General features: G+C 44.0%; 46 protein-coding genes (2 of these 46 cut by a window edge). 30 read left to right on the forward strand and 16 right to left on the reverse strand.

Features of this window, described 5'->3' with window-relative positions; genetic code table 11:
• Positions 1-111, forward strand: the 3' end of a protein-coding gene (gene nusA / locus WJR50_RS02170) for a transcription termination factor NusA (RefSeq protein WP_341291841.1). The gene continues 1134 nt to the left of window position 1, outside the view; 111 of the gene's 1245 nt are visible here — the last part of the coding sequence; the start codon falls outside the window, past its left edge; the stop codon is at positions 109-111.
• Between the two features lie 38 nt (positions 112-149).
• A complete protein-coding gene (infB, locus tag WJR50_RS02175) occupies positions 150-3242 on the forward strand; it encodes a translation initiation factor IF-2 (RefSeq protein WP_341291571.1) in 3093 nt (1030 codons plus the stop codon).
• A gap of 385 nt (positions 3243-3627) precedes the next feature.
• On the opposite strand, the gene WJR50_RS02180 is transcribed toward infB, so the two are convergent.
• Positions 3628-4230, reverse strand: coding sequence for a NifU family protein (locus tag WJR50_RS02180; RefSeq protein ID WP_341291572.1), 603 nt, complete (start codon positions 4228-4230; stop codon positions 3628-3630).
• A 293-nt stretch (positions 4231-4523) separates the two neighbouring features.
• Between WJR50_RS02180 and WJR50_RS02185 the strand changes: the two genes are divergently transcribed.
• The 7 genes from WJR50_RS02185 (at position 4524) to WJR50_RS02215 (ending at position 13725) form a co-directional block, all read left to right on the forward strand.
• Positions 4524-5564, forward strand: a complete 1041-nt coding sequence (locus WJR50_RS02185) for a DHH family phosphoesterase (protein WP_341291573.1) — start codon at positions 4524-4526, stop codon at positions 5562-5564.
• Positions 5561-6478, forward strand: coding sequence for an FKBP-type peptidyl-prolyl cis-trans isomerase (locus WJR50_RS02190; protein WP_341291574.1), 918 nt, complete (start codon positions 5561-5563; stop codon positions 6476-6478). The genes WJR50_RS02185 and WJR50_RS02190 overlap by 4 nt, the downstream gene beginning before the upstream one ends.
• Before the next feature lie 66 nt (positions 6479-6544).
• Complete coding sequence (locus tag WJR50_RS02195; protein WP_341291575.1) at positions 6545-7534, forward strand: FKBP-type peptidyl-prolyl cis-trans isomerase; 990 nt, start codon at positions 6545-6547, stop codon at positions 7532-7534.
• Positions 7535-7541: 7 nt separating this feature from the next.
• A complete protein-coding gene (locus WJR50_RS02200; RefSeq protein ID WP_341291576.1) occupies positions 7542-8117 on the forward strand; it encodes a non-canonical purine NTP diphosphatase in 576 nt (191 codons plus the stop codon).
• Positions 8118-8122: 5 nt separating this feature from the next.
• A complete protein-coding gene (udk, locus tag WJR50_RS02205; protein ID WP_341291577.1) occupies positions 8123-8755 on the forward strand; it encodes a uridine kinase in 633 nt (210 codons plus the stop codon).
• On the forward strand, positions 8752-9444 hold the full coding sequence (locus tag WJR50_RS02210) for a potassium channel family protein (RefSeq protein WP_341291578.1): 693 nt from the start codon (positions 8752-8754) through the stop codon (positions 9442-9444). The genes udk and WJR50_RS02210 overlap by 4 nt, the downstream gene beginning before the upstream one ends.
• 258 nt (positions 9445-9702) lie before the next feature.
• A complete protein-coding gene (locus WJR50_RS02215; RefSeq protein WP_341291579.1) occupies positions 9703-13725 on the forward strand; it encodes a chemotaxis protein CheB in 4023 nt (1340 codons plus the stop codon).
• A 466-nt stretch (positions 13726-14191) separates the two neighbouring features.
• Here the strand turns inward: WJR50_RS02215 and metH are convergent, their stop codons facing one another.
• Entirely contained in the window at positions 14192-16957 is a 2766-nt protein-coding gene (gene metH / locus WJR50_RS02220) for a methionine synthase (RefSeq protein ID WP_341291580.1), read from the reverse strand.
• Between the two features lie 48 nt (positions 16958-17005).
• Positions 17006-18031: a homocysteine S-methyltransferase family protein gene (locus WJR50_RS02225; protein WP_341291581.1), complete on the reverse strand. Its 1026-nt coding sequence runs from the start codon at positions 18029-18031 to the stop codon at positions 17006-17008.
• 237 nt (positions 18032-18268) lie between these two features.
• Between WJR50_RS02225 and WJR50_RS02230 the strand changes: the two genes are divergently transcribed.
• The 6 genes from WJR50_RS02230 (at position 18269) to WJR50_RS02255 (ending at position 24769) form a co-directional block, all read left to right on the forward strand.
• Positions 18269-19147, forward strand: coding sequence for a geranylgeranylglycerol-phosphate geranylgeranyltransferase (locus WJR50_RS02230; RefSeq protein ID WP_341291582.1), 879 nt, complete (start codon positions 18269-18271; stop codon positions 19145-19147).
• A 71-nt stretch (positions 19148-19218) separates the two neighbouring features.
• Positions 19219-20295, forward strand: coding sequence for a WD40/YVTN/BNR-like repeat-containing protein (locus WJR50_RS02235; RefSeq protein WP_341291583.1), 1077 nt, complete (start codon positions 19219-19221; stop codon positions 20293-20295).
• A gap of 282 nt (positions 20296-20577) precedes the next feature.
• On the forward strand, positions 20578-21339 hold the full coding sequence (locus tag WJR50_RS02240) for a 1-(5-phosphoribosyl)-5-[(5-phosphoribosylamino)methylideneamino]imidazole-4-carboxamide isomerase (protein WP_341291584.1): 762 nt from the start codon (positions 20578-20580) through the stop codon (positions 21337-21339).
• 104 nt (positions 21340-21443) lie between these two features.
• Positions 21444-22187: a shikimate dehydrogenase family protein gene (locus WJR50_RS02245; RefSeq protein ID WP_341291585.1), complete on the forward strand. Its 744-nt coding sequence runs from the start codon at positions 21444-21446 to the stop codon at positions 22185-22187.
• 101 nt (positions 22188-22288) lie between these two features.
• Positions 22289-24313 carry an excinuclease ABC subunit UvrB gene (gene uvrB, locus WJR50_RS02250; protein WP_341291586.1) on the forward strand — a complete coding sequence of 675 codons (2025 nt, stop codon included), beginning with the start codon at positions 22289-22291 and terminating at the stop codon, positions 24311-24313.
• Between the two features lie 30 nt (positions 24314-24343).
• The gene (locus tag WJR50_RS02255) at positions 24344-24769 is read left to right on the forward strand and encodes a hypothetical protein (RefSeq protein WP_341291587.1); all 426 of its coding nucleotides are present in this window, start codon (positions 24344-24346) and stop codon (positions 24767-24769) included.
• On the opposite strand, the gene WJR50_RS02260 is transcribed toward WJR50_RS02255, so the two are convergent.
• Positions 24766-25224 (reverse strand): nucleoside deaminase, encoded by a 459-nt coding sequence (locus WJR50_RS02260; RefSeq protein WP_341291588.1) that lies wholly within the window; start codon positions 25222-25224, stop codon positions 24766-24768. The two genes, WJR50_RS02255 and WJR50_RS02260, sit on opposite strands and share 4 nt — an antisense overlap.
• Before the next feature lie 2 nt (positions 25225-25226).
• Complete coding sequence (locus WJR50_RS02265) at positions 25227-25799, reverse strand: hypothetical protein (protein WP_341291589.1); 573 nt, start codon at positions 25797-25799, stop codon at positions 25227-25229.
• Positions 25800-25930: 131 nt separating this feature from the next.
• Between WJR50_RS02265 and WJR50_RS02270 the strand changes: the two genes are divergently transcribed.
• Both WJR50_RS02270 and WJR50_RS02275 read left to right on the forward strand, forming a co-directional pair.
• The gene (locus tag WJR50_RS02270) at positions 25931-26518 is read left to right on the forward strand and encodes a hypothetical protein (RefSeq protein ID WP_341291590.1); all 588 of its coding nucleotides are present in this window, start codon (positions 25931-25933) and stop codon (positions 26516-26518) included.
• A 122-nt stretch (positions 26519-26640) separates the two neighbouring features.
• Positions 26641-27489 (forward strand): glycerophosphodiester phosphodiesterase family protein, encoded by an 849-nt coding sequence (locus WJR50_RS02275; protein ID WP_341291591.1) that lies wholly within the window; start codon positions 26641-26643, stop codon positions 27487-27489.
• Between the two features lie 88 nt (positions 27490-27577).
• Here the strand turns inward: WJR50_RS02275 and WJR50_RS02280 are convergent, their stop codons facing one another.
• Positions 27578-28951 carry a Gfo/Idh/MocA family protein gene (locus tag WJR50_RS02280; RefSeq protein ID WP_341291592.1) on the reverse strand — a complete coding sequence of 458 codons (1374 nt, stop codon included), beginning with the start codon at positions 28949-28951 and terminating at the stop codon, positions 27578-27580.
• A 244-nt stretch (positions 28952-29195) separates the two neighbouring features.
• On the opposite strand from WJR50_RS02280, the gene porV reads away from it, so the two are divergent.
• From porV to WJR50_RS02295, 3 genes are all read left to right on the forward strand, one after another.
• Complete coding sequence (gene porV / locus WJR50_RS02285; protein ID WP_341291593.1) at positions 29196-30344, forward strand: type IX secretion system outer membrane channel protein PorV; 1149 nt, start codon at positions 29196-29198, stop codon at positions 30342-30344.
• A gap of 122 nt (positions 30345-30466) precedes the next feature.
• Positions 30467-32230, forward strand: a complete 1764-nt coding sequence (locus WJR50_RS02290; protein ID WP_341291594.1) for a hypothetical protein — start codon at positions 30467-30469, stop codon at positions 32228-32230.
• 67 nt (positions 32231-32297) lie between these two features.
• A complete protein-coding gene (locus WJR50_RS02295; protein WP_341291595.1) occupies positions 32298-33641 on the forward strand; it encodes an amidohydrolase family protein in 1344 nt (447 codons plus the stop codon).
• On the opposite strand, the gene WJR50_RS02300 is transcribed toward WJR50_RS02295, so the two are convergent.
• Positions 33638-34840, reverse strand: a complete 1203-nt coding sequence (locus tag WJR50_RS02300; protein WP_341291596.1) for a CehA/McbA family metallohydrolase domain-containing protein — start codon at positions 34838-34840, stop codon at positions 33638-33640. The two genes, WJR50_RS02295 and WJR50_RS02300, sit on opposite strands and share 4 nt — an antisense overlap.
• 93 nt (positions 34841-34933) lie before the next feature.
• On the opposite strand from WJR50_RS02300, the gene WJR50_RS02305 reads away from it, so the two are divergent.
• From WJR50_RS02305 to WJR50_RS02340, 8 genes are all read left to right on the forward strand, one after another.
• Positions 34934-37261: a GH92 family glycosyl hydrolase gene (locus WJR50_RS02305; RefSeq protein ID WP_341291597.1), complete on the forward strand. Its 2328-nt coding sequence runs from the start codon at positions 34934-34936 to the stop codon at positions 37259-37261.
• Between the two features lie 135 nt (positions 37262-37396).
• The gene (locus WJR50_RS02310; RefSeq protein ID WP_341291598.1) at positions 37397-37681 is read left to right on the forward strand and encodes a GIY-YIG nuclease family protein; all 285 of its coding nucleotides are present in this window, start codon (positions 37397-37399) and stop codon (positions 37679-37681) included.
• A 170-nt stretch (positions 37682-37851) separates the two neighbouring features.
• The gene (locus WJR50_RS02315; RefSeq protein WP_341291599.1) at positions 37852-38286 is read left to right on the forward strand and encodes a MarR family winged helix-turn-helix transcriptional regulator; all 435 of its coding nucleotides are present in this window, start codon (positions 37852-37854) and stop codon (positions 38284-38286) included.
• A 117-nt stretch (positions 38287-38403) separates the two neighbouring features.
• Positions 38404-38868 carry a hypothetical protein gene (locus tag WJR50_RS02320; RefSeq protein ID WP_341291600.1) on the forward strand — a complete coding sequence of 155 codons (465 nt, stop codon included), beginning with the start codon at positions 38404-38406 and terminating at the stop codon, positions 38866-38868.
• Positions 38869-39158: 290 nt separating this feature from the next.
• Entirely contained in the window at positions 39159-39491 is a 333-nt protein-coding gene (locus WJR50_RS02325; protein ID WP_341291601.1) for a PadR family transcriptional regulator, read from the forward strand.
• An 11-nt stretch (positions 39492-39502) separates the two neighbouring features.
• Entirely contained in the window at positions 39503-42181 is a 2679-nt protein-coding gene (locus WJR50_RS02330; RefSeq protein WP_341291602.1) for an FtsX-like permease family protein, read from the forward strand.
• A 150-nt stretch (positions 42182-42331) separates the two neighbouring features.
• Entirely contained in the window at positions 42332-44749 is a 2418-nt protein-coding gene (locus WJR50_RS02335; protein ID WP_341291603.1) for an ABC transporter permease, read from the forward strand.
• 230 nt (positions 44750-44979) lie between these two features.
• Positions 44980-45582 carry a T9SS type A sorting domain-containing protein gene (locus WJR50_RS02340; protein ID WP_341291604.1) on the forward strand — a complete coding sequence of 201 codons (603 nt, stop codon included), beginning with the start codon at positions 44980-44982 and terminating at the stop codon, positions 45580-45582.
• Between the two features lie 67 nt (positions 45583-45649).
• Here the strand turns inward: WJR50_RS02340 and WJR50_RS02345 are convergent, their stop codons facing one another.
• The 4 genes from WJR50_RS02345 to WJR50_RS02360 form a co-directional block, all read right to left on the reverse strand.
• A complete protein-coding gene (locus WJR50_RS02345) occupies positions 45650-46474 on the reverse strand; it encodes an oxidoreductase (RefSeq protein ID WP_341291605.1) in 825 nt (274 codons plus the stop codon).
• A gap of 48 nt (positions 46475-46522) precedes the next feature.
• Positions 46523-47044 carry a TetR/AcrR family transcriptional regulator gene (locus WJR50_RS02350; protein ID WP_341291606.1) on the reverse strand — a complete coding sequence of 174 codons (522 nt, stop codon included), beginning with the start codon at positions 47042-47044 and terminating at the stop codon, positions 46523-46525.
• Positions 47045-47216: 172 nt separating this feature from the next.
• Positions 47217-47639, reverse strand: a complete 423-nt coding sequence (locus WJR50_RS02355; RefSeq protein WP_341291607.1) for a hypothetical protein — start codon at positions 47637-47639, stop codon at positions 47217-47219.
• Positions 47636-49075, reverse strand: a complete 1440-nt coding sequence (locus WJR50_RS02360; protein WP_341291608.1) for an amidohydrolase — start codon at positions 49073-49075, stop codon at positions 47636-47638. Before WJR50_RS02360 ends, WJR50_RS02355 begins: the two co-directional genes overlap by 4 nt.
• Before the next feature lie 129 nt (positions 49076-49204).
• On the opposite strand from WJR50_RS02360, the gene WJR50_RS02365 reads away from it, so the two are divergent.
• Positions 49205-49843 carry a Uma2 family endonuclease gene (locus WJR50_RS02365; RefSeq protein ID WP_341291609.1) on the forward strand — a complete coding sequence of 213 codons (639 nt, stop codon included), beginning with the start codon at positions 49205-49207 and terminating at the stop codon, positions 49841-49843.
• Entirely contained in the window at positions 49843-50220 is a 378-nt protein-coding gene (locus tag WJR50_RS02370; protein WP_341291610.1) for a hypothetical protein, read from the forward strand. Before WJR50_RS02365 ends, WJR50_RS02370 begins: the two co-directional genes overlap by 1 nt.
• 23 nt (positions 50221-50243) lie before the next feature.
• On the opposite strand, the gene WJR50_RS02375 is transcribed toward WJR50_RS02370, so the two are convergent.
• The 5 genes from WJR50_RS02375 to WJR50_RS02395 form a co-directional block, all read right to left on the reverse strand.
• Positions 50244-50822, reverse strand: coding sequence for a pseudouridine synthase (locus tag WJR50_RS02375; protein WP_341291611.1), 579 nt, complete (start codon positions 50820-50822; stop codon positions 50244-50246).
• 85 nt (positions 50823-50907) lie between these two features.
• Positions 50908-51909 carry a GRP family sugar transporter gene (locus WJR50_RS02380; RefSeq protein ID WP_341291612.1) on the reverse strand — a complete coding sequence of 334 codons (1002 nt, stop codon included), beginning with the start codon at positions 51907-51909 and terminating at the stop codon, positions 50908-50910.
• An 84-nt stretch (positions 51910-51993) separates the two neighbouring features.
• Positions 51994-53439 (reverse strand): c-type cytochrome domain-containing protein, encoded by a 1446-nt coding sequence (locus WJR50_RS02385; protein ID WP_341291613.1) that lies wholly within the window; start codon positions 53437-53439, stop codon positions 51994-51996.
• 74 nt (positions 53440-53513) lie between these two features.
• Positions 53514-55004: a DUF1501 domain-containing protein gene (locus WJR50_RS02390; protein WP_341291614.1), complete on the reverse strand. Its 1491-nt coding sequence runs from the start codon at positions 55002-55004 to the stop codon at positions 53514-53516.
• A gap of 108 nt (positions 55005-55112) precedes the next feature.
• Positions 55113-57671 carry the 3' portion of a DUF1553 domain-containing protein gene (locus tag WJR50_RS02395; RefSeq protein ID WP_341291615.1) on the reverse strand. Its footprint extends 207 nt past the window's final position, so the window shows 2559 of its 2766 coding nt (coding positions 208-2766); its start codon lies beyond the right edge, outside the window; the stop codon is at positions 55113-55115.

Consider the following 57671-nt stretch of genomic DNA (forward strand, 5'->3'; position numbering starts at 1 on the left):
ACCGCTAAAAGCGTTTTGACACTCACAAAAGATGAACTTGTAAGAAGAACTGACCTTGAAGAGGAAACTATTGAGGACATAATTAGGGTTCTTAAACAAGAATTTGAATAATATTTTTATTTAGAATAGAAAATAATAGATATTTGAGTATGGTAGAGGAAAAAATGATGAGGCTCAGCCAGGTGGCAAGAAAGCTCAATGTAGGTCTGTCTACAATTACAGAGCATCTTGCTAATAAAGGCTTTGAGGTCGACAATAAACCAAATGCGAAGATTCCCATTGAGCAGTTCAATATGCTTGCCAAGGAATTTGCGTCTTCTGCTTTGGATAAAGAGGAAGCCTCTGGCCTCACCATTGGTAATAAGCATTCAGAAAATATGATCATTGATTCTTCTAAGAAGGAGAAGCAAAAAGATCAGGACGAAGAAGAATTATTTATCAAAGGGCTCTCTAAGTCGCAGGAAGAAGATGCTGCCAAAGAAGATGAGCCTAAAGCCGAAAGCAAGAAGCAAGAAAAAGCGAAAGAAGAACCGGAAAAGGTATCCAATCGCCTGCAAGGCATCAAAGTAGTAGGCAAGATTGATCTGGATAGCCTGAGCCGAAAAAAGTCTGCTGCTCCTAAAAAAGAGGAAGATAAAAAAGCAGAAGACAAAAACACTCCTCAGCCTGAAGCTGAGAAGAAAGAAGTTGAGAAAAAACCGGAATCTCAGCCCAAAGCAGAAGAAACTACCTCTACTCCTCCAGCTCAAGATAAAAAAGAAGAAAAAGAGACCTCTACCACCTCTCAACCTCAAGATAAGAAAGAAGAGCCTAAGGAAGTGAAGGAAGAAACTCAGGCAGAAGAAAAGCCTGACGCAAAAGATACGCAGAAAGAAGCACCTAAAGAAAAAGAGGAAACTACAAAGCCTGCTGCTGAGGCCAAAGAAGAAAAATCGCAGAAAAGTAGTGATACAGCTTCTTCAGAAAAAGAAAACCAAAAAGAGATCCAAAAAGCCGAAACTAAGAAAGCCGAAGAAAAAGGCCAGGCGGAAGAAGGCGAAGCGTCAAAATCCGACCGTATCAATACCAGAGCAGATCAGTTGAAAGGGCTGACTGTGGTAGGTAAAATAGACCTGCCTGAAGAACGCAAAAAGAAAGCCAAGCCAGTGGCATCTTCAGATGAAGGTGGCAATAAGAAGAAAAGGAAGCGTCGCCGTAGAATCAAAAGTCAGGATGAGAAAAGCGGAGAAAGCAGAGATAGAGGCAGAGCTCCAGCTTCTGGCAAAGGTTCTGCTCCCGGAGGAGGTAAAGGCGGTGACAAAAGAGGCCGTGGCGGTAAGAAAAGACCGAAGAAGGAAGAGCCTTCCGAAAAAGAAATTCAAGAGCAAATTAAGGAAACGCTAGCCAAACTAAGTGGAGGCGGCAAAAAAGGGAAAGCGTCACGTAACCGCCAGGAGCGTCGTCGTGCTGATCGCCGTGAACGGGAGCAGCAGGCAGCTGAGCAGGAGCAGGATATGAAACTCAAGGTTACTGAGTTTATCTCTGCAAATGACCTGGCATCTATGATGGATGTGAGCGTCAATGAGGTAATCTCTACCTGTATGTCTTTAGGCATGTTCGTTTCTATCAACCAGCGTCTTGATGCAGAAACTATTACGGTAATCGCCGATGAGTTTGGCTATGATGTGGACTTCACGGATACTGAAGACGAAATATCAGTAGAGGTAGAGGAAGACGAAGAAGAGGACCTGAAAGACAGAGCTCCTATCGTAACCATTATGGGTCACGTAGACCACGGTAAAACTTCCCTACTTGACTATATCCGTAGTGCAAAAGTTACTGAGGGTGAAGCAGGAGGTATTACTCAGCACATCGGTGCTTATGATGTGATGACTGAAAGTGGCAAACGCGTAGCTTTCTTAGATACTCCCGGTCACGAGGCCTTTACAGCCATGCGTGCCAGAGGTGCTTCCGTAACGGACGTAGTTATTGTGGTGGTCGCAGCGGATGATAATGTGATGCCTCAAACCAAGGAGGCAATCAATCACGCGCAGGTTGCCGGAGTACCTATTGTAATTGCTATCAATAAAATAGATAAGCCTAACGCCAATCCCGATAAGGTGCGGGAAGAATTGGCGAATATCAATATACTGGTAGAAGACTGGGGTGGTAAATATCAGTGCCAGGAAATTTCTGCCAAGACTGGTCAGGGTATTGATGATCTTCTAGAAAAAGTATTGCTGGAAGCAGAATTACTTGAGCTAAAAGCCAACCCTACCAAGCGAGCAGTAGGTACAGTAATTGAAGCTACCCTGGATAGAGGTAGAGGTTATGTAACTACTCTTCTGGTGCAGGCAGGCGAGTTGAAGATTGGCGATGTGATTCTGGCCGGTGCACATTATGGTAAAGTAAAAGCCATGTTTGACCACCGCGGAAAGAAACTGGATAAGGCTGGCCCTTCTACACCAGTACAGATGTTGGGACTGGATGGTGCTCCTCAGGCAGGTGACAAGTTTAATGTCATGGAGTCTGACCGTGAGGCCAGAGAGATTGCCAACAAGCGTGAGCAGATTCACCGCGAACAGTCGCTCCGTACTAAGAAGCATATTACACTGGATGAGATTGGCCGTAGATTAGCCATAGGTTCTTTCAAAGAGCTGAATATCATCGTGAAAGGTGACGTGGACGGATCAGTAGAAGCTCTTTCTGATTCTATGCTAAAACTTTCTACTGAAGAGGTTCAGGTCAATATTATCCACAAAGCAGTAGGTCAGATTTCAGAATCAGATGTATTGCTGGCTTCAGCTTCAGATGCAATCATTGTTGGTTTCCAGGTGAGACCTTCTGCCAGTGCCAGAAATCTTGCTGAGAAGGAAGAGATTGAAATCCGTCTGTACTCTATCATCTACGACGCTATCAATGAGATCAAAGATGCGATGGAAGGCATGCTTGCTCCTACAGTTGAGGAGGTCATCACCGGTAATATTGAAGTACGAAGAATCTTTAAGATATCTAAAATAGGTACTGTAGCTGGATGTTACGTAACAGATGGTGTAGTGAAGAGAAATAACCAGATACGTTTGATCCGTGATGGTATCGTAGCCTATACGGGTGAAATCAATCAGCTTAAACGTGAGAAAGATGATGTGAATGAGGTAAGAGCTGGTTATGAATGTGGTATCAGTATCAAGAACTACAACGATATAAAAGAAGGCGATATCATTGAAGGCTTTGAGGAAAAAGAAGTCAAAAGATCGCTATAAGAAGAAGATAAGAATTAACAAATTTATGAAATCAGCCTCCCCTCAGGAGGCTTTTTTTATGATTGATCTTAGCCAGCTTAAAATAGCAGAGTAAGAGTATACACTCAGGAAAGTAAATCTTTTAAGCCTTTTCACTTAAAGTATACACATTGAAAGTACTATTGATATTTATATTAATTTTCTTTCTGCTTACCATATTTGGTTTGTACCGCCCATGGCTGGCTTTGTGGTGGAGTGACTACTGTCCTCGTATCAAGGTGCTGAAAGTCTACGGCAGTATCACTTTAGCATTGGGTATGATATACCTGCTTTTAAAACTAATGGCATAAAAAAAGCTATCTCATAGGCTTGAGATAGCTCCTTTTGCTAAATCTATACACGCGCATCATACGCTTTCTGCTTCAACGGCATTTACCTCATTGGGCAGCATGGTTTTGAGCAGGTTCTCAATCCCTGCTTTCAGTGTAACTGTTGAGGAAGGGCAACCACTACAGGAGCCTTGTAACAACACCTTCACTACGCCCTCATCGTAAGAATGAAAACTGATAGCACCTCCATCTTGCTCTACTGCCGGACGAATATATTCATCCAAGATGCCTTTGATCTTCTTAACCGTTTCACTATCGTCTTCATTAATAGCTGTTCCATTGGCAACTGCTTCATTTACCAATATGGCTCTACCTTCTTCCAGAAAAGATTTTATATGCTTTTTGATCTGGTCCTGGATTTCTACCCATTCTACCTCTTGGCTTTTTGTGACAGTAATGAAGTTGCTCATATAAAATACCCTTTCAACATGCTCAAAGTCAAACAGTTCCTGAGCAAGTGGGGCATGGGCAGCACTTTCCGCATCAGGAAAGTCAAAACTTTCTCCCTCAGGAATTAGCATCAGATTGGTTACAAATTTGAGCGAATTTGGGTTAGGGTTAGACTCAAGGTAAATGTGTACGTTATACTTAGGAGCTTTAGTTTTATCCGTGGTTTCCATGTTAAACTGATTATTGTTCGTTATATGAAGAACGATAGTTAAAATGATAAGTTCAATCTTTCAGGGCTGGTGCCTTTGCTAAAGATAACAGCAAAATTAACAAACCTGCCTGAACTTTAATAATGGACTCCTTGTATTATACTTTTATCAGAGAATAGATAAAATTAGCAACCTGGATAAGCAAAACAGCATGCCGTACGCATGCAAACTACTCTTTTGTTTTTACCGTTTTTATTTCCACTTTTGTGGTTTAACACTGAGCAAATACTACCCCCGGTAGTTTTGGATAAGTAATGCAAGATATTAATTCGTTTAAAAAATTATTAGATAAGCCTAAGCGTATTGTGATTGTCCCGCATGTCAATCCTGATGCAGATGCGCTGGGTTCATCACTGGGCATGGCTTCTGTTCTGAAGAAAAAGGGACACGAGGTAAAAGTCATCTCTCCTACCGATTACCCTGCATTTCTTCATTGGATGAAAGGAAATGATGAGGTATTGGTATACAATGAGGGAAATGAAAGTGCTGCCAACGAAATTATCAGTGACGCTGAGGTTATATTCTGTCTGGATTTCTGTTCACTCAACAGAATAGATAAGATGGAGCAGCCTATACGGGAAGCAAAGGCTGTCAAAGTGCTTATTGACCATCATCATGGTAAAGAAGATTTTGCAGACTTTGAATGCTGGAATACCAAGGCTGCCGCTACCTGTGAGCTGATATATCAGCTGGTAGTAGATATGGGAGAACAGCAGCTGATAGATAAACACACTGCTGAAGCCCTTTACGCTGGTATCATGACCGATACAGGTTCGTTTCGCCATCCCAATACTACCAAGCATGTACATGAGGTGGTGGCAGAACTCATCGGCCTGGGCGCAGATGCCTCTAAGGTAAGCAAGCTGGTATACGATAATAACTCATTGAACCGTCTCCGCTTCATAGGTTTTGCCTTGAGTGAAAGGCTGGAAATTTTAGAAGAGTACAATACCGCATATTTTGCTATCTCTGCGGAAGATCTATCAAAATTCAGTTCACGTACCGGTGATACAGAAGGATTGGTAAATTATGCGCTTTCCATTCAGGGAATTACGATGGCAGCCATCATCATTGAGCGCGATGATGCAGTTAAATTGTCATTTCGTTCCATTGGTGACTTTGCCGTTAACGAGCTTGCTGCCAAGCATTTTGAAGGAGGAGGCCATAAAAATGCTGCGGGAGGGATCTCAAGAGTGGGGATGAAGGAAACTGTTGAGAAGTTTTTGAAGTTACTTCCTGAGTATAAAAAACAATTACATACGAATCAGAAAAAACAAGAAATATATTTAACATGAAATTTAACATAATTAACATTTTAGGCTTAGTAGGCCTGGCTGCAACTACCTTATTATCAGCCTGTGATCAGGTAGGCGGAGGTTCTTATGAGACCACAGACTCGGGATTGCAGTATATGTACATAGAAGAAGGAGAAGGAGCAAGTCCTCAGATGGGGGAGATCATGCTGATCAATATGACCTACTCCACCGAAGATGATTCACTGCTTTTTAGTACCATTGAGCAAGGAGGGCCGGTGCCCATCCAAATAGATTCTTCAGCACAGGGCCAAATCTATGAAGGCTTCAGCATGTTGCAGGAAGGAGACAGTGTACTCTTCAAAATCAGTGCTGAGGAAGTATTTGTTAATACCTTCAATGCTCCTATCCCTGACTTTATTGATTCTCTGTCTAACATCGTTTTTAATATAGGTGTAGACAGAGTGATGAATGAACAAGATTTTCAGGCTTACCGCATGGAAATGATGCGTAAACAGCAGGAAGATATGCTGGCGCAGCAGGAAGAGCAGATGGGAATTGACAGCGCAAAAATTGAGCAGTATCTGGAAGAGAATAATATTGATGCCCAAACTACTGATTCCGGTTTACGCTATGTGATTGAGCAGGAAGGATCAGGAGTGCAACCTTCTCCCGGTGACTCGGTGTATGTACACTATACCGGAAAGCTTCTGGATGGTACTCAATTTGACTCATCTTACGATCGTGGAGAACCACTAGCAATTCCTATTGGACAGGGAGTTGTGATTCCAGGTTGGGATGAAGGTATAGCGCTTTTAAACGAAGGCGGCAAGGCTACTTTGTATATCCCTTCGCCCTTAGCGTATGGTCCTCAAGCAAGAGGTGGTGTAATCAAAGAAAATTCTATTTTAGTATTTGATGTAGAGCTGGTAGATGTAAAACAGGCATCTAATTAAGTTTCTTAACATATGATAAATAATAAAATCCGGTACGAACTACCGGATTTTTTACGTTAGATAAGCATGAAAAAATCATTTAATTACTTGCTGATAACTACTTCTGTAGTAACGGCTATGTTGCTGTTTATTGGGTGTAGCGAGGAAGAAGATCCGAATGCGGAAATAGAAGAAAGGCTTGAAGCCCAAATTCTTGAGATTGAAAATTATCTGGCTGATAATGGGATTGCTAAAAATAACGTAAACGGTTATTACTTAGAACCAATCGTTCAAAACGAAGATGGAGAGGCTCCGGGAACGAATGATGTAGTAGGCATATACTATGAGCTACTAACCTTGGATGGTCAACTGATTGAAAGACTGGAAGAATCTCAAAATAGTGAACCGGCAAAATTTCTTTTTGTCCCTAATCGTATCTTTCTACCCGGAGCATTGTATGAAGTTGTTTCCAATATGCGGGAGGGAGAAGAAGTGCGTACTTATCTGCCCTTCAATACTGCTTACGGAGCTTTCAGCATTCAAAATAAATTACCTGCCTACAGCGCTGTAATCATGAAAGTGAAACTGGCGGAAGTACTGAGTGAAGAAGAACAAAAAAGAGCTGAAGATGCCAGAATCAAAGCTTACTTAGCTGAAAATGGATTTACCTCAGCCGATAGTCTGGAAGGAGGAGTTTACTATGCAGAAACGCAGGCAGGAGAAACTCCGGAGGTAGAAGCCAACAGCACGGTCCAACTGCGCTACACGGGTACTTTCCTGGATGGAACAGAGTTTGACAGTAATACCGATGCTGCTCAGGCATTTCCGGTAGACATGAGCCAAAACCGGGTAATCTCAGGATTTAAAACTGCGATAAGTGAGATGAGCCTGAATGAACAAGGTACTGCCATTATCCCTTCTCATGAGGCTTATGGAATTGGCTATTTTGCAATGCCATACGAGCTAATGGAAGATTTATACTATCAGAGGTTTATTCCTCAGGATGAAGGCGCTTATATTACAATAAAACCTTACTCTATCCTTAGATTTGACCTGGAAGTAGAAGCTATCAACTAAATTTGCTATGAAGATTTGTTTTGCTACCAACAATGACAATAAGCTTAAAGAGATTCGCCAGCTACTAGGCGGTCAGTTTGAGGTGCAGAGCCTGAAAGGTATTGGCTGTGAAGAGGAACTGCCCGAAAATCAGGATACTTTAGAGGGTAATTCAGCAGAAAAAGCCCGCTATGTATATGATCGCTACGGAATAGACTGCTTTGCAGATGATACGGGGCTGGAAGTAAAGGCGCTAGATGGGGAGCCTGGTGTGTACTCCGCCCGTTATGCCGGTCCGCAAAGGAGTAGTGAAGATAACATGCAGCGCCTTCTGGAAGCTTTAAAAGATCAAGATGATCGTACCGCACAGTTTCGTACGGTTATTACGCTGATACTTTCAGGTGAGCAGCATCAATTTGAAGGCATTGTGAAGGGTTACATTACCAAAAGCAGGTCAGGGAAGGAGGGCTTCGGTTATGATCCCATATTTGTGTCAGAGGGCTATGACAAGACTTTTGCGGAAATGGATATTGCTACAAAAAACAAAATCAGCCATCGGGGGATTGCTACTCATAAACTGGCGGCCTTTCTAAAGCAAATCTAGTCTTTATGCAGCAACCATATATAGTAGGTATATCAGGAGGAAGTGGTTCAGGCAAGACCCAACTGTTAAATTGGTTGCAGACAGCACTTGAAAAAGAGAGTATTTGCCTGTTTTCGCAGGATAACTATTATTACGATAAGCTAATTTCATCTCCGGAAGAAGCAAGGGAGTTTAACTTTGATGACCCCCAGGTTATAGATGTTCAACAGTTTGCCTACGATCTGAGCCAACTTAAAGAAGGGAAAACGGTTTATCGTAAGGACTATGAATTCAATGAACTGGAGAAGGAAACAGCACTTCTGGAGTTTGCTCCCGCACCGATCATTGTAGTGGAGGGGATTTTTATTTTTCATTATCCTGAAATAAGGGAACAGCTTGACCTGAAGGTATTTGTGGAAGTAAAGGAGCATCTGAAGTTTCAAAGACGCATAAATCGCGACATCAGAGAAAGAGGCTATCTGCTGGAAGATATACTTTACAAATACAGTACTCAGGTAGTACCTGCCTATGAACAGTTTATTGAGCCTCATCGCCACTACTCAGATATTATTGTTCCAAATAATCACATTTACGCTGGGCAGGAATGCCCTACAGCAGTTCAGTTGCTGGGTACTTTTTTAAAATCAAAAATAAAATGAATAACCGTTTTGCAGTCATTGGATTAGGTCAGTTCGGAATGTCTATTGCACTTACCCTCGCCGGACGTGGTGCAGAGGTGATTGCCATAGATAACGATATCGATAAGGTGGAACGTGTGAAGGAGGAAGTAGCTATAGCAGTAGCGCTGGATTCAACAGATGCAAAGGCTCTCAAGGCCCAGAATGTGCAGGAAGTAGATGCCGCGGTAGTAGCGATCGGTGAAGATTTTGAAAGCCTTATGCTGACTACCGTAATTTTGCAGGAGCTAAAGGTAAAGCGTATTATTGCCCGGGCAGCCAACAAGCAGCAACGTACGATACTGGATAAACTGGGAATAGAAGAAATACTATCTCCAGAAGATACAGTAGGTAAAAGTGTAGCTGAAACCTTGCTTCAGCCGAGTATACGTTCGTTCTTATCCCTGCCGGATGAGTACGAAATCGTAGAAATAGATACTCCTAAGCGTGTAGTAGAGCAAACCATTGCCGATATTAAATTACGACAGGAGTTTAACCTTAATCTGATTACCGTAAAGAGAAAATTTACTGAAGAGCAGGAAGGTGAAAAAAAAGAAGTGGCCCACATCATTGGTGTACCCCGGCCTGATACTAAGTTGCGCGAGACTGACAAAATAATCATTCTGGGAAAAACAAAAGACATAGAACGCTTTATTGAGTGTAGTCAGTAAGACTATTTTTTGTATTATATTTGTATTCTATTTAGTACAGACCTCTTGGAAATAATAGCTAATTTTTTTAATCTGAACAAGTATTAATTTTTAACAGTTGACAACGTAAAACTGCTTAACAATAAAATATTATTAAGCACTAGCTTGCTCACTAAGACTATTAATTTTAATAAACTGTATCTTATTTTCAGCTCAGAAGGCAAAACGAGAAAGAAAATAAAAGGTATTTTTTCCTGATATAATTAGAGCAAATTTTTAATGAGTTCTTTCAAAGGAAACCAACAATTGTTTGTAGTAGGCATAGGTGCTTCTGTAGGAGGTCTGGATGCTTTAACAAACTTTGTTGCCAATTTGCCACATAAATCTTATGGCTTTTCGGTAATCATTGCTCAGCATTTTGGCCAGGATTTTAAAGGTGACGTGTTAGAAGTTTTGAGCAAAACGTCAAAATGGGAAGTAACAGAAGTAGAAGATGGCGTAGCAATCAAAGCGAGAAAAGTATACATTGCTCCCCCACAATATGATGTTGCAATAGAAGACAACATTATCCATTTAACAAAGCCCTCTCATCATGTAGAGTTTGCACCCTCTGTCAATACACTGTTTAGCTCAATAGCCCGGAACTCAGGCGACTATGGTATAGGCGTTGTGCTTTCAGGCACGGGCATAGATGGTAAAGAAGGAGCGGAAGAACTCAAAAAAAGCGGGGGTTACATCCTGGTACAAGATCCCCAGGAAGCACAGCAGGATGGAATGCCCCGGGCAATTCTCAACGCTGGATGCTACGATAAGATATTGTTAGCTGAAATGATAGGGGAGGAGATTCAAAGCTACATTGAGCGTTACCCGGCAGTGCATAAAGAGAAAAGCAACGGTCAGGAGTACTCAAAAGAAAAAGCGGAAATGACTGATGAAAAGTTTCAGTCATTAAATGAAGAATTGCGATCAGCCAATGAGGAGCTTAGAACTTCTAATGAAGAGCTGCAATCAGCCAATGAAAAGTTAAGTGCGGCTAATGCTGAACTTGCTCACAGCAATGATCTGCTTCAGCAAAAAGAGACCGAACTTATCCTGATCAAAGAAGACCTGGAGAAGAGCCGGGAAAAGTTTCATCTTGCTCTGGAGAATTCTAGTGTAATGCTTTTTCATCAGGATGAGCAACTACGCTACCTCTGGATATACAATGTCTTCAATAAAATTTCCCGTGAAGAAATCATCGGTCGTTCTGACCTTGAAATTGAAGCCCTTTCTCAGGAAGATACCCTGCGTTTGCACCAGATTAAAGAAGAGGTATTGCATTCAGAACAGGAAGTTCAGGTAGAGATTCAGATAGAAAAAAAGTGGTATGATCTTAAAATCAAACCCTTGATAAAAGATGGTAAAGTATGCGGTATCAATGGTATAGGTATAGATATTACGGATCGTAAAACAGCGGCAGATATTGTTGACCGAAACCAGAGTACCCTAAGCAATATCATCAATCAGGGCTCGGATAATATAATTGCTATAAATAAGGATTTTAACATTATAGCTATTAATGATAGCACCAGAAAAGACTACTATAACCGCTTAAAGCTTGACCTACGCCTGAATGATAATCTGATGACTAAGTTGGAGAGCTTTCCTGATAGGCAAAAAATTGTTCGTCAATATTTTGAAAGAACCTTTAAAGGGGAAAGAATAGAATTAGAAGCTTTCAAAACCACTGGGAATAATGGTAAGACGGAGCATTATTTTGAAGGTATTTTATTTCCAATCACTAATCAGTTGGGCGAAATTATAGGGGGTGCTAATATTAACCGTGAGATAACGCAGAAAATACTGCTGGAACGACAAATTCAGGAAATTACCAAACGTAGTGCTAACCTAACCGGAGATGAGTTTTTCAAAGACCTTACTGAGCAGTTATCTTCTATTTTTCGGATGGGATATGTGTACATTGGTGTTTTTCAGGAGAATGAAAAAGCTATCAAAACATTAGCTTTCCGGATACACGGTGTACTGGTAGAAAACTTTGTATATGAGCTTAAGAATACTCCATGTGCGGTAGTTGCAAATAATAACAGTAGCTATCATATGGAGAAAGTACAAGAAAAGTTTCCTCATGATGATAAGCTTCAGCGGTGGAGTGCAGAAAGTTATGTAGGAGTCCCTATTTCTTCTCCTCTCACAGAGAAATCTATCGGTATATTGGTAATGATGGATGAAGAGCCCTGGAAAGAAAACTCCTACACCGATTATCTCCTCACTTTATTAAGCATAAGGGCGGGGGCAGAATTGGAAAGAATGTCAGCTGAAAAAAAGATCAAAGAAAAGAGTCTTCAGCTGGAGAATATTAGTAACAATGTACCAGGAGTAATCTACGAAATTAGCAAGAACAAAGAAGGAAATTTATACCTCCTGTATATCAGCGAAGCCTGTTATAATCTGTTTGGTGTTACACAGGAAGAACTACTAAATAACCCCGAGGGGCTATTATCAGTAATTCATGAAGAAGATAAGGATGACTATCTAAAAGAAAGAGATCGTGCAGTAGCCGAATTAGACGGGTTTCGTCTTGAGTGCCGCATTCGTAATAAAAAAGGAGAAGTAAGGTGGGTCAAGCTCAGCTCCAAGGCACTAAAAAAAGATGATGGACTTGCCAGCTGGTATGGCTTTATTGATGATATCACTCAGATCAAAGAGACCCAGGCGGCTTTAAGTGAAGCCAAAAACGAAGCCGAAAAAGCTGCCCGAGCCAAAGAGGACTTTCTGGCTACCATGAGCCACGAGATACGTACTCCCCTCAACGCCATCATTGGCCTGAGCAGTTTGTTACTAAAGAAAAACCCTCGCCAGGATCAGTTGGAAAATTTTAAAGCTTTAAAGTTTTCATCTGAAAATCTCATGAATCTGATCAACGATATCCTGGATTACAGCAAAATGGAGGCGGGCAAAGTAGAGATTGAGACTTCGGCATATAATATCAAAAGCTTACTCTATAGTATACGGCAGGCTCACTCTATCTATGCAAAAGAGCGTAACAATAAACTTGAAACTCATATTGAAGATAAGGTACCTGAGGTAGTCAAAGGTGATCAGGTTAAGGTGGCCCAGATACTAAATAACCTGGTAAGCAATGCTAACAAGTTTACCCAGGGAGGAAAAGTGATGGTAGAGGTAAGGCAGGAGAAGGAAGAAGAAGATGTTGTGTTCCTTCATTTTTCGGTTAGAGATACTGGCATAGGCATCTCTCAAGGAAATCTGGACAAAATATTTGACAAATTTACCCAGGCCGACAGTTCAACGGTCCGTCACTACGGAGGTACAGGTTTGGGACTTACCATTACTAAAGCCCTGCTGGAAATGCAGGGAAGCGAGATAAAAGTAGAAAGTAAGGTAGGAGAAGGTTCAGTATTTTCTTTTACACTCAAACAAGAAAAAGCGGAAGGACAGCTTACCTCGACAGTAGACAGTTATGGTGAAGCTGGGGAAACATTGCGGAATGATATAGCTGTACGAATTTTATTGGTAGAAGATGTGGCAATCAACCGCATGGTAGTACAACAATATTTTGAGGAATGGTGGAACAATTCAGTCGCTGACGAAGCTACCAATGGACGGGAGGCAGTAGCGCTGGCCAGGAAAAACCATTACGATATTATCCTTATGGATATACGCATGCCAGAGATGGATGGGTATGCTGCTTCCGAAGCCATCCGAAAGATGGAAGTATACGCCAACACTCCCATCATTGCTCTTACAGCAGACACTACTGCAGAGTTCAACAGTGATGAAAGGGCAAAGCACATCAATGATATAATTACCAAGCCTTTCAACCCTCAGGATTTATACAATAAAATCACAAAATATACTTCTCTGGAAAACAATAGACTTCAGAGACAGTCGGCAAATGTTCAGCGCAAAAGAGAATCTAAGGAGGATATACTGAGTCCTGATTTTAAAAAAGCAGAAGAGCCTTTCCATGAGACTCCTGACAAAATCGTAAAATTCTATGAAATGGCTTTACGCTCTCTTGACACCTTTCGGGAGAATTATCTCAAAGCCCTTTATGAAAAGGACCAACAGCTAATCAGCGCCACTATGCATAAAGCGAAAGTATTGATTGATATGTTAGGGCTAGACCTTTTCTATGAAGAAATGTATAAAACCAGAAAGAAGATGGAAAGAGGAGAAGAAGATCAGCCTATACATAAAGAGGCAGAAAAAATCAGTAAGTCTATTGACGTTATCATGGCCAACGTACAGGAAAGATTAAAGGTCTGCAAGACAAGATTGTAGATAAATACATAACTATAGGTAAGTTATAAATAGTGAATATATTTTTCTCACTAGTTATCAATGTCGAAATTGATAGTTAATATATACTAATTTATGTAGGGGATGCTTAAAGTATGAACATAATTGATTAATATCAATCATTACTTTCAGCTAATTAATTATACGCGAATCATCAAGCGTTGATCATCTACAATTAGTTGGTAGCTGAGGGGTGCATACAGAAGATTTTTTCACATTATCCGACCTAATCCGGTCTTACGAGACTTGGTCAGGTAAGACCCGGTCAAGTGCCTATAGTTTTTTCGCCTATTCAAAAGTATGCACCCCCGGCTTTTACCAAAATAAACTTAAGGGAGTTCCAGAAAAAATTTTGTTAGAATAAAAAAGCCTTTGTCCGCTTGTAAGTTGTAGACAAAGGCTTGAGAAGACATTTATTCTAATTTTCAATATACAATCTCAAATAGTATTATTTAGGATCGTATCCCAGGGTAGAGCTTAGCCACTTTTCCATAACAGGAAGCTCCATACCTTTGCGTCTGGCGTAATTTTCTACCTGATCTTTATCAATCTTTGAGATACCAAAATATTTGGACTCAGGATGGGAGAAATACCAACCGCTTACCGAAGATGCCGGAAACATAGCAAAACTCTCTGTTAGGTAAATTCCTGTGTTTTTCGTCACATCCAGTAGTTTGAAAAGCGTATCTTTCTCGGTATGGTCCGGGCAGGCAGGATAGCCGGGTGCAGGACGTATCCCCTGATACTGCTCACGAATAAGAGATTCATTGTTAAGCTGCTCGTCAGGTACATAGGCCCAGAACTCTTTACGCACACGCTCATGCATCAGTTCGGCAAAAGCCTCCGCCAGCCGGTCAGCAATCGCTTTGACCATGATAGAGTTATAATCATCATGATCCTCTTCATATTTTTTTGCGATTTCATCAGAACCCAGTCCGGCAGTTACGGCAAAGCCCCCTACATAATCCTCAACCCCACTGTCTTTGGGAGCTACGAAGTCAGCCAGGCTCATATAATCTTTGCCTTTAGCCTTTTTTGTTTGTTGTCTCAGGTGATGTAGGGTAGTAAGCACCTTAGTACGATCTTCATTACCATGATTATCAAACTCGTATAGCTCAGTATCATCATCACCGATAGCATTTGCAGGAAAGAAGCCTACTACTGCTTTGGCAGTGAGCAATTTCTCATCTATCACTTTCTTGAGCATCTGCTGCGCATCACGGTAGAGGATACGCGCCTGTTCGCCCACCACCTCATCATCCAGTATTTTAGGGAATTTTCCGGCCAGCTCCCAGGTCATGAAGAAGGGAGTCCAGTCTATGTAGTGGCTAATTTCCTCCAGAGAATAATCATCAAAAGTACGGAACCCCAGAAAACGGGGCTTGATTACTTTACGTGACGACCAGTCTGTCTGGAATTTATTTTCCCGGGCTTCTGCAATAGGTACGAAGTTCTTAGTCTGTTTCTTTTTAGAATGCCTGTCGCGCATCTGCTGGTATTCTTCCCTGATCTGTTCCTTATAAGCATCGCGGGCATTTTTGTTGAGCAGATTACTGACTACTGGTACAGAGCGAGAAGCATCCAGCACGTGGATGACCGAACCACTGTAATTAGGTTCTATTTTTACAGCCGTGTGAATTTTAGAGGTAGTAGCCCCACCGATCAACAGGGGAATAGTAAACCCTTCTTTCTCCATCATCTCGGCTACATTCACCATTTCATCCAGGGAGGGAGTAATCAAACCACTCAGGCCAATGACATCCACCTGCTCTTCTTTGGCTTTGGCGAGTATATCTTCTGCCGGAACCATCACGCCCATGTCCACAACATCGTAATTGTTGCAGCCTAGTACCACACTCACAATGTTTTTGCCGATATCATGTACGTCACCTTTCACAGTAGCCATCAGCACTTTACCTTTGGCTTCATGGGCAGTACCTGACTTTTCCTTTTCTTCCTCTATATAAGGAATAAGGTAAGCCACCCCTTTTTTCATCACCCGGGCGCTTTTTACTACCTGGGGAAGAAACATTTTACCGGAGCCGAACAGGTCACCCACTACGTTCATGCCGTCCATTAATGGGCCTTCAATTACCTCAATGGGCTTGTCATATTGCTGTCGGGCTTCTTCTACATCTTCTTCAATAAACTCAACAATACCTTTGACCAAAGCATGTTCCATCCGTTTGCCCAGAGGCAGCTTGCGCCATTCTTTATCGTCTTTCTTTTTGGTTTTGCCTTTGTCTTTGATCTGTTCGGCAAAATCTAGCAGACGCTCGGTAGAATCTTCCTTTCTGTCCAGCAGTACATCCTCCACCAGTTCCAGCAGGTCTTTAGGAATGTCATCGTATACTTCCAGCATGCTGGGGTTTACAATACCCATATCCATACCGGCACGGCGGCCATGGTAAAGGAAAGCAGAGTGCATGGCTTCCCGCACCGGGTTATTCCCCCGGAAGGAGAAAGATACGTTACTTACTCCTCCACTTACATGTACGCCAGGCAGATTTTCTCTTACCCATTTGGTAGCACGGAAGAAATCTATCGCATTGCGACGGTGCTCCTCCATACCGGTAGCCACAGGAAAAATATTGAGGTCAAAAATGATATCCTGGGGAGGAAATTTGACTTTGTGGACCAGTACGTCGTACGAGCGCTGTGCGATCTCTATGCGTCGCTCATAATTATCGGCCTGACCAGTTTCATCAAATGCCATGACAATAACTGCTGCACCGTATAGTTTAATCTTTTTTGCCTGTTGGATAAAGTTTTCTTCTCCTTCTTTTAAACTGATAGAGTTGACAATGCTCTTTCCTTGAGCGCACTTAAGCCCTGCTTCTATCACATTCCATTTAGAAGAGTCTATCATCAGGGGTACCCGGGCGATATCCGGCTCGGCAGAGATAAGATTGATAAACTTGACCATGCAGGCTTCACTATCCAGCATTCCCTCATCCATATTGATATCAATCACCTGGGCTCCACCTTCTACCTGGTCGCGGGCTACTTCAATAGCTTCTTCATACTTCTCTTCAGTAATAAGGCGGGCGAATCTGCGAGAGCCGGTTACATTCGTTCTCTCTCCCACATTTACAAAGCCGGTAGTTTCATTTACAATCAGAGGCTCCAGCCCACTGAGACGCATGTCCGGTATGTTTGGGTCTTTAATTACCTTGGCAACTAGTGAATCTTCTATATTTGTATTATTACTCATACTCTTTATTGGGTACATTCATTATTCATTACAAGCATCAGTAAAAGCTTAAACTTCTGATAGGCTTGAGTTTTTTATCTTCCGCGGCGAATACTTGGCTGCCATTTCAGCAATCTTGCGTATATGCTCAGGAGTTGTACCACAGCAGCCTCCCAGAATATTCAGGTGACCGTTTTTTACAAAAGGTTCAAGTTCTGCAGCCATCTGCTCAGGTGTCTGGTCATACTCCCCAAATTCGTTGGGAAGACCAGCATTGGGGTGGGCGGAAACGTGGCAGGTAGCATGTTTGTCCAGTTCTTTGATATAAGGCAGTAAATCTTTTGCGCCCAGCGCACAATTAAGGCCAATGCTAAACAGGTTTCCGTGCATCACAGAACTCCAGAATGCTTCGGTGGTTTGCCCTGATAGCGTACGTCCGCTGGCATCGGTGATAGTACCGGATACCATAATAGGGATTTCCAGCCCTTTCTCTTCCAAAAGTGAGTTGAGGGCAAATAAGGCAGCTTTGGCATTGAGGGTATCAAATACAGTCTCTACGAGTAGTAGGTCAACTCCGCCATCAATCAGGCCGATAGCCTGCTCACGGTAAGCTTCTACCAGCTGATCAAAAGTAATGGCTCTGTAACCCGGATCATTTACATCGGGAGAGAGAGAAGCAGTACGATTGGTGGGACCCAAAGAGCCTGCCACGAACCTTGGCTTATCCGGCTGCCGGGCAGTAAACTCTTCAGCCACTTCTTTGGCGATTTTGGCCGACTGATAATTTAGCTCATATACCAGGTGCTCCAAACTGTAATCAGCCTGGGCAATAGAAGTAGAACTAAAAGTGTTGGTTTCGGCAATATCAGCCCCAGCCTCAAAGTAAATAGCATGGATTTCTTTGATTACATCAGGGCGTGTGACAGAAAGTAGATCGTTGTTACCCTTTAGGGGTTTATCGTGATCTTTAAGCGCGTCATTACGAAAGTCTTCCTCTTCAAGCTGATAGCCCTGTATCATGGTGCCCATGGCGCCATCCAGGATTAAGACTTTTTCACTCAGTAATTGATGCAGTTTTTCTTTAGCTATATTCATAATACGATTTTCTTTCCAGATGCGAAGTTAAAGAAGATTCATGTAACTTAATAAGACAGCCTCAGTAAGTATGAAAAGCTAGCCAGTGAAACTAGCCGTATGTTAAGACAATAAGATTTATGATAATGTTTCTTTTGAGCTATTAAAGAAAATGGCTAATTATTTTTCATGAATTAAATCTTTAAGTTTTTTTGTTAACAATTCAATACCATAATAAGCGTATTTTTATAGATAAAGATGAAGGTTGCCAGCATTGCATATCGTGGAAAGTCTATACTCACCGGTTTTGCCAAGGTGACCCGGGCGCATAATCTTGTTATCCTTGCGTTGACACAATATTTTACGGCTATTTTTCTGGCAGACATACATTCCACCTGGAAAGATTATGCAAAAGACTATGAGCTTTTTCTGCTGATTTTTTCTACCACCATCATCGCTGCGGCTGGTTATCTGATCAACGACTATTATGATGTAAAGATTGACTACATCAACAAACCTAACAGAGTAATCGTCGGAAGGCTGATCAAAAGGAGATACGTAATGATTGCCCACAGCCTGCTTAACGTAGTGGGTATTGGCATAGGTTTTTATTTATCTCCAAAGGTTGGGTTGGTTAATTTTGGCGCTGCCTTTTTACTCTGGTTATACTCTAATCAGCTCAAGCGCCTTCCCTTGGTGGGTAATCTGGTAATTGCCGGTCTTTCCGGTCTGGCTGTGTGGGTAGTATCAATATACTTCCCTCAGAACCAACTTTTGGTATATACCTATGCTGTTTTCGCTTTTGCTATATCTTTACTGAGAGAAATCATCAAGGATATAGAAGATATGCAGGGTGATGAGTCTTTCGGCTGCAAAACATTACCCATCCTTTTAGGCGTACGTTATACTAAGCTGTTTTTGTATTTTCTCTCTGCCTTATTCATTTTTTTGCTGTTTTTTATGTCGGGTATGTTGGGGAATAAGACTCTGATCGCTTATTTCCTCATTCTTATCATCCCTATTAGTTACTTTATTGTACGCCTTGTGTATGCTGATACCAAAAGGAAGTTTAATTTTTTGAGTAACTTCTGTAAGTTGTTGATGCTCAGTGGTATTATCAGTATGGCATTTTTCTGAACTATTATCGCCTGCTACCTGTAATTTAAGTGTAGTAGTTCTATTTTTTTAACTTCAAAACTTTTTAAATTATGAATATTAAGACTACTCTTTTTTGGGCAGTGTTAGCATTATTTTTTGTTACTGCATGTGAGGATGATGATCCTGTTGGAGATGGAAGCGAGCAAATCCCTTCTCAGACGTGGACATACAGCGGTCTGGGTGATTATCGTGTTAATGAGGTAGAAGTTTCCGGGGACTGGGTATATGCGGCTACTCAGCAGGGAATGTTTAAAAAAATGCTGGGCAGTGAAGATACCCTCTGGACAGCTGCTGGCTTGTCCGATATGGAGATTACTGACTTTGCCATATTAAATAACGAGCGTTTGCTGGCTAGTGTAGCGCTAAGTGAAAGTAATCCTTCCGCTACTTTATACGAAACCAATAACGGTGGGAGTGACTGGACTGCCGTACAATCAGATTTTGGCGGACAGCAGGGTGCTGTTACTTGTCAGGCTCTGGATGTAAGCCCTATTAACTCTGATATAATCTTCGGAAGAGGCTCATATAATGTGGCTAAATCTACCGATGGTGGCCAAAGCTGGACCAGTGTATTTGCTGACTGGGATAATATAGGCTATCAGGCTGACCTGATCCGGGTAAGTGAAGAAAACCCCGATGTAATCTGGGCAGGAGGTGAAACAAGTATATTCTCGCCATATATGGTTAAGTCTACGGATGGCGGTGAAAACTGGCTGCCAGTGCAAGTTCCTTCTGAAGGTGATAATGCGGTCTACGCTATGGTGATCAATCCGCAAAACTCAGATCAGGTACTGGTAGGCATGGAAGGACGCATCATCTACTCAGAGGATGCCGGAGAAAACTGGGAAGTTGTGCTTAGCCCGGATAATTACAGCTATTTTCATGATATGCAAGGCAGCCTGGAAGAAGGCAGCAAAGTATATGCAGCGGGTACGGATGGCGGAAATGATGTAGGAGATATCATTATCTATACCACCACAGACTTTGGTCAGAGCTGGAGTACTATCCAGCATGCTGGGATGCAGGGAAAACAGTATGCTGCCCTGGATCTAGGCTTATTCTCTGGCGCTATGGAAGAAGCTATGTATGTAGCAACCAATCATGGAGTATTTATTTATAAACCATAAGCTTACTACCTCCGAAATTTATCCTAAGTAGGCATAACCGCCTGAAATAGGTAAAGAAGAAAAACAAAGATGATTGACTGGGAAGGGGAAGTGGAAAATTCTTATGGAGGAAAATCATCTTTTCTTAATGCCTGGCTTTGCTATATTATTAGTTTTTTAGCAGTATATTTGAAACCTATCCAAGAAATTAGGAATATATTGTGTTTATACTTTATAAAAAAAGAATTTATATAGTATATTTCAATTCCATTTTTTTGCTGGAAGTGTTACTGTTTAAAGGTTATGCAACTAAGGAAAATTCAAATTATCCCCTCAATCTCTATCCTGAACAACAAGATTACACGTTTGCAACAGGGTAACTTTTCCCGTGAGCAGGTGTATGAAGAAAGTCCTATTGATTTGGCTAAAAAGTTCGAGGATCATGGCATTACCAAATTACAACTGGTAGACCTGGATGGAACACGTAAAGGCAAGCCCATACATTTTCATATATTGGAAGCTATCGCCGGTCATACCAATCTGGAAGTGGATTTTGCCGGAGGAATTAATACGGATGGGGATGTCAACAAAGCTTTTGAGTCTGGGGCACGTCGTATCACGGCAGCCACACTGGCGGTTAAAAATCCGGAGGAATTTGCCTCCTGGATTATTTCCTATGGTAGAGAGAAAATCGTTTTGGGAGGGGATGCCCTTACCGGCGCGCGGGAAGGAAGAAAGATAGCCATTCAGGGTTGGCAACAGGATACAGGCATCAATCTTTTTGACCATGTAGAGTATTTTTATAGCCGTAGTCTTAAGTTTCTCAAGACAAGCGATATTTCCAAAGAAGGAAATATAGAGAGTCCGTCCTTTGAACTATATCGCGACCTGATGGACAAATTTCCGGGTATCAAGTTGATCGCCAGTGGGGGAGTGCAGCGGTTGGAAGACATAGAGCATTTGAGAGATCTGGGTTTGTATGGGGTAGTGTTCGGACGTGCTTACTACGAAGGCAAAATCAAACTTAAGGAAATAGAGCATTTTATTGCCAAGCAGCCTGCCTGATCATCTTTTTTCCTGCTGTTTTCTGCTGAGTTGTCAAAAACTTTTATTTTTTAGAGATTAGTCAGCGTTTACAAAAATTAGTAACGCTTTTATTTTTTAGAGATATGAAGAATTTGTACGGCCTTATTGGCTACCGATTAAGTCATTCTTTTTCTAAACAATATTTCAGTAATAAGTTTGCGCAGGAGCATATTGAAGACTCTGGTTACGAGCTTTTTGAACTGGAAGATATACAGGAGTTTCCTCAGGTGGTTGAGCAACATCCCAACATTCGCGGGATGAATGTTACTATTCCTTACAAGCAACAGGTGATGCGTTACCTGGATAGTTTGGATGGAAGCGCTAAATTGGTAGGCGCAGTCAATACCATCAAATTTGAGGGTAACAAACGTATCGGTTTTAATACTGATTATTATGGTTTCAAAGAGTCATTAGAAAACTGGCTGGGAACTACAAAAGTCAAAAAAGCGCTTATTCTGGGAACAGGCGGAGCTTCAAGAGCGGTAAAATGCACTCTCCATGCCCTGGAGATTGAATTTCTGATGATCTCCCGAGAATCTTCTGAGCATGCCATCAGCTATGAGGAGTTAAAGGAAAAACATCATCTGAAAGACTTTCAGCTTATTATCAATACTACGCCACTGGGCATGTCTCCCAATGTGGGCACCTATCCGGATATCGCGTATGAGCAGTTGAGTTCAGCCCATTACTGCTACGATCTGGTGTACAATCCTGAGGTAACTCTCTTTATGAAGAAAAGTGAGGAAAAAGGAGCTTCAGTAAAAAATGGCCTGGAAATGCTTCACCTGCAAGCAGAAAAAAGCTGGGAAATCTGGAATAATGGCTGATGAATAATGATTAACCAAACGGTGATCAATGATCCGTAAAAATCGTTTTGTTAAACAATTGCATCATTATTCGTTGTTCATTACTCATTGATCATTGTACTATGGATTTTAAACTCGTATCAGAATATGAAGCAACCGGTGATCAGCCGGAAGCCATACGCCAACTTACCGAAGGCATTCAGAGTGGAGAAAGAGCACAGACCCTGCTGGGAGTAACCGGCTCCGGAAAAACCTTTACCATGGCCAATGTGGTTGCCAACCTCAACCGTCCTACGCTGGTCATTAGTCATAACAAAACTTTGGCAGCGCAGCTTTTTGGGGAGTTCAAGCAGTTTTTTCCGGAAAATGCAGTAGAGTATTTTATCTCCTACTACGATTATTATCAACCGGAGGCCTATATCCCTACCACCAATCTCTACATAGAAAAAGACATGTCTATCAATGAGGAGATTGAGAAACTAAGGTTGAGTGCTACTTCTGCGCTTCTTTCCGGCAGGCGTGATGTACTGGTGGTGGCTTCAGTGTCATGTATCTATGGTCTGGGGAATCCTGATGAGTTTGGAAAAAATGTGATTCGCTTGCAGGAGGGCGACGTATTGTCGCGCCAGAGACTTTTATATTCTTTGGTAGATATCCTTTACAGCCGTACGGAAGCAGAATTTAAGCGGGGTAATTTTAGAGTAAAAGGTGATACAGTAGATGTTTTTGCCGCTTATGCCGACTTTGCCTATCGTATTTATTTCTGGGGAGATGAGATTGAAGCGATCCACCGCATTGACCCGCATAGTGGTAAAAAAATAGCCGACGAACGACTGATTTCCATTTATCCGGCCAACCTCTTTGTGACAGCAAAGGACACCACACAGAAAGCCATCTACGAAATACAGGATGACCTCGTAGAGCAGATACAGAATTTTAAAGACGAAAAGCGTTTTCTGGAGGCCAAGCGGATAGAAGAGCGTACGGAATTTGACCTGGAGATGATCCGGGAACTGGGCTATTGCTCGGGTATTGAGAACTACTCTCGCTACTTTGACCGACGTCAACCCGGGCAGCGCCCTTTCTGCCTGCTGGATTACTTTCCCGAAGACTATCTGATGATGATAGATGAAAGCCACGTGACTATCCCCCAGATAAGAGGAATGTGGGGTGGCGACCGGGCTCGCAAAACCAGTCTGGTAGATTATGGCTTTCGCCTGCCTTCTGCTCTGGACAATCGCCCGTTGACCTTCAATGAGTTTGAAGACATGACCAATCAGGTGATTTATGTAAGCGCTACGCCCAGCGAGTATGAGTTGCGCACTTCTGAAGGTATCGTAGTAGAGCAGGTGATACGCCCTACCGGTCTTTTGGACCCTGTGATAGAAGTACGGCCTAGTCTCAACCAAATTGATGACTTACTGGGAGAGATTGACGAAAGGGTAAAATTACAGGAGAGAGTGCTGGTGACTACACTGACCAAACGTATGGCTGAAGAACTTCAGAAGTTTCTGGAAAGAGCAGGCGTACGCAGCCGCTACATTCACTCTGAAGTAAAATCCTTGGACAGAGTAGAAATATTACGACAGTTGAGACTAGGTGAGTTTGACGTGCTGGTAGGCGTTAACCTGCTGCGTGAGGGGCTTGATTTACCGGAAGTCTCATTGGTAGCGATTCTGGATGCGGACAAAGAAGGATTCCTGAGAAATGAACGCTCTTTGATACAGACTATTGGCCGGGCCGCACGTAATGAAAACGGCATGGTGATCATGTATGCAGACAGAGTTACCGGCTCTATGCAGGTAGCTATTGACGAAACCAATCGGCGCCGTAGTAAGCAGATGGAATATAATGAAGAGCATGGCATTACGCCTAAAACAGTGCTTAAATCCAAGGAAGCCATTATGTTCTCTACCCGTGTCGCTGATTCCAAAAAGGCAGTCAAAAAAGCGTATGCCGGACCGGAAGAGTTCAGCATTGCCGCCGACCCGGTAGTGGCGTATATGAACAAAGATGATCTGGAGAAATTGATCAATAAGACGCAGAAAAATATGGAGAAGGCTGCTAAAGAATTGGATTTTATGGAAGCTGCCAGGATGCGGGATGAGTTAAATGAACTAAAAAAACTTTACGAACAAAAGGAATAGCTATTACCTTTACCGAAACCATCGGTCTCTATGAAGAAACTCTTATTACTTTCATTATTTTTTGTGGTGCTACATGCCCATGAAGTTAACGCCCAATACTTATTCACTGCACAGCTTGATGCTTACAAAACAGATAACCGTGATCCCTTTGAGTTTGTAGATAAAGCACAGTTTGGTCTGGAGTTCAACTATTTTCTTTACGAACAACTGGCGGCTACTGCCGGTCTGGAAGTATGGACAGAAAGTGTGCGCTTTGTACCGGGGATGCGTTTTTATCCTATCAATCCGGTATTCCTGCGCTTTCGGCCCTTACTGGGCAAAGAAATAGACTATGCTTTTGGCGTAGGCTATGCCCGCAAGATCACTGACAACTGGCGGCTGGAAGCTATGACGGACTATTACTTTGAGCGCAGCAATCTGGCGATCCGTTTTGGCGTAGGCTATACGCTTTACTAATCTTCCTTACCCCGCATGCGGCGGAAAAAAGTCTGAATTAAATCGGTGCTTTCATATGCAAGTGTGCCTTGTCTCACCTGCGTACGTGGGTGCAGAATGCGGTCGTTGTATTGCGTAAAGCCTTTTTTTTCATCAGGGGCAGCGTAAACCAATGCTCCTAACTGTGCCCAGTGCAGCGCTCCGGCACACATCACGCAGGGCTCTAAAGTGACATATAGCGTGCATTCGGGCAGGTATTTGGCGCCAAAATAGTTGAAGGCAGAGGTAAGCGCCAGCATCTCAGCGTGGGCGGTTACATCCTGAAGTCTTTCGGTCTGGTTATAAGCTTTGGCAATAATGCGTTCATTGGAAACAACAATCGCCCCCACAGGAATCTCGCCTTCTTCATAAGCCTGTTCGGCCAGACGAAGTGCCTGCTGCATAAAATACTCGTCATCAGGTTTCAGTATACCCACACTTACTTAATTTGGATGCTTTGCATAATCTCCCCGGCAGTGCCTTCCCACTGCTGTTGTAATGCCTGAGGACAGGTGAAGTTAAACACCAGTGTCTTACCGCCATGCACGCTATACTGTATTCGGGTATATTTTCGTACGGGCTGTTGGGGATTCAGCGCATTTTCTTCAGGCCTCACAATGGAAGTGAATTCAAAAACTACGAAATCCTTTCCGTTGATTTCTTCAATCTCTTCGCGAGAAAAACTCACCTCATCGTACAGTTCCAGCAGGCTGGCTTTGTAGAAATCTTTAAGCATGGGCAGGTCGGAAGGCTGCCAGCGGGTATTAGAAGTATTGACTGTCAGGTCAATCATCTGCTTATCATTGGTATAAGCAGCGATGGGCTTGCGGGCTGTCAGGTAGCGTTGATTCAGCAGGTCTTCAGTCATCGGCTGGAATGACTTAGGCACCCCAATCTGAATATTTTCGGTGATTTTGGTTTTGACCAGCTCAATATTGGGTACCTGAAAGCTACTACCGAGTAGCATCACAGAAAAGCCAATGCAGGCTAAAAATAGAGTATGTTGTTTCATATTCAAGTTCTTCTTGTTGCTTAACGTATACCGTCGAAGCAAAAGTATAGCCAAAATCATTATTGGCTTAAGCCAAACAGTATGGAGAGTTACTTGTTTTATAGTCAAGTATACGTCAATTTTTTAAACTAATGGAGGTAACAATGAAAAGTGAGAATATATTCAAATTTTTATCTATTTCTTCTTTGCTGGTCGCAGGCGTTATGTTTTTTGCAGCTTGTGATCCACAACCCAAAGGACCAAAAGTAGGAGAGGAAGGAGAAGAACCGGAGGCCTATGGCTTGCAGGAAGAGGACCTTCCGGGAGGAGATGATGAAGCAGTAGCTGCTTCTGAAAGTGAGTATAACGAAGACTCTGCTATGTATCCGGAAGAAAAAGTACTGGAGAATACTAATATGGAAGATGGTGAGCCGGTTGCGCTTAGTACTGATGTATTTAGATTAGAAAAACAGAAACTTCTGTCTACCCTGAATCTTCATAAGACAGAACTGGAAAATCATATCAGAAACCTGGAAGCAAAGCCGGGAGATCAGGAAGATGCCAGCGTATTAGAGGGTAATATTGAAAAATACAGAACCTATCTTGGAAAGCTGGATAAGGAAATAGCGCAGGTAAATGCTGCTGAAGAAGATGATTTTGAAGAAGTAGTGCCCAGCGCTCAGGCCGCCATTAAAGGAGCCGGTGCCCTGATCAACACAAGAGATATGCGTATCAACTAAGTGTTTGAAGTGATGAAGTGATGGGGTGGATGCGGGCCCCTTGAATAAGCTAAAGCCGCTGAAAGACATTATATTGAGGTCTGACATATTTGTCAGACCTTTTTTACGCTTTCAATAAAGCCATGAGAAGTTTTAAGTACTTATTATTTCTACTACTTGCCTCCCTCGCCTGCTCTCCCACCGAGGTTGCTTATGAGGAGTATGTACCAAATTATGCTTTGCAGGAAAAAGCTGCTGCTAACCTGCTCGAAGATCATCCCATAGAAGTAGTAGTGCATAGAGGCGCTAATCATCTGGCCCCTGAGAATACTTTTGCCGCGGCTGCCAAAGCGATAGCACTGGGGGTAGACTATGTGGAAATAGATGTGCATCGCAGCCTGGATGGCGTACACTACATCATGCATGACCTGGGACTTGGACGCACTACCGATGGCTGGGGGCCTATCCGCCTGAGAACTTCTGAGTACATTGACCAACTGGATGCGGGTAGCTGGTTTGGTGAGGAATATGCCGGTGAAAAAGTACCCCGCCTGGAAGAATACCTACGCTGGATCAAAAGGAAGGCCAAAGTTTACCTGGATGTAAAAACCGCTGATCTGGAAGAAGTGGTCAGGCTGGTGCGTAAGTATAATATGGAAGATGATACCTTTTTTTGGTTCTGGAGTGAAGGTATGCTGGAAGATTTCAGAGCAATGGCTCCTGAACTAAGAGTAAAGATCAACGCCCATTCTTTAGAAGAGGTGAAAGAAGCAAAAAAAGAGCATAATGCCAACATCATAGAATGTAATGTACAGGAGATCACTCCAGAAATGGTTCAGCTCTGCGACTCTCTAGGCATACAGATCATGGCTTATGCCGATAGCAATACCAAAGAGGAATTTGAGGCTGTAATCAGGTCTGAGGCCGACCTGGTTAATCTGGACAAACCTAGCCTGTACCTGGAAGTATTACAGGCTATGCAAGACTTATAGCCCCCCGTCATAGCGGAATACTCAAACCTCCATTTTGAAAAGAAAATCCACTCTTTTTTGAAGTAAATTTTTTAGGAGAGTAAGGTGATTACACCATATATTTTTGATATACCTTATCCCAGGGCTCACGCATTTTTCTGGAAAGCATTTTGTTTGCTTCTTCGTTATTCACAAATCTTTCCTGCTGAGGGTCCCACTCCAGATCCTGCTGCAACATCATGGCAATGTTACCCAGGTGCGCAATGGTGATAGAGCGATGCGCTACTTCTGCGGGAGCGATGGTTTCTTCTCTGGACAATACACAGTCAATAAAATTACGAAAATGGTTGTCGCTTTTGTAGAGATGTGTTTCCTCAGGTCCTATCTCTGCCTCAAGAATACTTTTAGGATCGGCATCATGTCCGCCCCGGCTGGCCCATATGCTGCCTTCTGTGCCACTAAACTTCACCCCATTACCTTCATTACTGCTGGTCACAATCAGTTTTAATCCGTTTTCATAAATACATTCAAAATAAAACTCAGTAGCGGTATTCCAGATGGGGTGATCCGCCCATGTAGCTTTTGCATTCTGTATCTTCACAGGGCCGGTATATTCGGTGTTCATGCCCCATTGGGCAATGTCAGGATGATGCCCTCCCCAGTCCGTGACCATGCCGCCGGAATAGTCCAGTATCCAGCGAAAATTCACATGGGTGCGGGCCGGACAGTAAGGTGCATCTGGCGCTGGTCCCAGCCACATATCATAATCAAAGCCTTTGGGTACAGGCACAGTTTCGGTCAGGTGCCCTGTCTTGCCGAAGTCAGGAGTGCCGGAAGGCAAGCTGCAGGTGGTAGTTTGCAACTCTCCAATCTTACCGTTTCTCACCAGTTCACATACCCTGCGGAAATGCATGTTGGAACGCTGCTGGCTACCCGTCTGAAAGACTACCTCATGTTTTTTGACCGCATCGCTCATGGCTCTGCCTTCGGCTATGGTAAGGGCCAGGGGTTTCTGACAGTAAATGTCTTTTTTGGCTTCAGTGGCCATCAGTACAGGTATGGCATGCCAGTGGTCAGGCGTAACAATTTCCACGGCATCTATATCTTTACGGCCAATCACATCTCTAAAATCTTCGTAGCCACGACATGATTTATATTTTTTACCGTACTTCTCACCATAGGCATCGTCTACCATTTTCATGATAAACTCCCGCCCGGCTACTTTACCATCCCAGTATCCGGCACTTTGTTTGTTTACATCGCAGATGGTGGTAATCTGTACCCTTTCATCCTCCAAAAAGCTTCTTACATCATTTCCTGCCTGATTACCGGCACCGATAAATGCCAGGTTGATCCTGTCGGAGGGGGGGACAAAGCCATTTTTGCCCAGGGCAGAGGCGGGGATGATGGTAGGAAAAACAAACGCTGTGGATATAGCTGCTCCTGCTTGCTTGATAAACTTTCTTCTGCTCGTATTTTTCATAATAGGTTGTTGTAGGTATGCGTTGCCCATACTGATCAGGCATATTCAGTAAATTAAAACAGATGCAGAATAATAACAACTTATTTGTATTTCTGCTCATTAAAATCCCTCCTGAAGTTTTATATTGATTCTCGCTACAATGATCTGTTTCCTTGAGCGTTTACACGGGTAATAAGGTGTGAATATCTCTTTAGATAGAAATGAATAGACAGTTTGTGTTTGATGAACTCAAACCAAATTTCTTATGATGTCAAAACCAAATCACTTTTTGCCCATCTCCCTGTTTCTTGTTGTGCTGGCAAATGTTTCTTTCTCTCAGTCATCAGTAATAATTGGTCAGGGGGGAGAAAGGTTACCCATTACTTCCGCACCTTTCTTAATGATTACCCCTGATGCCCGTAGCGCAGGTCTGGGTGAGGCGGGAGTAGCGCTCTCAACCGATGCCAATGCCGCTTACTGGAACCCTGCCAGGCTGACTCTGCTTCCAGAAAAAAGTAATGTCTCCTTCTCTTATACTCCCTGGCTGCGTAAAGTAGTGAGCAATATGGATCTCTATCATTTTGCTGCTGCCCAGAGAATGAGTGAAAAAGGAGTCTGGGGACTTTCACTCACCTATTTTGATCTGGGAGGTATACAGCTTGCTGCTCCATCAGGTGCTTTAGCATTTTTGGATAATCCGCATGATCTGTCAATTTCCCTGTCATATGCGCATCAACTGAATAAGCAGTGGAACTTGGGAGGAAGTGCCAAATACATAGGCAATAATTACAGCGGCCTTCCCTCAACGAGAGGTGCACCTCAATCTGCTTCCGGCTTTGCCGTAGATTTGGGAGCATTGTACCAGACAGATTTCAAGATTTTACAAAAAGAAAGTCAGTTGGCTGTGGGAGCGAATATCGCTAACCTCGGACCTAAAATGAGCTACTTTGATCGCGAAGAATTTTTGCCAGCCAATATCAATATAGGGGCTTCTCTCCGTTCACAGATTTATAATCATCACAGTCTTAGCTGGTCTTTCAACCTAAGAAAGCTCATGGTTCCTACTCCCGATTCAGTATACATACCAGGGGCTGATAAGAACTGGTTCAGTGGTACTTTTGGCTCTTTTGCCGATGCCCCGGGCGGTTTTGCTGAGGAGCTACGCGAAATCATGATAGGTACAGGGCTGGAATATGGATTCAAAGAAACTGTATGGCTGAGAGGAGGCTACTATCATGAAGCAGAAGATAAAGGAGACAGACGATATTTTACCACTGGCCTGGGTGTGCGTTATCAAATCTTAAGCCTGGATCTGGCTTATTTACTTCCCTTTGGGACGCAGCCTGGTCGCACCCACCCTCTTCAAAATACCCTTAGATTGGGTCTACAGATTAGATTTGGGGAGATTGTATAATGATAACAAAAGCTTGTACAGAGCAATCTACTATACGGTTGCCCTAATTCATTTGCGAGTCAGGGTGACTTTCTCTATTTTGAAAGCTTGCAACCTTACACTAGGATACAACAAACTAATTCATGGAAAGAAGACTGTTCTTACAGCAGATGGGAAGCACTGCCTGTGTGCTCCCCCTATGGACTAATCCACTCAATAGCAATTTTTTACCGGCTCTATCCAGCAATACCGAAGAACTCCTTAAAAAATTTGTCAAAAATTATGACGAGTACATCGCCCGTAATCTGAAAATGCAGGAGACTGATCCTTCACACCTTTGGTTCGGAGGTGTTATAAACAATTACGGTATCCACAACCCTCAGCAAACTGCCGGTTTCTTTCAGACATTAAGCTGTGGCTATGTTTCGGAAGGTTCCAAATATTATCATGATGAAGCACTCATTCAACCCTTGATCCATGCCAGTGAGTATATGCTCAAAGCCCAGCATCCTGATGGCACCATTGATCTGCATTCAACAAATTTTCACTCTACACCTGATACGGCCTTTACGGTAGAACCGGTAAGCCTGGGCTATACACTTTTGGAGCGGGATGCTTCTCCCGCTACTCAGCCTGTCAGGGCAAATCTTAAAACTTACCTGCAAAGGGCGGGAAAAGCTTTGTCGGTAGGGGGGATACATACCCCTAACCATCGCTGGGTAGTATGTATGGCATTGGCACGTATCCATCATCTGTTTCCTGATCCGGCTTATGTGAATAGAGTGGACGAATGGCTGAAGGAAAAGATAGACATAGATGAAGATGGGCAGTACACCGAGCAAAGTACGTTGATCTATAGCCCGATTGTGAATAAAAGTCTGATTACGGTGGTCCGCCTGATGGATAAGCCTGAACTGTATGAGCCGGTCCGAAAAAACCTGGAAATGACACTTTACTATCTGCATGCCAACGGAGAGGTGGTGTCGGAAGGCTCGGGGAGGCAGGATAAATATCAGCGGGGAACAGTGGAGCGTTATTACTATTCCTACCGATACATGGCTTTACATGAGCAGAATGGACAGTTCGCTGCGATGGCAGCTTATCTGGAAGAAAACGAAACCGATGCCATCAGTAATGCACTGGCTTATTTTTTAGAAGCATCCCATTCGGAGAAATCCGGTTCGGAGGAATCTGGTCCGAAGGATATTGACTTGAAAAAGCCTTTGCCGCAAGCTTCTGCACTGCCTACGGATTATCTCAAAGTATTCACTGGTTCCGATCTGGTACGCATTCGCCGGGGTGAAAGGGATGCAACCATATTGGCCAAGAACCCTATCTTTTTTACTTTCTTCAAAGGTAAGGCAGCGCTGGAAGGTATACGACTGGCCTCTGCTTTTTTTGGCAAGGGGCAGTTTGAAGGAGAATCGCTGGAAAGGGAAGGCGATGAATTTGTGCTTCGTCAGTGGCTGGAAGGACCCTACTATCAGCCTTTTGCTGAAGACCAACTGCCTACTTCGGATGGTGACTGGGAAAAGCTACCTCGTGATGAACGCCCTCAGAGCGAAGTGCAGAAATTTCTTTCCGAGATTCGGATTCGTGAAACCAGTACAGGCTTTTTGCTGGACATCAGCATAACGGGTACCGACCGTGTGCCGGTAGCCTTGGAAATGGCCTTCCGCAAAGGCAGCAAACTGAGTGGTGTGAAGAAGGTGGAAGATACAGAAGAGGCTTACCTGCTGGAAGAAGGTTACGGAACACTCAAAGAAGGTGATAGCGAAATACGCTTTGGCCCCGGAAAAGCCGAGCATAGCTGGACACAACTCAGAGGAGCGCTACCTAAGTTGGAAGCCCAGTGCGTCTACATCACAGGCATCACGCCTTTTGAACATCAGATAGAAATTTCCTAGGCCTGTCAGATTTTGAAAAGCTGGCAGATCTCTATGCATAACACCCTATTTACCACTTATCAATACCATGAGTCATATTATCAAACTAAGCTTACTTGTCCTTTTATTAGCTGGCTGTAGCCAGCAGGCGGAAGATGAAAAAGAAACAGGTTCTTCCAATAAAGGAAAGACTATAGAAATCAAGGCAGTGAATGAGGATGTAATTCCCGTCGGTGAGCAGACCATCGCCATTGTAGGGGCTACACTCATTGACGGATATGGAGGTGAGCCAGTGCAGAATGCCACGGTAATTGTCAGGAACAGTGAAATATGGAAAGTGGGACAAGCAGGTAGTATAGAAATTCCTCAGGACACTGAAGTTGTAGAAGCCGATGGCTTAACATTAATGCCAGGTTTAATAGACGCACACTTTCACCTGGGCAATCAGGCTTTGCCTACCCATTTTTTGCACAATGGCGTAACTTCTGTCAGAGATCCCGGCGCCTGGATAGAAAGTTATGCTAATGTAAGAGCTTCCGGTGAACCCATTCCCCGTCTCTTCCTTACTGGGCCGCATCTGGATATGTTTCCTCCTGCGTATCCCAAAAACTCTTCTATGGTGCGGGATGAGATTGAGGCAAAAGAACAGATAGCCAAGTTTGTAGCGCAGGGAGCTTCGGCCATCAAAGTGTATTTTCGGATTCCTCCTAAAATCATGCAAGCCATTTGTGAAGAAGCCAATGCGTATGGCATCCCTGCCGTAGCTCATCTGGAAATCACATCAGCTACGGATGCCATTCATGCAGGCATAGATGGTATTGAGCATGTCACTTCTTTTGGCATAGACCTGATCCCTTATCGGGAAGCAGAGCGCTATCGTCAGGCGGTACTGGCAGACAACAACGCTCGGAGAAACGGAAGATATGAGGTATGGAACAGCATAGATCTTAACAGCGCCCAAGCTGACTCATTGATTCAGCTCATTGTGGAAAATCAGACGGTAGTAAGCCCTACGCTGGGCATATTTGAGTACCAACTGGAAGGAGAAAATACTGATAGTATAAAGGCAAAGGGTTTTGAAAAGATGATGACTTTTGTAGGCAAAGCCAAGGCGGCAGGAGCCCCGGTAGTAGTGGGTTCTCATGCCATCGTGCCTTATTCGGATTTTGGCTGGGCATACCAAAGGGAAATGGAGTTGTTGGCAGAAAGCGGCTTGAGCAATGCTGAAGTGATCCTGGCAGCTACCATGGAGAATGCCCGCTTCCTCCGCATAGAAGATCGCCTGGGCAGCATAGAAGCAGGCAAACAAGCTGATCTCATTCTGGTGAGAGGAAATCCTTATGAAGACATCCAAGCCATGTACCAGATAGAAAAGGTGATGCTGAATGGTAAGTGGGTACCTCCTTTGCCGGAGGAAGAGATACGGGATTAATCAAACACCACCGGCTGGGTCCAGGCCTCTTCCACATCTCCTTCTTGAAAAGGATTGATCTTGGGTTTGGTAGAAATAATTTTAGCTCGCACGTAAAGTTCATCTTCCTGAAGTTTGTAGTGCGCTTCCGAGCCTTCTACCTCTTTAAGTAGTACGCCCATGGCATCACGACTGATCCCAGCGCTTTCCGCTCCGCCTTTTTTGGTGCCCCAAAACTGTATGCGGTAGTCGATCCCGCCCTCTTCTTTTACTTTTACAGCCAGTGAGTCATTGCCATAAGTAAGCTCCTCTAGTTCCACGCCAGTGGTGCTGTAAAAATCCCCTAGCTCCATAGCAGCAATAAGCGCTTCTGGCGTCAGTTCTTCTGCTCTTACCATCACCCAGCCGCGGCCAGGATTACTTTGGTCAGTATTGTACACATGATAGCTGTGGGCATCGTCGGTAGCCAGCCCGTACATGATGGGCTTGCCGGCCTGTATGTAGCTGGTGATCAGGATATCCCACAGTTTTTCCATCCCCATGTGGGTAGAGTCGCCATAATTGTGCACCAGCGGATGACCATTGTACACTTCAAAAAAGCGCTCTCCGGTGAGCGGAATCATATCATCAACCGTGATGGCCCAGCCGAAGTTGGGATGATTGATGTGTGGAAACATAGGCTCTCCAGTTCTTTGTCGTTGTCGGTTGGCTGCATTGATATTATTCTGCATCACCTCCGTTACACTGTTGCCATGCTCGGGTTCTATCAGCTCCTGCACATTGGTCACATTCATGTGGATAGCTTTGTCTTCATAAGCATCGGTCACTTCCTCAGATTGAATGATGAGAAACTCTCCTTCTTCCTCAAAGAGCGGGCGGTATTCAGCCAGGGTTTTGAGCTTTACCCGTATACGGTCATTTCTCTCTTTTTTGTATTCTACCCATTCCTCCCCGTATTTGTCCAGGTACTTCTGAAAGCCCTGCCGGTGGGCGTAAGAGTCAGGGATGAGCTTCCATTTTTCACCTTCAGCCAGCGTATTATGATCGGATAAGCCAATGAAATGATAGCCCCGTGACTTATACCATTCCATGATCATTTCCGGAAAATCATCCCCATCGCTCCAGTAAGAATGGGTATGCAGGTTGCCTTTATACCACTGCTGGGCTTGTAGCGAAAAACTGAAAGAGACTAAAAAAATAAAAAGGACAAGTGTACGCATGGCTTAGGTAGACTGGTTTATGCTTATAAATTTGAATAAATCTATTGAATGAGAGAAATTACCGAGATGAAATTTATGTTACGCATCCAATCTATGAAAAATATTGCACTTTGCCTGCTGGCTGTTGTTTTCGCAACAGCCTGTTCTACTGATAGTCAAACTACTACTTATTCACCCAGTGATCCTTTGAGTTATGTCAATCCGCTGATTGGCACGGCTGCCAGTACTACTGAGAGTGCGCAGCTCCATAGCGAAGCGGGCTCTGAACTCAGAGGACAGACCTTTCCCGCAGTGGGCGTTCCCTTCGGCATGGCGCAGTGGACACCTCAGACACAGGCCAGTGAGCAAAAATGTCTCTCTCCCTATTATTATAAAGACGATAGCATACAGGGTTTTCGCGGCAGCCGCTGGATGAGCGGTTCCTGCACCCAGGATTACGGCAGTGTGACCATCATGGCATTGAATGGCGAACTCAAAGTAAAGCCTCACGAAAGAGCATCTTCTTTTTCGCATGATACAGAAACAGCTACGCCTTCTTACTATTCCGTAGACTTAGCCGATTACCAGATACAGGCAGAAGTAACAGCAGTTTCCCGGGCGGCCATGCTACGCTTTACCCCTCAGACTGATGAATCTACCTATCTTGTGATAGAACCCAATAGTGATGAGGGGGAAGGTTATGTGCGAGTAATACCGGAAAACAATGAGATTGTCGGTTATAACCCAGTACATCGTATTTATCAGGGCTGGGGAGAAAGTGCAGGCTTCAGCGGTTACTTCGTCATTCAGTTTGAGCAGCCCATGGAAAGCTATGGTGTGTGGAGAGGAGACGAAATTATGGCGGATCAGGATAGGGCCGAAGGAGAAGGAAAGGCGGTGGGCGCCTATGTACAGATGCCTGCTACCGAAGGGAGGCCTTTGATGGTAAGAGTAGGCATGTCACACACCAGCCTGGATCAGGCCCGGAAAAATATGCAGGCTGAAATCATCGGCTGGGACTTTGAGCAGGTGAGACAGGCTTCAGAAAATGCCTGGCGCCAGCAACTCAACAAAGTACAGGTAAGTGGAGGCAGTGATGAAGAAAAAAGTATGTTCTACACGGCCCTTTACCATGCGATGCTACTTCCCCGGCTGTTCAGTGATGAAGATGGGGCTTACGTAGCTTTCGGTGAATCTAAAAATGTTTTTCAGGCAGAAGGCTTTGACTACTATGCAGACTTCTCCATGTGGGATACTTTCCGCGCCCTACATCCTCTGCATACCATTCTCAATCCGGAGAAAACCAATGACATGATTCGTTCACTTATTGACAAAGGCGTGCAGGGAGGGGCATGGCTGCCTATTTTCCCGGCCTGGAACAGCTACACCTCCGCCATGATTGGCGACCATGTGACCGCCATGATCGGTGATGCCTGGATGAAAGGCATAGACGATTTTGACCAGGAGCTGGCCTATTCCCTGATGCGTAAAAATGCTTTTCAGGCCAATCCCGACAGAGAAAGTTATCTCAACGGGCAGGGCAGAAGGGCGATGGAGTCTTATCTGGAGTACGGCTATATTCCGCTGGAAGACTCGGTGCCGGATTCATTTCACCAGAAAGAGCAGGTGTCGCGTACGCTGGAGTATGCTTTTGATGATTTTGTGCTTTCGCAGGTAGCCAAAAAATTAGGCAGGGAGGAAGATTATCAAGCTTTACGTGAGCGAGCAAAAAACTACCAGCATGTCTTTGATACTACCACCTGTTATGTGAGGGGGCGTTATGCTGATGGTAGCTGGATAGAACCTTTTGACCCCTTTGCTTCTCGTGCCAGCTTCATTACCGAAGGCTCTCCTTACCAATATACGTGGTACGTACCTCATGATGTAGCCGGACTGATGGATTTGATGGGAGGTAAGGAGAAATTCATTCAAAAGCTGGATACCCTTTTTGAGAAGCGCTACTACTGGCATGGTAACGAGCCCGGTCATCAGACAGTCTATCTCTATGCCTACGCCGGTGCGCCCTGGAAGACGCAAAAGTGGGTACGTGATATTATCCGGGAAGAGTACAGTGCGGAGCCGGGAGGGCTGAGTGGAAATGAAGATGCCGGACAGATGTCGGCCTGGCTGGTTTGTAGCATGATGGGCTTCTATCCGGTATCTCCCGGCATGCCCTATTATGTGTTGGGTAGCCCTGTTTTTGAAGAGACCACCATTAACATGAGCAATGCTAATACCTTCACCATCAAAGCCAATGATACTTCCAATGAAAATCGCTACATCCAATCGGCCATGCTAAATGGTGAGCCACTGGAGCGCAGCTATCTGCTCCACGAAGAGATTATACAGGGCGGTGAACTGGTTTTGGAAATGGGCGATGAACCCAACAAAGCCTGGGCTAGTGAGCAAGTGCCACCGTCTATGGGAGAGATGGGTTTGTAATACATCAAAACGTCATGCTGAACTCGTTTCAGCATCCAAACTTAGTATTCACTTTCTCATGCAAAATATTGTATGCTTATAGTGTAGATCCTGAAACAAGTTCAGGGTGACTTAGGGGGAGAAAATAGAATAAAAATGAGAGGGGGCTATGCATATGTGATGAGCAATGTGACCAGAACGGCATTGTATGTCGGAGTGACTAATGATATTCGAAGAAGAACCTCTGAGCATCAGGAGGGAACAGGTTCTGCCTTTACCAAAAAATACCGCTGCAAATATCTGTTATACTACGAATGGTTTGACAAGATCACCGATGCCATAGCCCGTGAGAAGCAATTGAAAAACTGGAAACGTGAATGGAAACTCAACCTCATTAAGGAAACTAATCCCAAACTCAGAGATTTGAGTAATGACATTTGAGGTGCAATGCTTTGTTTTCCCTTTATACATTTCAGAGTTGCCTGAAATGTAGATTGAATGAGCATAAATGTTTAAGGAAACAGGCCGGGAAAGGAGTTTTGTCGTAAAATAATTTTTCGTAATTAAGGATATATCTTTTACTTACCTGCTTGATTACCACAATTCCTTGTATGAGCAATTTTACACTTGATGATTCTATTGGCTATAATATTAACATAGCGGCTAACTTTCTTAAAAAACACCTGAATCAAACCTTTAAATCAGCTGGCTATGATGTTACTTCTGAGCAGTGGTCAATTTTGAATCGCCTATGGGAAAAAGATGGCATCAATCAGTTGGAAATTGCCGGGATTACACTAAAAGATAACGCGAGCGTCACGCGGACGCTGGAGCTAATGGAAAAGAAAGGCTTAATCGTGCGCCAGATAGATCAGGATGACAGGCGCAACCGGCGTATTTATCTCACTGAAGCTGGTAAAGCACTCAGGAAACCGCTTATCCATTGTGCCGAATCTGTGTTGAAAAAAGCAACTGTGGATATTTCTGCTGAGGAAATCAGCTTGCTTAATGAACTGTCTCGTCGGATAATAGAAAATCTCAGATAAATTCAGGGGTAAATTATTTGATATATCAATTAATTTTTTAACTTTATGTATGCTTCAAGCCGAGCACTAAAAATTCATTATAATATTTGATATATCAATTAATTTAAAACTTACATTATGAAAAGGAAAACACTTAGTAGCATGCACATTACTGCAGCTGGTCTGGCTATGACGCTTATTTTTACCTTTTTTTCCTCTTCCCTAATAGCCGAGTTGATTGGGGATGAAGTGATTATTATGAAAGTGAAAACTGGCATATTTTACATGCTACCCTTAATGCTATTCCTGATGCCAGCATTGGGTCTGAGTGGTAAAAAACTGGCGGGTAAATCCAAAGCCCCTTTAATCCAAAGGAAAATGAGGCGTATGCGATGGATAGCGATCAATGGAGGAATACTAATTTTGCTGGCAGTATTGCTTTACCAAAGAGCTGAGAATGGTAGGATAGACACTACTTTCATGCAATTACAGATTGCCGAACTTTTGATAGGAGTTACTAATCTCTTTTTGATGGGTCTTATGGTCAGAGATGGTAAACGACTGGCTGGAAAAAAGAAAAATATAGCGCTCACTAGAGTATAAGCATTTCTTCAGTGCATAATACCTCCCGGAAGACAGGTTTTTATGAGTCAAATCAATACCGTATTGACTAAGGTGCCAAAGAGCAGAAAACAATTTATGCTGTCCGCTTTTTTACAGCATTTGCCCGCCAGCGGACAGAATAAAAACCGGAAAATGCCCTTTCCAGCTCACTATGAACATTGGTATTGTATTTGATCGTCATATACGAAACTAATCAGTATATCAAAATTAAATAGTAATTGCTTTGCAGTAACTTAACTTCAAGAGGACAATTTGATATTATCAGGTATATGAAAGGAACAAATCTCGGTGAACTTCAGGAACTTGTGATGCTGGCTGTGGGCGTGCTGTATGACGATGCTTATGGGGTGAGTATCAAAGATGAGATAGAAAGACAATCGGGCAGGAGCATGACGCTCAGTACAGTACATGCGGCCCTCAATCGCCTGGAAGATAAGGGCTTTCTGATCTCCCGCATGGGAGGGGCTACGGAAGAAAGAGGCGGACGTCCGAAGAGGCTGTTTCGCGTAACGGCTTATGGCAAGCAGGTACTGGAAGAAAGCCGGGTGATGCGCAACCGTATGTGGGAAAGTATCCCGCGGATTGCCTGGGAGAATATTTAATCCTGACCAAGATGGAACAGCTTCAACAACCTCCCCATCGTGCAAAACAGTTCCTCCGCTGGTTTTGTGACCCCGACCTACTCCCGGAGATTGAAGGAGATTTGCACGAATCCTACCTGGAATGGGTAAGCGAAGAAGGTGCCAGAAAGGCCAATCTTCTCTACTGGATGAATGTGCTCACTTTTTTCAGACCCTATTTCATTGCCAAAAGACAGTTTTCACAACCTGCTAATTCAAATGCCATGTTTAAAAATTATTTCAAAGTTGCTTATAGAAATCTGATCAAACAGAAATTATATTCCATCATCAACATATCCGGACTGATGGTGAGCTTTACTTTCTGCATCCTGATATGGCTCTACGTACAGGATGAGCTTTCTTTTGACCGCTCTTATGCCCATGCCGACCGGATTTACCGGTCCTGGGTACTGGAAGATTATGGTCCTGATGAAATATTTTTCAATACCCATACCCCTATGCCGCTAGGTCCTGCTCTGGATTCAAGTTTTTCAGAAGTTCAGGCTACAGTACGGGTGGGCAGCATCTCGTCTTTGGTAAAGCATGGAGAGGATACGCAAAACGAAAAAGTCTTTTACGCTGATCCGCACTTCTTCCAGCTGTTTGACAATGAGGTGCTGAGAGGAGATGTATCGCTAAGCAAGCTACAGGATCTGGTGTTAACGGAATCTTATGCTGTCAAATATTTTGGTGATGCGGATCCTATTGGCAAAACATTATCCATCAAACTGGGCGATCAATTTCAGGAGTTCAGCGTGAGTGGGGTGGTGGCCGATCTGCCTTCCAATGTAAGTCTGCAGTACACCATGCTCATTCCTTACGATAACAACAAAGCTTTTACGGGTGAAAGAGGACGGGCAAGCTGGTACAATGTCAGTGTGGAAACTTATGCCTTGCTGGAGGAGCAGACTGATGCTATGACCCTGGAAGGCAAGCTGGATGCCATGGTGAAGCAGGTACTGGGCGAGAACTATAAGCCGGGAGAATACACTGTCGGCCTGCAACCCCTGACGGATATTCGCCTCAATACGGACTTTCCCAAGGGTGGAGTGGCTGTCAGCGACTGGAAGTACGTGTACATCCTTTCAGCAGTAGCCTTGCTGATCCTGGTAGTAGCCTGCATCAACTTCGTTACCCTGGCGGTAGGACGTTCGCTGAGCAGAGCCAAAGAAGTAGGCGTAAGAAAAGTAGTAGGTGCAATGCGTCGCCAGCTGATGTCGCAGTTCTGGAGCGAAGCCTTTATGATCACATTTATTTCAACCCTCTTAGGCATCCTATTGGTCATAATTTTATTGCCTTATTTTAATCAGTTGGCAGGCAAAGAGCTTAGCTTTCTGATAAGCCTGCCTAACGTTTTGTTTTTGTTCGGTCTGGTAGGTGTGGTGGGTTTTCTGGCTGGCGTTTATCCTGCGCTCATCCTCTCCGGATTCTCGCCACTGATGATACTTCGGGGGAGCCTGAATATGGGCTATAGCCGGGAAACACTGCGGAAAGGAATGGTCGCTTTTCAGTTTGTACTGGCGGCAATCCTGATCATTGGTACTTTGGTGATGAAGCAGCAAATGACTTACCTGCAAAATAAGAACCTGGGCTTTGACAAAGAACAGATCGTAGTAATTCCTCAAAATATGCAAAGCCGCATGTCGGGCAGTACGATGGATCAGTATATGGAAGAAAATTTCGGGAGAAAGCAGCTGATCCAGAATGCGCTTGACCGTCTGCCGGAAGTCAAAGAAGTCACCACCTCTTTCTTCACCTTTGGACAATCAGGTTGGATAGAAGTGGGCTTTACCACGGAAGAAGGAACCTACCGCGAATTCAATATGAATACTGTGGATCAGGATTTTGTAAAAACCTACGGCTTACAACTTCTTCGGGGTAGAGATTTTAATGTGGAAAGCGGAGCCGACGCCCGCTCAGGGGTATTGATCAATGAGACTTTTGCCCAGGCATTTAACCTGAAAGAGGCGGTAGGTAGTACGCTTCCCCCACCTTTTCAGGAGTATCAGGTGGTTGGTGTACTGAGCGATTTCCACTACCAGTCTTTGCACGCTGCCATAGAGCCTGCGCTGCTGGTGATGAATCCCTACGGTATTTTCAAAGGCAGTGAGAATGTGATGTTTGAAGACAATTCCACCCCTAAGATATCAGTAAAAGTTCAGTCGGAAAATTTGGCACAGACGGTGGATGAACTAAGGGAAGTTTGGAAAGAAGTGGCTCCTAACCAGCAGTTTGAATTCTCCTTTGTAGATGAAAAGTTAGATGCCCAATACCGGGCAGAGGAGCGCCTGAGTACCATCCTAAGCATTACTACAGCCTTAGGCATCTTCATCTCCTGTCTGGGGCTGTTTGGGCTAGTCACGCTTTCTATGAGCAAAAAGACCAAAGAGATCGGCATCCGCAAGGTGCTGGGGGCTTCGGTATGGCAGGTGATGGCACTTTCCTACAAAGAATTTATGTTGCTGATTGGCATTGCTTTTCTGGTGGCAGTACCTGTATCCTACCTGATGATGAAGCGCTGGCTGGCAGATTTTGCCTATCAGATTAATCTGGGAGCGCCGGTCTTCCTGCTGGCAGCAGGCATCATTGTAGTGATTGCCAGCCTTACCATTGTCTATCAATCCATCAAAGCCGCCACCTCCAATCCGGTAGACAGTCTGAGGAGTGAGTAAACATATAACTGGCTGGTACGTGATTAATCGGCGGCAATTGTCATGTTCTTACTTCATGATGAATAAAAATTATTGACTTAACTGCAACCTTTTCAACAAAAGTGCATCTACTGAGTAGAATATCCTTCTACCCACCAAAATGCCTGAACGATGATCAGAAACTATTTAAAAATTGCCTTCCGTAATCTGGCAAATCATAAACTATACACTGCGCTTAATATTCTGGGCTTGAGTATTGGCGTTGCCAGCTGTTTGCTCATCCTGCTATACGTTTATCATGAGCTGAGTTATGATACTTTTCATACCAAAGCAGACAGAATCTACCGTATAGGCCTAAATGGCAAGATTGCCGATCAGGAGATTTTTACGACCAACACCACCCCTCCGCTGGCCTTTACAGCAGTAGACGAACTGCCGGAAGTAGAAAATGCAGTTAGAGTTTATGTTTATCAGGATCAACAGGTGATTCGTTATGGAGAGATGGTGATTTCTGAAGATGATATCTTCTTTGCAGATTCTACCTTTTTTGATGTGTTTAGCTTCAAGCTGATGGAAGGTGATCCTGCTACCGCCCTTAGCGAACCTAATTCACTGGTGCTTCCCGAGGACATTGCCCAAAAATATTTTGGTAATGAGCCTGCCTTAGGCAAAACTTTGCTGCTGGGCAATGACAAAACACCCCATAACATTACTGGCGTCTTGGAAGACGTTCCTGATAATGCGCACTTTCACTTCAATATGCTACGCTCTATGAGCACCCTGGAATACAGTCGTTCTGAAGGCTGGTTCAATAATAGTTTTATGACCTATCTGCTGGTGAATGAAGGTGCTTCAGCAGAAGCTCTGGAAGATAAGCTGGCAGGCCTGGTAGAAAAATATGTAGGGCCAGAGATACAGCAGTTTATGGGTGTTTCTCTGGATGAGTTTAAGAAGCAGGGAAATAAGTACGGCTATTTTTTACAGCCTTTACTGGATATTCATTTGCATTCCAATCTGAGTGATGAGATTGAGCCTAATGGCGATATTACCTATGTCTACATTTTTGCAGCAATCGCTTTCTTTATCATCTTACTGGCCTGTATCAATTTTATGAACCTGGCTACAGCTCGTTCGGCCAACCGTGCCAAAGAGGTGGGAGTGCGTAAAACTTTAGGTTCCATGCGCTCCAATCTGGTACGTCAGTTCCTGACAGAATCGGTACTGCTTAGCCTGATTGCTACGGTGCTGGCTTTGGTAGCTGCTATTCTTTTGCTCAGGCCTTTTAACAATCTGGCAGGAAAAGAGATTTCTACCGCCTTATTTTTTGAGCCATGGTTTATGCTGAGTTTGTTAGCGCTGATGCTTCTGGTAGGAGTAGTGGCTGGCAGTTATCCTGCTTTTTACCTTTCTTCTTTCCGTCCGGTAGAAGTGCTGAAAGGCAAACTCAAGGCAGGGATGAAAAGTAGCGGAATCCGTAATGCACTGGTAGTTTTTCAGTTTTTTATCTCTATTACGCTGATCATCTGTACCTTATTGGTGTATCAGCAACTGGAGTATACCAGCAACAAAAATTTGGGCTTTGAGAAGGAGAATGTAGTCGTGATCAAAGGGGCCTGGCGGCTTCCGGAGGGTACCCAGGAGGTACTCAAAGAAGAACTGAAAAATAAGGCTCAGGTAGTGGATGTCTCCATTTCCAACAATGTGCCTCCCGGAGTGAATAATACCACTATTTTCAGGAAGAAAGGTACGGAAGAAGACATTCTTATTTCTACCTATCATGTAGATCATGAGCATCTGCCTACCATGCGCATTGAGCTGTTGGAAGGCCGAAATTTCTCCCACGATTTTCCTACCGATACTGCGGCAATACTGCTTAATGAAGCCGCTGTCAGAGCGTTTGGATTTGAAAGTGCTCTCAATCAGGAGATACTTTACTTTGGCGGTGAATATGGGCAAATGCAACCTTATAAGGTGGTGGGCGTCATCAAAGATTTCAACTATGAGAGCCTGCGCAACTCCATTCGTCCTTTGGCTTTGATGCTCACCACCAGCGGTTCAAATATTTCGGTACGTATCGCTGCTGGTGATGTACGAGCTACCCTAGACATGATAGAAAGTAGTTGGGATCAATATGCCGGAGACGAACCCTTTCAGTATACTTTTCTGGATGAAGATTATGATGCCCTGTTCCGTGCGGAGCAGCGCCTAGGTGTAGTCTTCTCTGTTTTTACAGTGCTGGCAATCTTAGTAGCTTGTCTGGGGCTGTTAGGGCTTGCCTCATTTATGGCGGAGCAGCGAACCAAAGAGATTGGCATTCGCAAAGTGATGGGCGCTTCCGTTTCCAGTGTGATCCTTCTTCTCTCCAAAGATTTTACCAAGCTGGTGATCGTCGCTTTTGTACTATCCATTCCCCTAGCCTACTTCATTATGGACTGGTGGCTGGAAGGTTTTGCTTTCCGTATTAGTATCGGGCCGGGAATATTTATTTTAGCTGGTTTGTCAGCTTTGTTTATCGCATGGCTTACCGTAAGCTGGCAGTCGGCAAGGGCAGCTTCTGCTAATCCGGTGCGTTCTCTGCGGAGTGAATAAAATTGCAGTTAGTTTTTTATTGAGCCAACAGTACTCTTTACTGTTGGCTTTTTTTTGCCTCTCAAAGGTATTTTTTTCAGTAAGCACTTTTCAATAGTGTACATCGGATTGTCCGTTAACGTACAGGTGTTTTTGGTGTAAACTGCTTATTTTCAATAATTTGGCTGTTTTTGAGTTTGGCAAAAGATGTGTCTAAGTATTGGTACAACATTAACCCAAATTAGACTATCATGAAAAAATTAGTATTAGTGGCTTTATTGCTGAGTGCGATGATCCACAGCAGTATGGCAAACCCCAAAAACCCAAACAAATCAGGCGCACAACTTAGTGTTACTATCAGTGCCTCCTCAGCTAATCAGAAAAAAGCTTATATCAAAGTTGATAATCTTATGGAAGGAAAGAAGTCTTTCCTGAAGATCAAGGACGAAAAAGGACGATTGCTTCATGCAGAAACGATTCATAAAGGTTCGTCTTTTGCAAGAGCATATGATTTTTCTCAAGTAGCTAGCGGTGAATATACTGTGGAGGTGAGAACCATAGAAGGCATTAGCGCTCAGAAATTTACTATACAGGAAGAAGAAAAAAGTGTGTATTTTAAACCAGTGATCAGGACCGAATCAGATGTGATTAAGGTAGTTTTTAAAAACCCTATGGAGACTCCGCTTTCTCTCAAGTTGTACAACAGATACGGGCAGGTAATTTATAAAACCGAGGTGGACGCACAAGAGGTGTTTTCTACCGGTTTAGATATTTCTCAGTTGAGAGGTAAGCACTACAGATTAAGTCTCAAGAATAATGATTATAGTTACTCAAAAAGCATTAACACCAAATAAGAAAATATCAAACCCACTTAAAAAGCGAGAAGTGCAGCCTTTGACTGCACTTTTTTTATTGCTGAGTTTATTTGACCTGACTCATAATGATCCTGTCAAACATTCGGTCGCTGACCAGCCAGCGAAGAAAGATTAAGGGCTTTGCCATACTTCCCTTGACGTAGCGTGTTTTAGGCTTGCGCGATTTTATGGCTTTTGATATGGTATCGGCGATTAGAGTACCGGGTGAGCCATTTCCCTTTTCGTATGATTCTTTTGACGCTATTGCTACTGATTGTGCCATTTTGGCGTAAGCTGTTTTTCCTGACCTTTCCAACATAGGCCCGGTAATCACATCGCCAAATTCAGTAGTAATGATGCCTGGTTCAATGATAACCACATTAATATTGAAGGGAGCCAGCTCAATCCTCAGGCAGTCTGACCAGCCTTCCAGCGCATGTTTGGTAGCATGATACCAGGCTCCCAGAGGGGTGTACATTTTGCCGCCCATGGAAGAAATATTGATGATCGTCCCCGCTTTCTTTTCTCTCATGTAGGGTAAGAGTTTCTGTGTGAGGCTTGCCAACCCAAAGATATTTACCTCAAATTGATAACGGGCGTCGTCAATAGAAGTATCTTCTACCGCTCCATAACTGCCAAAACCCGCATTATTGACCAGCACATCTACCCCTGCATGTTCATTTTTAATTTGTGTTACCGCATTTATTATGTCTTCTTCTTTACTGATATCCATCTGGATAAGGATGGCCCCTAGTGCCTCCAGATCTTTCATTTTCTCAAGTCTTCGGGCTGCCACGTAGACTACTAACCCGTCATGTAATAATTTCTTGGCGGTATCTTTTCCCATGCCTGAAGAGGCTCCGGTGACTAATGCTACTTTCTTAGTATTCATAATATTTTGTTTGTTAGTGAGTAATCACTTATTTTCTAGTAAAATTTTTTAAACCTGATATTTCTGTAAAAGGAAATCTTTCATCTGCTGCTTATCGGAAAGGTTTTGTTTGAGGATAGCACTTCCTAAAGCATCTAATAAATGTACCATTAGCTCGGCTTCCAGCTCCGGAGAAGCATAATTTAATTTTTTGAAAGCATGAGCAAGTGTTACTTGCAGAGGTTCCATTTTTTCATGATTGGAATGCTCAAGCTCCCATTTCAGTTTAAATTGCAGTCTCCAGAAATCATAATCTGATTCACTGACTAAAAAAGGAATTTCAATGGTTTTGCGTATTACTTCTTTGGGATCAGTTTCCATCACGATATTAGCGTAGAGGTTTCTAATACGCGATTCTCCCTGAGACAAAATCGCCTGCAATAAACCTTCTTTATTTCCGAAGTGCCGGAAGATCAATCCTTCGGATACACCGGCTGCTTTAGCTACTTTGCTGGTGGAAGTAGCATTGTAGCCTTCCCTGGCAAATAAATCTAAAGCTGCTTTCAGTATACGTTCTTGCTTCTCTGTCATAAAAGTGAGTAATCACTTACATTTACGCCTTCTTATCTAAGAAAGTTTCAAAAGAAGAAAAAAAATCAAAAAAAGAGGAATGCTGACTTAATAAAGAAACAACGATAAAACAAAAGGTGAATGCTTCATGCCGGGCTGAGGTGGCTAAAGATAAAAAATTTCAGAGGAATATTTATAAGTCATCTTTTTTCAAAAGATTAATTTGCCTATCAAGTTTTTTAACTTCGTTATCCCAATCGGGTGAAAAAAGACTTAAATCAGAAGCCGCTCTTTCCAGTAAAGAAACGTTTTCAGGTTCTTGTAGTACAGCTAACCTTAATGCTAAATTTCTTGCCGATACTGGTAGTTCAGAAAAACAATGTTCATGTGCATAGTCCATCATTGCCATTATTTCTTTACTACTCTTAAAAGTTAGCTGTTCCATTAAAATGACTAACTCCTCGTAATATTTTGAATTGTCCTTGTCTCTTGATACAATGACTTTATTAAGTTGTTCAATTAATTCACTCATATCACTAATTGAATAATTTACTGAGTTAAAAATAAGTAGAAGAGGAGTTAAATTTTCAACTCCTCTTCTACTTATTTTTCTCAATTCGCTCCAATTGGAGGAGGACCATCAGGGACAATACCTTTGTACTCATAATCTCCTTTACGCTCTTTGAATTCCGCTTTGATGTCTTCTCTGAGTTTTTCTTTCTCAAACAAATCTACCATGGTCATGGAAAGGGCTTTGGCGGCGTATTCCATACCTTTATGCCCGATAGACATGCCTCCGCAGGCTACTACTGCCCAGGAGTGCCAGGGCGTGCCTTTGGGAGCGGTAGTGGCGCTGAGGCGAATGGTAGGCACCACATAGCTCACATCGCCCACATCGGTAGAGCCGCCCATAGGGTTTTCCAAGGTCTCTTCCATAGGCTCAATGACAGATTCAATACCTAATATTTCAGATTCAGTAGCTTCCTGAATTTTTTTGGCAAAATCCTGTTCTTCGTCGGTGTATTCTATAGCACCCAGAGATTCCAGGTTTGCCTGCAAAGCACCAGCGCCGGTACGGTTGACTAGTACCTCGTGTACGCCGGAAACCAGGCTGATTTTATAATCTACATCGGCCATGATGGATGCGCCCTCTGCAATGCGCTCCACATGTTTCCATACTTTCTCCATGCCTTCACGGTTGGTGTCTCGTACTCTGGTCCAGATTTTGGCATAATCCGGTACTACATTTACCACCTGTCCGCCATCCTGTATGTGGTAGTGAATCCTAACGGTAGGCTTAATGTGTTCGCGATAATAATTGATGCCGGTGGTGTACAGTTCCAGCGCATCAGAAGCACTTCGCCCGTTCCAGGGATCACCGGAAGCATGGGCAGCCTGGCCTTCAAACTCAACGATAAAGTCTACCAGGGCTAAGCCTTTCTGTACATTGGCTTTGGTTTCATCACCCGGATGCCAGTCCATAACGACATCCACATCATCAAACAGCCCTTCACGTACCATCCAGAGTTTGCCAAAGAACTTCTCCTCGGCAGGTGTTCCGTAAAAACGTACAGTCCCTTCCAGTTCTCCGCTTTCAATCAATTCTTTGATGGCAGTAGCGGCTCCCAGAGAAGCTACACCAAATAAATTATGTCCACAGCCGTGGCCGGGAGCGCCTACGTTACGAGGATCTTTGTAGGGTACAGTTTTTTGAGATAAACCGGGCAGCGCATCAAACTCACCCAGTATACCGATAACAGGCTCTCCTGAACCATATTCGGCGGTAAAAGCGGTAGGAATGTCAGCCACGCCTCGGCTGACTTTAAACCCCTGCGCTTCGGCAAAGTCGGCCAAGGCTTTAGCTGATTGGGTTTCCTGAAAAGCCACTTCTTCATAAGCCCATATCTTATCGCTCAGCTCGGTAAGCTGGTCTTTTTTGCTTTCTACCGAAGCGATTACTGCTTTCTTGTTGGCGTTAATTTTAGGCTTCTTCTGGGCATAGGTAGTAAGCACACAGAGGAGTATCAGACAAGTGATGGTTACTTTTTTCATGGTCTTTAGGTTAGGATAAGTTTTGAAGATATATAATGCGCTTTATTTTTCAAACATCACTGCACATGCTTTATTTATCTTTTTGCCCAAATATTCGTTTGTTTAATAGTGTAGATAGGCGTAATTTTTATGGATACAAAGATTTTAGATATGTTAGATAAAATCATTTTGAAGGGCAAAGAGATGCAAATGAGTGATGACGAATTTTTTAGCTTCTGCCAGGCTAATCCTGATCTGAATATAGAAAGAAATGCCCAAAGAGAAATTATTATCATGTCACCTACAGGATCAAACGCAGGTAGTATCAATGCAGGTATAAGTTTCCAGCTTTATCAGTGGAATGATAAGCATAACTTAGGTATAACTTTTGATTCCTCCACCGGGTTTACCTTACCCGATCAATCCGTAAAATCACCTGATGCAGCCTGGTTGTCATTGGAAAAGTGGCAAAAACTCAGTGAAGAAGAACAGGAAAAATTTGCCCCCGTATGCCCTGAGTTTGTGATTGAGCTAAAGTCAAAGAATGACCGTCTGGATGATTTACAGGAAAAAATGAAAAGCTGGATTGAGAATAGAGCTCAATTGGCCTGGTTAATAGACCCAGAATCTAAAACAGTATATGTTTATCAGCCAGACCAGGAAGTACATGTATATCAGAATTTTGATCAACCTCTTTCTGCTGAGCCAGTCCTCCCCGGCTTTGCTCTAGACTTTAGTAAATTACGATTATCAAAGAATCAAGCGCAAAGCGTTCCTAAAAGTAGATAATGGGCAAAAAAGCTAAAATCATTTCTCTAATATTTGGGATGTCACTGCTATCTGTCTTTTTGTTTATAGTCATGGGGCTTTACTTAATGGAAATAGAGGATCATTATGGAGACCAGCAGGATTTCTATTTTCAATCTGAAGAAGGGGACATCTTTATCAATAGAGATACAAAAGCGTTTAAAAAAGTAGAAAAAACCTGGAAAAGGCTCTACGGAATTCAACATTCAGACACAACAGATTTATGGGCTTGGCTTAAAGAAAATAATATTGAAGTGTATAGGCCTTTAGATAGTAATTTTGATCAATACAATTTAAGCTACGAGGAATTAAATAAATTAATAGAAGAAGGAAAGTTAGAATTGGTGATTAAAAAATGAAGATCGTAATAGTCTTTTATAGGTTATTTCCTCATCAATTTCTGCAACTCCTGCTTGTTTTTGGGGCAAGGCACTTCTACCCACTCTCCCGGATGTAAGTTTTGCAAAGACCAGGGTCCTACTGACTGACGAATCAGTCTGAGGGTGGGAAAACCTACCGCAGCCGTCATGCGGCGTACCTGCCGGTTTTTACCTTCGCTGATTTTAAGTTCTATCCAGGCGGTAGGAATATTTTTCCGTTCCCGAATCGGAGGGTTACGAGGCCAGAGTTCTGGCTCGTCAATCAATTTTGCCTGCGCCGGTTTGGTCAGTCCATCCTTCATCATGACGCCTTCAGAGAGTTGCTGTAGCGTCTGATCATCAGGAATGCGTTCTACCTGCGCCCAATAGGTTTTACTCATTTTATGTTTGGGATCACTGATCAAGTGCTGGAGATATCCGGCATCGGTAAGCAACAGTAAGCCTTCACTATCGTAATCCAGTCTTCCGGCAGGATATACATCAGAAATGGATATAAAATCTTTTAGGGTTTGCTTATCTCCTTCGGGAGAAAACTGACAAAGTACCTGGAAAGGTTTATTGAAAAGTATAAGACGAGACATAATACAATGATTAATAAAAAATGAGTAATGATTTGGTTGGCGAACGAAGGTAATTCATTCATCATTAGTCATCAATCATTAATCACTAATTCAGCCTTGCGAGGATGATAAGCGCCAGGCCGATGGTAAAGAAAACAAACATAGTGGTGATTAGCCGTTTGGTTTTGGAGGAGGTTCCGGCAAATTCTTTCCAGATGAATACCCCCCAGATGGCAGCGATCATGGTAGCGCCCTGCCCAAGCCCATAGCTGATGGCGAAGCCCGCCTGTTCGGAGGCCAGCATACTGAAAGACATACCAATGCACCAGATAACCCCACCTAAAATACCGATCAGGTGCAAACGAGTATTGCCTTGCGTAAAGTACTGCCGATAGCTCACTCTTTCTCCCGATATGGGGCGGTACATGAAAATAGTATTCCAGAGGAAGTTAGAAAGAAATATCCCTATAGAAAAAACAAACACCGAACTAAAAGGCGTCATCAGGCCCGGTTCTGGTGATGCAAAATTCTGAATGGTTGCTGCTGCCACAAACCGAAAAAAGAAGCCCATCAGTACACCGGCGATCAGCGAAATCATTATTCCTTTGGTTGTAACGCCTACTCCTCCGGATTTTTGCCGATAGGCAAGGGCATCCAGTACAATGGCTACCGTCACCAGCGCCACGCCCAAAAAGAGCAAAACCGGATCGCCTACCGGAACAGCCACATAATTGACCACTACACCCAATACCAAAGCCAGTCCTATACCGATAGGAAAAGCCACTGCCATCCCTGCCAGGTCAATGGCAGCTACCAAAAGCAGATTGGCAATGTTAAAAACAACACCTCCAATAAAAGCAGATCGCAGGGCCTCAGTGTTTGCCTGGGATAAATCCTCAAAAAAGCTGCGTCCTTCTTCCCCGGTATTGCCTAGCGTAAGTCCAAAAATCAAAGCCAGCAGGACTGTGCCAATGGTATAATCCCAATAGAAAAGCTGAAAGGGCCATTTTTTGGTAGCTAATTTTTGTGTATTGGCCCAGGAACCCCAGCATAGCATAGTGACGAAGAGCATCACTACCGCTAGGGGGTAAGAATCAATAATGAGCATAAGTTTTAGGTTGGTATTTGATTTAGTATGGAAAGTACATCTTCCCTCTATTAAATCATTCTTCAGTGTTCGTTAATCATTATTTTATTCTGTCATGGCTACCGAGCTATCTGCGGCTACAGTTCCCCAGTTTTCAATACCCATGTTTACCTCCAGTTGAGGCAAAGCCTGCTGGAGTTGCGCTACGCCTTCTTTGGTAGCCTGAGTTTGCCATAGATAAAGCTTGCGCAGGTTTTTTAATCCCTTCAGTTGCTGTATGCCCTCATCGCTTACCTGGGTTCCGTAGAGGTTAAGGTATTCCAGATAAGGCATATCTTTCAGATGTTGCAGTCCTGCATCGGTAACCTGGGTGTTTTCCAGGTGCAGACGGGTAAGCTTGGTAAATTTAGGTATCGCTGTCAGAGCCTGGTCAGTCGTTTTTGTGTCGCCCATGTCCAGCCAGGTCAATTGCTCAGCAACGGGTTGTAAAGCCTGCATCAGAGAATCTCCTGATTTGGAAAGAGGAATCCGTGCCTGCAACCAGTTGACTTCAGCGGCTAGGGGCATTACCTGTACACCTTCCTGCTGCAACTGACTTAAGGTCTGCTCCTCGGCGGCTTTTACCTCGGAGGCTAGCAGTATCTCCACTTCGGTTTTGTTGGCATTGGGGTCTACCAGGGTATTGAGTACTTTTTGTACGTCATCACTAACGTTAACCTGAGCTACTTTCTTGTCAAAAGGAGCCCCTTCGGCTACCCACCAGCTCAGCAATTCCACTTGTTCATCAGTAAGCTGGCTTTTACCTTCAGGGGGCATATGATCGTCATGATCTTCGGGCAGCAGGATGCGCTTGATCATATCGCTTTCCTCCGTATTTCCAGCCACGAAGATAGCACCATTCTCCCCACCTTCCTGCAAAGCTTCTACAGTATGCATCATCAGTTCACCTTTCTTCTTATCGGGATTATGGCAGGACACACAGCGGGCGTCTATAATGGGATAAATGATATCATGATAGACCTGTGCTTCAGGGAGATTGGTAATGACTACAGCTTTCTTTTCCTGTTTGGGTTCTAAGCCGGCCACTGCACGCAGCGGGTTAGGCATGTATTGGGTCAGATAATCGGAGCCGTGGGTGAGTGAACCTCCATAATGACCGGCAGCCATGAGTACTACTACCATTACAGAAAGCACAGAAACATAAGCCTTGTCTAAGCCGGGAGAGGCTTGTTTGCTGGCCTGCCAATTGAGTAAAAATGCTACGATAGCCGTAACCGCAGCAGCAATTCCCAGCCACTGGTGTAAGCTTAGTAACTCTTCGCCATAGCCTCCACCCTGGGCCAGCATAAGCCCCAGAGCAGCAGCGACAACTGCAGAGATGGCACCCAGAAAAAGCACAAAGCCTACGGCAGGTTTATACGCTTCAAACCTCTTGAAGCGGGAGAGGATTTCCAGCACAAAGGCAATTAATAAAAAGCCAATAGGTAAATGCAGGATGAGCGGGTGAAACCGCCCGAAAAATAATACCAGGTCTGAGGTCGTTTGCTCCATAATCGTTGTTGTATTTATAATCTTCAGGGTAAAGAAGCTTATTCTTTCTTATCCATTTTTCCAATATAAGTAATCTATGCCAAAATATCTTTCACTACTTTTCCGGCGACATCTGTCAGACGAAAATCCCTGCCCTGGAAGTGGTAGGTAAGCTGCTCATGATCCATACCCATCTGATGCAAAATAGTGGCTTGCAAATCATGAATGTGCACACGGTCTTTGATACCATAATAGCCAATTTCATCGGTTTCTCCGTAGCTGATACCTCCTTTTATGCCACCACCGGCCATCCACATGCTGAAGGCTTCGGTATGGTGATCACGACCCATGAAAGGCATCTCACGACCATTTCTGTTTTCCTGCATAGGTGTGCGGCCAAATTCTCCGCCCCAGACCACCAGGGTTTCTTCCAGCAATCCTCTTTGTTTTAAATCTTTGAGCAGTGCAGCGACAGGCTGGTCTATCTGTTTGCATTTCTCACGAAATCCGTGTTCAATAGCGCCATCTTTACTGCTACCGTGAGTATCCCAGCCCCAGTCATAAAGCTGGATAAAGCGTACGCCCCGTTCACTTAGCCTACGGGCCAGCAGGCAGTTATTCGCAAATGAGGCTTTGCCGGGTTCGGTGCCATACATCTGATGCACATAGTCCGGTTCTTTAGAAATATCCATAATCTCCGGTACAGAAATCTGCATGCGGAAAGCCATTTCATACTGAGAGATGCGTGTTAAAGTTTCCGGATCACCCATCTCCTGGTACTCCTGCTCATTGATACGGTTGATAGCATCCAATGATTTACGGCGCAGGTCACGGTTCATACCATCCGGGTTAGAAACATACAGTACAGGATCACCTTCGGAGCGGCATTGTACCCCCTGATAAATAGTGGGTAGAAAGCCGCTGCCCCATACACTTTTTCCGGCGCTGGGCGTATTGCCCCCGGAAACCAGCACGATAAAGCCGGGTAGGTTATCATTTTCAGAGCCCAAGCCATAAGTAACCCAGGAACCCATGCTGGGGCGACCCAGGCGGGAACTGCCGGTTTGTACCAATAATTGCGCCGGAGCATGGTTAAATTCATCAGTGTGTAAAGTTTTGATGATGGCCGCTTCATCTACTACCTCATGAAAATAAGGCAGAAGGTCGGAAACCATGGTTCCTGATTCACCACGGGGGGCAAATTTTGCCTGTGGGCCCAGCATCTTGGGCACTCCCTGAATGAAAGCAAAGCGCTTTCCTTCCAGAAGTGATTGAGGACAGTCTAAACCGTGAAGCTTTGCCAGTTCCGGTTTAAAGTCAAACAGTTCCAGTTGAGAGGGCGCACCTGCCATATGCAGATAAATGACCCGCTTGGCTTTGGGCGCAAAATGTGGCGCTGCCGGTGCCAGAGGATTGCGGTTGATAGGGGGAGCGGTATTAGCTTGAGGCTTAGAACCACCAAAAGGATTGCAGCCTACCAGAGACCCCAGCGCAATACCTCCCAGCCCTGAAGTACATTTCCTCAGAAAATGTCGGCGGGTTTCCAGTTCTGCAGCACGTTGTCTGGCTTCCTCAAAAAGTTTCATATCTCTGTTTTTTTAATTCCTTTTGCTTCTGTAAATCTATATAAAAGGACGATTTGGCAATGAATATTTTACAAACATTAAACCTTTAACTTGTGACTTTTCAACCCTTTACCCTTTAGTCACAAATTCATCTAAATTCATCATAGCGTTGGCTACTACGGCCAGAGCCGCCAGTTGCTGGTCTTCTTCCCCGGCAGTCATTTTAGGGGTCTCTCCTGGGTTCTCCTGATAATAGGTAACTGCCTCCTGGTAAAGCTCTATCAGAGCGGCCTTTTTGTTAGGTTCAATAGGTTTGACCATGGCAATTTCATATCCCTTGGCAATGCGTTCTTCAGCCGTTTTTCCTCCCTCATTGATCATCCTGAGTGCCAGTGAGCGAGCTGCTTCCATATAAACCGGATCGTTGAGTGTGACCAAAGCCTGTAGAGGCGTATTGGTTCGTATGCGGCGGGTTACACAAAACTCCCGGCTGGGACTGTCAAAAGCAATCATGGAAGGGTAAGGACTGGTACGTCGCCAGTAGGTATAGAGTCCACGGCGATGGCGGTCCTCTTCTTCACTGGTTTCCCACTTTTGTCCGCTGTAGATGACCTGCCATATTCCCTCGGGCTGGGGAGGCATTACGCTGGGGCCATACATCTTGTCGCTTAGCAAGCCGCTTACTGCCAGTGCCTGGTCACGGATCTGTTCGGCAGAAAGTCGTACTCTGGGGCCTCGGGCCATTAATTGGTTGGCGGGATCTATCTCCTGTAACTCAGGGCTTACTTTGGAAGATTGCTGGTAAGTAGCTGACATCACGATCTGCTTCAGCAGTTTTTTAATGCTCCAGTCGTACTCGTGCATAAACTCCATAGCTAGCCAGTCCAGTAATTCGGGATGAGTAGGTTTAGCCCCTTGCGTACCAAAATCTTCTATGGTTTCTACAATGCCTCTTCCGAAAAGCTGTGCCCAGAAACGGTTGACTGCTACTCGGGCCGTAAGAGGATTTTCAGGGCTCACCATCCACTGTGCCATGCCTAAGCGGTTATCAGGCGCTCCCTCCGGAAGGGCAGGCCAGGCCTGAGGCACATCAGGCTGTACTTCTTCACCATCCACCAGCCAGTTGCCCCGGACAAATACATGCGTCTTCCTGCGATAGTCCTCCGGACGCTCTATCATCACCGGTGTTTTTTCTACTTCGCTGGTATTGAGTAAGCTAACGAAAGTTCGTTTGATTTGAGAGTAATGCGGCTCCTCCTTACCAGGTAAGGCCTGGTTGAAGAGTACCCATTCTATCCGGCAAGTTCTTCCTGCTCCCGGAGGACTTTTGAACAGCATATAAACATCATGACGTCCGCTGGCAGGCTTGATAGGGATAATTGTTTTGATAAACCCTCTGGCGTCCTCAGGCTTATTTACCGGCCAGTCCGCAAGCAGTTTACCATTAAGGCTATCCAGCCTGAATTCTATAGTGCCCAAAGATTTGCTGGCTGAGTAGCTGAGAATAATCTGGTCTTTACCCTCCAGGGCAAGATCAGGAATCATGGCATACCCTCCATGATCTGCTTCCAGGTACTTACCGTCTGCCAGGGCACCATCGGTGACATTCTTATAGTTTTTAGGGTGTATTTTGGGCTCGGTAAATTTTACTAGTTTAACGACCTCCTGGCCTCTCTCCAGTTTATCGTCGGCGGAAGCGGTATGCTCAATCACCCAGTTTTTAATCTTTTCCAGGTCTTTCCGGTCTTCTTTCCTTTTAAACTGCTTTAGATTAGGAGCCTCACTGGGGACATCGGCATCAGCGGTATTATTGAGGTAGGCATAAAACTCATAGTACTCCTCATGACGGATGGGGTCATAAGGGTGGCTGTGGCACTGTACGCAAGCCATAGTTGTAGCCTGCCATACATCCCAGGTGGTATTGACCCGGTCAATGACCGAAGCTACCCGGAACTCTTCGTCATCGGTACCTCCTTCGTCATTGTTCATGGTGTTGCGATGAAAAGCCGTAGCGATCATCTGCTCATCGCTGGGGTTGGGCAGGAGGTCCCCTGCCAGTTGCTCTATGGTAAACTGATCAAAAGTTTTGTCTTCATTAAATGCTTTGATCAGCCAGTCGCGGTATTTCCAGATGTTGCGATGTCCGTCTTTTTCATAACCTTTGGAGTCGGCATAACGGGCGAGATCCATCCACATGGCTGTCCAGCGTTCGCCATAGTGAGGAGAAGCTAACAGGCGGTCTACCGCTTTTTCATAAGCCTGGGCAGTGGAGTCAGCCAGAAAAGCACGTAATTCAGTAGGCGTAGGAGGTAAACCGGTAAGGTCAAGACTAACACGCCTGAGCAGCGTAGCTTTGTCGGCACGGGCTGAAGGCTTCAGTTCCTGCTTTTGTAATTTCTGAAACACAAATTTATCAATATCATTCTCAACCCAGTCCGTTTGCACTTCAGGTGGGTCAATAGGTTCCGGCTTTACATAGGCCCAGTGGTCTTCCCAGTGAGCACCCTGTTCTATCCAGCGGGTGAGCAGCTCAATTTCTTCTTTAGGCAAGGGGTCGCCTTCGGGAGGCATGCGTTCCTCGGGGTCATGATGGGTGATGCGGCGTATCATCTCGCTCTCTTCCACGCTGCCGGGTACAATGGCTCGTTTACCGGATTCGTTGGGGCTGAGAGCATCCGTACGAAAAAG

The organism is Catalinimonas locisalis (assembly GCF_038039535.1).
GTDB lineage: Bacteria > Bacteroidota > Bacteroidia > Cytophagales > Cyclobacteriaceae > Catalinimonas.

What these genes read in the sequence shown, in the direction of transcription:
- infB (WP_341291571.1), top strand. Translation starts at nt 150, where the DNA reads ATGGTAGAGGAAAAAATGATGAGGCTCAGCCAGGTGGCAAGAAAGCTC.
- WJR50_RS02180 (WP_341291572.1), bottom strand. Translation starts at nt 4,230, where the DNA reads ATGGAAACCACGGATAAAACTAAAGCTCCTAAGTATAACGTACACATT.
- WJR50_RS02185 (WP_341291573.1), top strand. Translation starts at nt 4,524, where the DNA reads ATGCAAGATATTAATTCGTTTAAAAAATTATTAGATAAGCCTAAGCGT.
- WJR50_RS02190 (WP_341291574.1), top strand. Translation starts at nt 5,561, where the DNA reads ATGAAATTTAACATAATTAACATTTTAGGCTTAGTAGGCCTGGCTGCA.
- WJR50_RS02195 (WP_341291575.1), top strand. Translation starts at nt 6,545, where the DNA reads ATGAAAAAATCATTTAATTACTTGCTGATAACTACTTCTGTAGTAACG.
- WJR50_RS02200 (WP_341291576.1), top strand. Translation starts at nt 7,542, where the DNA reads ATGAAGATTTGTTTTGCTACCAACAATGACAATAAGCTTAAAGAGATT.
- udk (WP_341291577.1), top strand. Translation starts at nt 8,123, where the DNA reads ATGCAGCAACCATATATAGTAGGTATATCAGGAGGAAGTGGTTCAGGC.
- WJR50_RS02210 (WP_341291578.1), top strand. Translation starts at nt 8,752, where the DNA reads ATGAATAACCGTTTTGCAGTCATTGGATTAGGTCAGTTCGGAATGTCT.
- WJR50_RS02215 (WP_341291579.1), top strand. Translation starts at nt 9,703, where the DNA reads ATGAGTTCTTTCAAAGGAAACCAACAATTGTTTGTAGTAGGCATAGGT.
- metH (WP_341291580.1), bottom strand. Translation starts at nt 16,957, where the DNA reads ATGAGTAATAATACAAATATAGAAGATTCACTAGTTGCCAAGGTAATT.
- WJR50_RS02225 (WP_341291581.1), bottom strand. Translation starts at nt 18,031, where the DNA reads ATGAATATAGCTAAAGAAAAACTGCATCAATTACTGAGTGAAAAAGTC.
- WJR50_RS02230 (WP_341291582.1), top strand. Translation starts at nt 18,269, where the DNA reads ATGAAGGTTGCCAGCATTGCATATCGTGGAAAGTCTATACTCACCGGT.
- WJR50_RS02235 (WP_341291583.1), top strand. Translation starts at nt 19,219, where the DNA reads ATGAATATTAAGACTACTCTTTTTTGGGCAGTGTTAGCATTATTTTTT.
- WJR50_RS02240 (WP_341291584.1), top strand. Translation starts at nt 20,578, where the DNA reads ATGCAACTAAGGAAAATTCAAATTATCCCCTCAATCTCTATCCTGAAC.
- WJR50_RS02245 (WP_341291585.1), top strand. Translation starts at nt 21,444, where the DNA reads ATGAAGAATTTGTACGGCCTTATTGGCTACCGATTAAGTCATTCTTTT.
- uvrB (WP_341291586.1), top strand. Translation starts at nt 22,289, where the DNA reads ATGGATTTTAAACTCGTATCAGAATATGAAGCAACCGGTGATCAGCCG.
- WJR50_RS02255 (WP_341291587.1), top strand. Translation starts at nt 24,344, where the DNA reads ATGAAGAAACTCTTATTACTTTCATTATTTTTTGTGGTGCTACATGCC.
- WJR50_RS02265 (WP_341291589.1), bottom strand. Translation starts at nt 25,799, where the DNA reads ATGAAACAACATACTCTATTTTTAGCCTGCATTGGCTTTTCTGTGATG.
- WJR50_RS02270 (WP_341291590.1), top strand. Translation starts at nt 25,931, where the DNA reads ATGGAGGTAACAATGAAAAGTGAGAATATATTCAAATTTTTATCTATT.
- WJR50_RS02275 (WP_341291591.1), top strand. Translation starts at nt 26,641, where the DNA reads ATGAGAAGTTTTAAGTACTTATTATTTCTACTACTTGCCTCCCTCGCC.
- WJR50_RS02280 (WP_341291592.1), bottom strand. Translation starts at nt 28,951, where the DNA reads ATGAAAAATACGAGCAGAAGAAAGTTTATCAAGCAAGCAGGAGCAGCT.
- porV (WP_341291593.1), top strand. Translation starts at nt 29,196, where the DNA reads ATGATGTCAAAACCAAATCACTTTTTGCCCATCTCCCTGTTTCTTGTT.
- WJR50_RS02290 (WP_341291594.1), top strand. Translation starts at nt 30,467, where the DNA reads ATGGAAAGAAGACTGTTCTTACAGCAGATGGGAAGCACTGCCTGTGTG.
- WJR50_RS02295 (WP_341291595.1), top strand. Translation starts at nt 32,298, where the DNA reads ATGAGTCATATTATCAAACTAAGCTTACTTGTCCTTTTATTAGCTGGC.
- WJR50_RS02300 (WP_341291596.1), bottom strand. Translation starts at nt 34,840, where the DNA reads ATGCGTACACTTGTCCTTTTTATTTTTTTAGTCTCTTTCAGTTTTTCG.
- WJR50_RS02305 (WP_341291597.1), top strand. Translation starts at nt 34,934, where the DNA reads ATGAAAAATATTGCACTTTGCCTGCTGGCTGTTGTTTTCGCAACAGCC.
- WJR50_RS02310 (WP_341291598.1), top strand. Translation starts at nt 37,397, where the DNA reads ATGAGAGGGGGCTATGCATATGTGATGAGCAATGTGACCAGAACGGCA.
- WJR50_RS02315 (WP_341291599.1), top strand. Translation starts at nt 37,852, where the DNA reads ATGAGCAATTTTACACTTGATGATTCTATTGGCTATAATATTAACATA.
- WJR50_RS02320 (WP_341291600.1), top strand. Translation starts at nt 38,404, where the DNA reads ATGAAAAGGAAAACACTTAGTAGCATGCACATTACTGCAGCTGGTCTG.
- WJR50_RS02325 (WP_341291601.1), top strand. Translation starts at nt 39,159, where the DNA reads ATGAAAGGAACAAATCTCGGTGAACTTCAGGAACTTGTGATGCTGGCT.
- WJR50_RS02330 (WP_341291602.1), top strand. Translation starts at nt 39,503, where the DNA reads ATGGAACAGCTTCAACAACCTCCCCATCGTGCAAAACAGTTCCTCCGC.
- WJR50_RS02335 (WP_341291603.1), top strand. Translation starts at nt 42,332, where the DNA reads ATGATCAGAAACTATTTAAAAATTGCCTTCCGTAATCTGGCAAATCAT.
- WJR50_RS02340 (WP_341291604.1), top strand. Translation starts at nt 44,980, where the DNA reads ATGAAAAAATTAGTATTAGTGGCTTTATTGCTGAGTGCGATGATCCAC.
- WJR50_RS02345 (WP_341291605.1), bottom strand. Translation starts at nt 46,474, where the DNA reads ATGAATACTAAGAAAGTAGCATTAGTCACCGGAGCCTCTTCAGGCATG.
- WJR50_RS02350 (WP_341291606.1), bottom strand. Translation starts at nt 47,044, where the DNA reads ATGACAGAGAAGCAAGAACGTATACTGAAAGCAGCTTTAGATTTATTT.
- WJR50_RS02360 (WP_341291608.1), bottom strand. Translation starts at nt 49,075, where the DNA reads ATGAAAAAAGTAACCATCACTTGTCTGATACTCCTCTGTGTGCTTACT.
- WJR50_RS02365 (WP_341291609.1), top strand. Translation starts at nt 49,205, where the DNA reads ATGGATACAAAGATTTTAGATATGTTAGATAAAATCATTTTGAAGGGC.
- WJR50_RS02370 (WP_341291610.1), top strand. Translation starts at nt 49,843, where the DNA reads ATGGGCAAAAAAGCTAAAATCATTTCTCTAATATTTGGGATGTCACTG.
- WJR50_RS02375 (WP_341291611.1), bottom strand. Translation starts at nt 50,822, where the DNA reads ATGTCTCGTCTTATACTTTTCAATAAACCTTTCCAGGTACTTTGTCAG.
- WJR50_RS02380 (WP_341291612.1), bottom strand. Translation starts at nt 51,909, where the DNA reads ATGCTCATTATTGATTCTTACCCCCTAGCGGTAGTGATGCTCTTCGTC.
- WJR50_RS02385 (WP_341291613.1), bottom strand. Translation starts at nt 53,439, where the DNA reads ATGGAGCAAACGACCTCAGACCTGGTATTATTTTTCGGGCGGTTTCAC.
- WJR50_RS02390 (WP_341291614.1), bottom strand. Translation starts at nt 55,004, where the DNA reads ATGAAACTTTTTGAGGAAGCCAGACAACGTGCTGCAGAACTGGAAACC.